Origin of the sequence: Pseudomonas flavocrustae, assembly GCF_029872515.1 — a bacterium.
Classification (GTDB): Bacteria; Pseudomonadota; Gammaproteobacteria; order Pseudomonadales; family Pseudomonadaceae; genus Chryseomonas; species Chryseomonas aestiva.
This window is the reverse complement of record NZ_JAPDIQ010000003.1, coordinates 391,297-447,273: the sequence shown is the minus strand read 5'-3', so window position 1 is coordinate 447,273 and position 55,977 is coordinate 391,297. Positions and strand designations below refer to the sequence as shown.

The window sequence follows — 55,977 nt, the reverse complement described above, 5'->3', positions numbered from 1 at the left end:
GGTGGTCAGCAGCGCCACCTTGAGGCTGGCCAGCGCCGCCTGCATCCATTCCGGGTTGGCGAAGAATTGCTGGTACCACTTCAGCGTCCAGCCCGGTGGCGGGAAGACCAGCCACTGGGAGGAGCCGAACGACAGCAGCACGATGAAGACGATGGGCAGCAGGAGCACCGCGGCGATGGCGCCGGTGACCAGCAGCAGGCCACCGCGCAGCCGCCAGCCGAGGGCACTTGGAGTGAGCAGCATGGGGTTACCTCGCGTTCTGGGGGTCGACCGGGGATTCCGGTTGCAGCCTGAGATAGAGGGCGAACAGCACCAGGGCGATGACGATGAGCAACGCCGCGGCGGCGCTGGCCAGACCCCAGTTGAGGAACGACTGCACCTGCTGGATGATGAATTCCGGCAGCATCATGTTCTGCGCCCCACCCAGCAGCGCGGGGGTGACGTAGTAGCCGAGCGACATGACGAACACCATCAGCGCACCCGAGCCCAGGCCGGAACGGCACATCGGCAGGAACACCTTGCGGAAGTTGGTCCAGGGACTGGCGCCGCAGATGGCGCCGGCCTGCAGCACCATGGGGTCCATGGCCTGAAGGGTCGCCTGCAAGGGCAGCACGATGAAGGGGATCATGATGTAGGTCATGCCGATCACCACCCCGGTCAGGTTGTTGACCATGGCCAAGGGCTCGTCGATCAGCCCCATCGCCATGAGCAGCTTGTTGATCACCCCCGAACCCTGCAGCAGCACCAGCCAGGCGTAGGTGCGGGCCAGCAGGCTGGTCCACATCGACAGCAGCACGATGTTGAACAGCCAGCGGCCCCAGCCGCGTGGCATCAGGGTAATGGTCCAGGCCAGCGGAAAGCCGATCAGCACGCTGAAGAGCGTCACCAGCGCGGCGACGCCGAAGGTGTTGAGCAATACCTGGGCATAGGCACCGTTGGCGAACAGCGTCTGGTAGTTGCCGAGGCCCGGCACGGGTTCGAGGAACCCGCGCAGGAGCAGACCGATCAACGGAACCAGGAAGAACAGGCCGAGGAACAGCAGGGCAGGGACGAGGTGACTCGCCCCCTTCCAGCGTACGGCGCGTTCACCCCGGGTCCGCGCCGGGTCGCTCAGCGGACGCGGGGTGTCCTTGGCGGAGCCGAGCACCGCCCGGCTGGAGCTGGAGGCGGACATGTCATTTCACCAGCCATTCGTTCCAGCGACTGGCGATCTCGCCACCGTGCTGGGCCCAATAGGCGAAGTCCAGGGTGACCTGCTCGCTGCCGTAGGCGGTGGGCAGATTCTTGGCCAGGTCCGGGGTCAGTTTGGCGACGCTGTCGAGGTTGACCGGCGCGTAGGCGGTGAGGTTGGCGAACTCGGCCTGGCCGCGGGCGCCGCTGGCCTCGGCGAGAAATTTCATCGCCGCCTCCTTGTTCTTGGCCCCCTTGGGCACCACCAGCATGTCGGCCATGACCAGATTCTGCTTCCAGCTCACGCCCACCGGCGCGCCGTCCTGCTGCAGGGCATAGACCCGGCCGTTCCAGAACTGCCCCAGGGTCGCTTCACCAGAGGCGAGCAGCTGCTGCGACTGGGCGCCGCCGCCCCACCAGACGATGTCCTTCTTGATGGTGTCGAGCTTCTTGAAGGCGCGATCCAGGTCCAGCGGATAGAGCTTGTCCTTGGGCACCCCATCGGCCAGCAGGGCCAGTTCCAGCACGCCGGGGCTCGGCCACTTGTAGAGTGCTCGCTTGCCGGGATAGGTGGTGGTGTCGAACAGCGCCGACCAGTCCTGTGGCTGCTTGCTGCCCAGCTTGCCCTGGTTGTAGCTGAGCACGAAGGAGAAGAAGAAGGAGCCCACGGCATGATCGTTGACGAAGCGCGGATCGATCCTGCTGCGGTCGATGGTCTTGAAGTCCAGCGGCTCCAGCAGGCCCTGCTGGGCGGCGCGCAGGGCGAAGTCCGCCTCCACGTCGACCACGTCCCATTGCACATTGCCACTCTGCACCATGGCCTGCAGCTTGCCGTAGTCGGTGGGGCCGTCCTGCACCACCTGGATGCCGGTCTGCTGGGTGAAGGGGCCGGCCCAGGCTTTCTTCTGAGCGTCCTGGGTAGTGCCGCCCCAGCTGGTGAAGTTGAGGCTTTCCGCCTGGGCCTGGACGCCCAGGGTGGCGAGCAGGCCGGCGACGGCAATGGATACGACTTTGCGCTTCAGCAACATCTTGATGCCCTCTCTGTTATTGGATCGACGCGGCAGGGATGCCTCGTCCGTTCTAAGAGCAGTGCGGCCAGGGGCCAGAATAGGGAGGCCTTGGACTTGTTCTATCGAGCCCGTTTGTCACGAGCCCTGGCATAATCCGATATTATGGTATTCCAAACTTTTTACAAGCCTGTCAAAGGCCTCTGAAAGGCGCTTCAGCCAGGGAACGGCAGGGTCTCGACGATCTCCAGTTCGTACCCGGTCAGGCCGGCATAGCGCAGCGGCAGACCCAGGTGGCGGATACGCCCGACGCCCAGGTCTTGCAGGATTTGCGCCCCGGTGCCCACCTCGGCATAGATGCGCGACTGGGAGCGCTCGAACAGCCGCTTGGGTTGGGTCAGCGAGGGCACCCTGGCCAGCAATGCCTGGGAGGATTCATGGTTGGCGAGCACCACCACGATGCCGTGGCCTTCCTGGGCGACGCGTTCCAGAGCAGCCCACAGGGTCCAGCTCGGCGGGCCGCTGTATTCGGCGCCGACCAGGTCGCGCAACGGGTCCAGGGCATGGACGCGGACCAGGGTGGGGGTCTCGCGGTCGATGTCGCCCATCACCATGGCCAGGTGCACGCCGCCCTCGATGCGGTCCTCGTAGGTCAGCAGGCGGAAGGTGCCGTGCACCGTCGGCAATTCGCTTTCGCCGATGCGGGTGACGGTGTGTTCATGGCGCAGTCGGTAATGGATGAGGTCGGCGATGGTGCCCAGCTTGATGCCGTGGCGTTCGCCGAAGCGCTCCAGGTCCGGTCGGCGGGCCATGCTGCCATCGTCGTTCATCACCTCGACGATCACGGCCGAAGGATCGCGACCGGCCAGCCGTGCCAGGTCGCACCCGGCCTCAGTATGGCCGGCGCGAGTCAGCACGCCGCCGTCGCGAGCGCGCAGGGGAAAGATGTGGCCGGGCTGGACCAGATCGCGCGGGGTGGCATCCGGCGCCACCGCCGCTTCGATGGTGCGCGCTCGGTCCGCCGCCGAGATACCGGTGGTGACGCCCGTGGCGGCTTCGATGGACACGGTGAAGGCGGTGCCGTGGACGGTGCCGTTGTCGCTGACCATCTGCATCAGGTTGAGCTGGCGGCAGCGTTCTTCGGTCAGCGTCAGGCAGATCAGGCCGCGGGCTTCGCGCGCCATGAAGCTGATCGCCGCCGGGGTGCAGGCATCGGCGGCGAGCAGGATGTCGCCCTCGTTCTCGCGGTCTTCGTCATCGACCAGGATGACCATCTTGCCGGCACGGAAATCCTCGATGATCGCTTCGATGGGATGGATGGCCACGACAACCTCTCAGGGTTCTGGATTGCTATGTAATCTGGTATACCATGAGACAAATCGCAGCGAAAGAGGCAAGGTGCCATGAAAGGTTATTGGATTGCAGAGGTCGATGTGACCGATCCCGAGGCTTATCGCGGCTATACGGAGCGCGCCCCGGCGGCCTTCGCCCGCTACGGCGGTCGCTTCCTCGCCCGGGGCGGACGCGCCGAGCAGCTGGAAGGCGAAGGCTGGGCGACGCGCCGGGTGGTGATCGAATTCGATTCCTACGAACAGGCCCTGGCCTGCTATCGCTCGGCGGAGTATCAGGACGCCTGCGGGCACCGGCAGACGGCGGCTCGGGCCGAGATCTTCATCGTCGAAGGACTCTGAGAGAGGCGGCCAGGCACGGCACTGCCGCGTCTGGCCGAAGACGGCTAGCGTTCGATGCGCGGCTCGTCCTGCACGCGGGGGATGAACAGCTCGCGCGCCTGTTCGCCCTGGTGCTCCTGCTGCCGCTGCAGGTAGTCGAGGGCCACCTTGGCGGCGGCGCGCACGTGATCCACCGATGCCTGGTGGGCGGCCAGGGCATCACCGCTGCGGATCGCCGCGACCATGCGCTCCATCTCGGCATTGCTCGCCTGACGGCGATTGGCCTGGGAGACCGAGGTGGCTCTCAGGTAGCTGACCCGCGCCTGCAACTGGCGCAGCTGGGTGGCGGCGACGCGGTTGCCGCAGCCTTCCATGAGCACGTCGTAGAAATTCTGCACGGTCTCGATCACCTCCGGCAGTTCGGCGCCCTCCAGGGCCTCGCGGTTTTCCGCCAGGGCCTGTTCCAGCGCGGCGATCTCCTTGGGGCCGGCGCGCAGGGTGAAGAGTTGCACGATCAGGCCTTCCAGCACGCAGCGCAGCTCATAGAGGTCGCAGGCATCCTCCAGCGTGATGATTGCGACGCGCGGCCCACGGGCATCGGCGAATTCCACCAGGCCTTCGGATTCGAGATGACGCAGGGCCTCGCGCACCGAGGTGCGGCTCACGCCCAGGCGGTCGCAGAGATCGCGCTCCACCAGGCGGTCACCCGGCAGCAACTGGAAGTTCAGGATCGCCTGGCGCAGGCGATTGCACACCATTTCACGCAGGGTGACCGGGCTGCGGGTGATCTTGAAGCTGTCGTCTAGTTGCGCGCGTCTCATGGGGCTCTCTGGCGGACCGGTTCTACAGGCGACGACGAGGCACGCGACTACGTGGGGCCTGCGTGCTCGCCAGGGCGTAAGAGGGCAAGTCTAGCATGCCCCCTGCAGGCGTTCATGGGCCCGTCCGCTCAGGCATAGATCGGCGCGGCGCCCATCCGGCCCCGGTGATAGAGCATCGGGATCACCTCCTGGTCCGGTACGATGAGATTCTTCACCGCCCCGACGATGATGGCGTGGTCGCCGCCGTCGTACTCGCGCCACAGCTCGCACTCGATCACCGCGGTGGCGTCCGCCAGCAGCGGATTGCCCAGGGCGCTGCGCGTCCATTCGATACCCTGGGTCTTGTCCTTGCCCTTGCTGGCGAAGGCGTAGGCGATACGCTGCTGTTCGGCGCTCAGCAGGTGGATGGCGAAGCCCTTGCCGTCACGCAGCAGGGGATAGGTGTCGGAGCTGTAGTTGGGGCAGAAGAGCACCAGCGCCGGGTCCAGCGACAGGGCGCTGAAGGCGCTGGCGGTCAGGCCGGCGAGGTTGCCCTCGGCGTCCAGCGTGGTGACCACGGTGACGCCGGACGGAAAGGCGCCCATCACTTGCTTGTAGATTGCGGGATCGATCATGACTGCCAACCTCGTTTAACGCATTACAAAGGGATCGGGCATCGGCGCCTGGGACAGATTGATCCATACCGTTTTGGTTTCGGTATAGGCCAGAACAGAGTCGATGCCGCTCTCGCGGCCGTAGCCGCTGTTCTTGAAACCGCCGATCGGCGCCATGGCCGAGACCGCGCGATAGGTGTTGACCCAGATGATGCCGGAGCGGATATCCCGCGCCAGGCGATGGGCACGACCCAGGTCGCGGGTCCAGATACCGGCGGCGAGTCCCAGCTCGCTGTCGTTGGCCAGGCGCAGGGCCTCGGCCTCGTCCTTGAAGCGGATCACCGCGGCCACCGGGCCGAAGACTTCCTCCTGCATGATGCGCAGCGAGTGCCGGTCGCATTCCAGCAGGGTGGGTTCGTAGTACCAGCCGGCGCTGCCGGTGTCGGGTCGCTTGCCGCCCAGGCGAAGGGTGGCGCCTTCGGCCAGGGCCGCCTCCACCAGCCGCTCGACGATGGCGAGCTGCTGCTCGGTGGCCATGGGGCCCATCTCGCTGGCGTCATCCTGGGGATTGCCGATGCGGATGCGCTGGGCACGCTCTACCAGTCGGGTGATGAATTCGTCGTAGATCTCGTCCTGCACCAGCAGCCGCGAGCCGGCCACGCAACTCTGCCCGGAGGCGGCATAGATACCGGCCACCGCGCCGTTGACCGCGCTATCGAGGTCGGCGTCGGCGAAGATGATGTTGGGCGACTTGCCGCCCAGCTCCAGGCTCAGCTTGGCGAAGTTCTCGGCGCTGGCGCGGACCACATGGCGGGCCGTGGCGGCACCGCCGGTAAAGGCGATCTTGCGCACCAGCGGATGGCGGGTGAGGGCCGCGCCGGCGCCCGGACCATAACCGGTCACCACGTTGAACACGCCCGGCGGAATGCCGGCTTCCAGGGCCAGTCGCGCCAGCTCCAGGATGGTGGCCGAGGCATGCTCGGACGGCTTGATCACCACGGTGTTGCCGGCGGCCAGGGCCGGGGCGACCTTGATGGCGGTCAGGTACAGCGGGCTGTTCCAGGGCACGATGCCGGCGATCACGCCCAGCGGTTCGTGCACGGTGTAGGCGAAGAGGTCGGTCTTGTCGAGGGGCAGGGTGCCGCCTTCGAGCTTGTCGGCGAGGCCCGCCGTGTAGTGGAAGAATTCCGGCAGGTAGCCGACCTGGCCGCGGGTCTCGCGGATCAGCTTGCCGTTGTCGCGGCTTTCCAGCTGGGCCAGGGCTTCCTTGTTGGCGGCGATGAGATCGCCCAGCCGGCGCAGGAGCTTGCCGCGGGCGCTGGCGGTCAGGCCACGCCAGGCCGGCGCCTCGAAGGCCCGCTGGGCGGCCTGGACCGCGCGGTCGACGTCGTCGGCATCGGCGTCGGGCAATTCCGCCCAGGCTGTCGCGGTGGCCGGATCGAGACTGGCGAAGGTACGGCCCGACTGGGCCGCGGTCCATTCGCCGTCGATGCACATCTGAAAACGTTGCAGGGTCATGCCACGTATCCCTTGATGGAAGTGGAAGGGGCCTTGGCCAGGGCGTCGTTGAGGAAGTCCAGTAGCAGGGCGTTGACCAGCTTGGGTGACTCGACCGGCATCATATGGCGCTGGTCGGCCAGCACGGCAGTGCGCGCGCGCGGAATCCGCGCGGCCAGCTGGCGCGCCATCTCCGGGGTCGAGCCGCTGTCCAGTTCGCCAGTGGCCACCAGGGTGGGTACCTGGATGCTGTCCAGGCGCTCGGCGCCATAGCGGTCCTGGGTGGCGAACAGGGCATAGGTGGTCAGATAGCCCTGGGGGTCATTGCTGGCGAAGGCCTGCCGCAGCGCCTGGATCTGCGCCGGGTTGGCGCCCTGGTACTCGCGGCTGAACCAGCGCGCCAGGGCGCTATCCAGGTTGGCGTCGGGGCCTTCGAGTTCGGCCTGGCGGGTTCGCTCCAGGACCCCGCTTCGCTGCTCCACCGAGCGATTGAACACGCTGTTGAGGATCACCAGGGCGTCCAGTCGCTGCGGATGGCCGAGGGCGAAGGCCCGGGCCACCAGGCCGCCCATGGAGAAGCCGACCACCACGGCCGTTGCCAGCCCCAGGTGATCGAGCAGTTCGGTGAGCTGCGCGGCATAGTCGTCGAGCGTCGCCTGCGCCGCCGGGCGCTGGCTCTCGCCATGGCCGAGCATGTCATAGGCGATCACCTGGTAGCGCGGCGCGAGGCCCGCGAGTTGACCGCCCCACATCTCCTTGCTGAGCCCCACGCCATGGATCAGGACGAGCGGGCTGCCATCGCCGGCGATGCGGTAGGCAGTGCCGGCGGGGGTCTTGGCGTCTGTAGACCGGATCATTCGCGGATTCTCCTCAGCGCGCCTTTTCAGCCGCGAGTTCCTCGAGGTCGATATAGCGGTTGCCGATGCGCGGATGCAGGCGGCCACCGTCGGCGGCGCCCAGCACCACCACGATCTCGTCGGCCCGCGGTGCGTCCTCGATGCGCATTTCCAGGGTGATGTAGTGGGATCTCAGGCCCTCGTCATCCTTGTGCATCATGGGGATCTGGATGGAAGTGCCCGGGGCACCGCGCTTGTTGGTGAAGCTCAGGTAGCTCTTGGCCTGGACCGCCTCGCGGTAGTGGTTGCCGAATCTGAGGGTGTGGATCACCGCCGAGGCGTGTTCGATCTCGCCGTCGGCGCCGACCACCGCCGCCTTGCCATAGGCCTCGATGCGCTCGGCACCGCCGATGGCGCGGGTCAGGCGCTCGACGATGAAGGCGCCGAGGTCGGAGCAGTGGGCCTTGATCTCGGGCTTGAGGTCTTCGACGAAGCCCTGGCCAGCCCAGGGGTTGCGGATCACCACGGCGACGCCGGCCATGGTCACCGGCTTGTCGGTGGTCTTGCCCCCTTCGATATGGGTTTCTTCGAGATAGGTGACGACCTTGCGGATTTCGAAACTCATGCTGACTCCTGGGATGTCTGTTGGATGATGGTATGCCACGCACTTGAGCGTGTTGAGGGCCGCGTCACTACGCAGCCCGGGGATCAGGCGAAGGCGGGCGCCACCTTGTCGATGAACAGTTGCAGCGACTTCTTCTTCTCGGCGAAGGGCAGGCTGTTGTCGCACCAGAAGCTGAATTCGTCGACGCCCAGTTCCTCGTAGTGACGCAGGCGGGTGATGACCTCGTCGGGGGTGCCGATCATGGTGTTCTTGCGGATGTTCTCCAGCTCGAACTCCGGGCGGCCGGCGAACTTTTCTTCCGGACTGGGGGCGAGGAAACCGTTGACCGGGGTTTCCTTGTTACCGAACCAGGCATCGAAGGTGCGGTAGAAACGGCCGATGGCCTGGGCGCCGATCTTCCAGCCCTCGGGTTCTTCCGCCGCGTGCACATGGGTGTGGCGCAGCACCATCAGCTTGGGCCGGGCTACGCCGGGGTTGTTGGCCAGGGCGTTGTCGAACTTGTGCTTGAGGTCCACCACTTCCTCGTCGCCCTTCATCAGCGGCGTGACCATGACGTTGCAGCCGTTGGCCACCGCGAAATTGTGCGAATCCGGATCCCGCGCGGCGATCCAGATCGGCGGGGTGCCGATCGGCTTGGGCACGCTGGTGGAGGTGGGGAATTGCCAGACTTCGCCATCGTGGGCGTAGTCGCCTTCCCAGAGCTTGCGCAGCGCCGGGACCAGTTCGCGCAGATGCTTGCCGCCAGCGGTGGCGGGCAGGCCGCCGGCCATGCGATCGAATTCCACCTGGTAGGCGCCACGGGCCAGGCCCACTTCCATGCGGCCTTCACTGATCACGTCGAGCAGGGCGCATTCGCCAGCCGCACGCAGGGGGTGCCAGAAGGGCGCGATCAGGGTGCCGGCGCCCAGGCGGATGGTCGAGGTACGCGCCGCCAGGTTGGCCAGGATCGGCATGGGGCTGGGGGAGATGGTGTATTCCATCGCATGATGCTCACCGACCCAGACGGTGCAGAAACCGCCGGCTTCGGCCATCAGGGTCAGTTCGGTCAGCTCTTCGAACAGCTGCCGATGGCTGACGCTTTCGTCCCAGCGTTCCATGTGCACGAACAGGGAAAATTTCATAAGAAGCCTACCTCTTGTCTTCCACCTCGGCCCAGGGCTCGGGTGTCTCTTGTTGGCGGTACGCGACGGCTCGGCCAGTCGATGTTTTTATTGGTATACCATAATACGTGAACTGGCAAGCAGAGATGTGACGAGATTCGGCGGTAGCCCCCAGACGTCACTTCCACAAGCCAAAAGGCGGTTGTGTAATCTGGTATACCGTAATACTTTCTGCTCACCAGGACGACCTGTCCAGCAGGCGTCTTCCACAACTACAACAATGGAATTCCTGGATGTCCGCAGCCCCTCGCTCTGCCGTCGCTATCGAAACCCATACCGTGGATCACGTCGCCCCGGCCGAACGCCACGGCCATAGCCGCGATCTCTTCACGCTCTGGTTCAGCACCAATATCGCGCCGCTGCCCATCGTTACCGGCGCCATGGTGGTCCAGTCCTTCCACCTGAATCTGGCCTGGGGCCTGCTGGCCATCGTGCTCGGGCATCTGCTCGGCGGGGTGGTGCTGGCCCTGGCCTCGGCCCAGGGGCCGCGCCTGGGCATCCCGCAGATGGTGCAGAGTCGCGGTCAGTTCGGTCGCTATGGCGCCCTGCTGATCGTCTGTGTCACGGCGCTGATCTATGTGGGCTTCTTCACCTCCAACGTGGTGCTAGCCGGCAAGTCGATCCAGGGGCTGGTGCCGGTCGTACCCATGCCGCTGGCCATCGTGCTCGGTGCCCTGAGCGCCACGGCCATCGGGGTGATCGGCTATCGCTGCATCCATACCCTCAATCGCTGGGGCACCTGGGTGATGGGCGCCGGACTGCTGGCCGGCTTCGCCATGATGCTGAGCCAGCCGCTGCCGGCGGATTTCCTGACCCGGGGCGGCCTCAACGCCAGCGGCTTCATCGCCACCCTGTCGCTCGGGGTGATCTGGCAACTGAGCTTCTCGCCCTACACCAGCGACTATTCGCGCTATCTGCCGGAAGCCGTCGGTATCGCGCGCCCCTTCTGGGCGACCTATCTCGGCGCCACCCTGGGCACCATCCTGGCCTTTTCCTTTGGTGTGGTGGCGGTACTGGCGGTGCCGGCCGGCGGCGACGCCATGGCTGCCGTGGCCCAGGCCACCGGCTGGCTGGGTCCGGTGCTGATGGTGCTGTTCCTGCTCAACATCATCAGTCACAACGCGCTCAACCTCTATGGCGCGGTGCTCGCCATCATCACCTGCGTGCAGACCTTCGCTGCTGGCTGGACGCCGGGTGTCAGGGTCAAGGTGGTGCTGTCGAGTCTGGTGCTGGTGGGCTGCTGCGGGGTGGCGCTGATGGCCTCCGCCGATTTCATCGAAAGATTCATCGGCCTGGTGCTCGCCATGACCATGATCCTGGTGCCCTGGGCCTCCATCAATCTGATCGACTTCTATCTGATCAAGCGCGGCGACTATCACATCCCCTCGCTGTTCGCCGCCGACGGCGGCCGCTATGGCCGCTTCAACGGCCATGCCATCGCCGCCTATGCGGTCGGCATCCTGGTGCAGCTGCCGTTCGCCAACACGGCGCTGTTCAAGGGGCCCTATGCCGACCTGGTGGCGGGCGCCGATCTGTCCTGGCTGTTCGGGCTGCTGGTGACCTGCCCGCTGTATTTCTGGCTGGCCTACCAGGGCTCGCCGGCCCAGGCCGCCCGGCTGCAGGCTACCTCGGCACAATGATCGGCGGCGCTGTCGAAAACCACCTTCAATCCCCTCCCGAGGAACCCCGCTCATGTTGCAAGACGCTTCTCTGTTTCGCCAGCAAGCCTATGTCGACGGCGCCTGGATCGACGCCGACAGCGGTGCCACCGTCACCGTGGACAACCCGGCCACCGGTGAGACCCTGGGCACCATTCCCAAGCTCGGCCGCGCCGAGACCAAGCGTGCCATCGACGCCGCCAATCGCGCCCTGCCGGGCTGGCGCGCGCTGACCGCCAAGGAGCGTTCGGCCAAGCTGCGGCGCTGGTACGAGCTGATGATCGAGAACCAGGACGACCTGGGCCGGCTGATGACCCTGGAGCAGGGCAAGCCGCTGGCCGAGGCCAAGGGCGAGATCGTCTACGCCGCCTCCTTCATCGAGTGGTTCGCCGAAGAAGCCAAGCGCATCTATGGCGATACCATCCCCGGCCACCAGGCCGACAAGCGCATCCTGGTGATCAAGCAGCCCATCGGCGTCACCGCCGCCATCACGCCGTGGAATTTCCCCACCGCGATGATCACCCGCAAGGCCGGTCCGGCCCTGGCCGCCGGCTGCACCATGGTCATCAAGCCCGCCAGCCAGACCCCGTACTCGGCCCTGGCCCTGGTCGAGCTGGCCGAGCGCGCCGGCATTCCCAAGGGCGTGCTGAGCGTGGTCACCGGCTCCGCCGCCGAAATCGGCGCCGAGCTGACCGAAAGCCCCATCGTGCGCAAGATCTCCTTTACCGGCTCCACCGAGATCGGTGCCAAGCTGATGGAGCAGAGCGCGCCCACCATCAAGAAGCTGTCGCTGGAACTGGGCGGCAACGCGCCCTTCATCGTCTTCGACGACGCCGATCTGGACAAGGCCGTGGAAGGCGCCATCGCCTCCAAGTACCGCAACGCTGGCCAGACCTGCGTCTGCGTCAACCGCCTCTATATCCAGGACGGTGTCTACGACGCCTTCGCCGAGAAATTCAAGGCTGCAGTGGCCAAGCTCAAGGTCGGCAACGGCCTGGAAGAGGGCGTGACCATTGGCCCGCTGATCGACGCCAAGGCGGCGGCAAAGGTCAAGGAACACATCGACGACGCCGTGAGCCAGGGCGCCCGGGTCATCGCCGGGGGCAAGGCCCACGCCAACGGCGGCAGCTACTTCGAGCCGACCATCCTCGCCGACGTGCCCAGGAGCGCCAAGGTGTCCAAGGAAGAGACCTTCGGCCCGCTGGCGCCGCTGTTCCGCTTCAAGGACGAGGCCGAGGTCATCGAGCTGGCCAACGACACCGAATTCGGCCTGGCCTCCTACTTCTATGCCCGCGACCTGTCCCGCGTGTTCCGCGTGGCCGAGGCGCTGGAGTACGGCATGGTCGGCATCAACACCGGCCTGATCTCCAACGAGGTCGCGCCCTTCGGTGGCGTCAAGGCCTCGGGCCTGGGCCGCGAAGGCTCCAAGTACGGCATCGAGGACTACCTGGAGATCAAGTACCTCTGCCTGGGGATCTGATCGCTCTCGTTGGGCTTCGCGGCGCTCAACCCAACCTACCAGCCCCCGTAGGTTGGGTTGAGACGGTTTTATCGTCGAAGCCCAACGGGCGCACCGAGTTTGGACGTGTTGGGCTTCGCGGTGCTCAACCCAACCTACGATCGAGGTAGGTTGGGCTGAGACGGCTCCATCGTCGAAGCCCAACAGCTCCCGGCGCCATCAACCCAAGGGATGCAACTGCCCGGCCTCGGCCGTACCGAAATAGAGGCCATGCTGACCCTGCGCCTGCTCGTGCAGACGGCGCTCCAGGATCTGCTGGATCGAAGGATAGGCCAGTTCGGCCCAGGGCAGCTCGTCCGGGGCGAAGAAGCGGCGCTCCAGGGTCTCGACACCGGCGTCGGCGGCGATCTCGATCAATTCGGCGCGAAAGATCAAATAGACCTGATTGACCGTCGTGGCGTTGAAGATGGAATAGGGTGCCAATATTCGCGCCCGCACCCCGCTTTCTTCCCAGGTCTCGCGCAAAGCCGCCTGCTCGGCGCTCTCGCCGTTCTCCATGAAGCCCGCGGGCAGGGTCCAGTAGCCAAGCCGCGGCTCGATGGCCCGGCGACAGAGCAGATAGCGGCCCTGATGCTCCACCAGGCACCCGGCAATCACCCGCGGATTGTCATAGAGTACATGGCCGCAGGCGGTGCACAGCAACCGTTCATGGCTATCGCCCGCAGGCTGGACACGACGCAATTCGGCGCTGCCGCACTGGCAGCAGAAACGTGGGGAAGGGCTCATGCTGACCTCGGCCTGGTCACTGCTCTGATTATTCTGGTCTTACGGTATACCATAACGTCTCAGCGGCCTAGTCGGAACGTCGGGCGTCCGCGTGGGGGCGGTGTCCCAGCTCGGTGGCGATCCGCGCAGCGGTCTCGGCCAGCAGGGCGCCGCCCCATTCCCGCGTCGCGGCCGCATCCATCACGGCATCGGGGCCGGAGACGTTGAGCGCCGCCACCAGTTGGTCGCGATGATCGCGGATGCCGGTGGCGATGGCGGTGGAGTAGTCGGAGCGGTGCAGGACCCAACCCTGACGGCGGTCTTGCTCGACCAGGCGCAACAGCTCCGGCAGGGTACGGGGCGCGGGCGGTGGCTGGTCATCCAGCCGCTCGTGCTGGTAGAGGGCGCTCAGGGCCTCGGCGTCGAGGCCGCTGAGCAGCACTCGGCCCAGGGCGGTACGGGTGCAGGGTAGCCGGGTGCCCACCGGGACGTTCACCGTCAGCCGCTGGCTGGCCATGGCGCGGTAGAGATAGACCACCTCGGTACGATCGCGGATGCCCAGATGGCAGGACAGCGAGGTGACGTCGCGCAGCCGTTCCAGGTGGGGCTGCGCGATGTCCACCAGGTCGCGGCTGGCCAGGTAGGCGAAGCCCTGGCTGACCACCTTGATGCCCAGGCCGTATCCGGTCCTGGACTGACGCTCCAGATAGCCCAGCTCGGTGAGGGTCATGACGATGCGGTAGACCGACGAGGTCGAGCCGCCGAGACCCTCGGCGATCTCCTGCAGGGTCAGCAGGCGTCGCTTCGCGTCGAACAGTTCCAGGACCCTCAGGCCACGCAGCAGGGCGGGCACCCGATAGTCGCCGTCCGCCTCGACCGCCGTCGCTTCGACGACGGTCATGGGATGCCCGCCTTGAGCAGCACCGCGACCCCCAGCGCACCGCCGTCGAACTCTTCCAGCGCATCGAGCAGCACGTGCCAGAGGTAATGGGCGCTGGCGCGGTCGCAGAGCAGGTGGACATGCGGCAGAGTACCGTCGCCGGCATTGAGCAGGATGGCGTTGAGTCTGGCTACCGAGGTCTGCACCACCTGGCCGACCGCGAAGGGCTTGCCCAGGTCCACGCCACACAGCTTGGCGAACAGCGCGGGCAGCTGGGACCCGGTGAGGATCAGCCAGGCGTGGGAGTCCTGGCGCGGCAGCGGGTAGCAGCCGGGGCCAAGTTCGGCGGCAGCCGCTTCCAGGGCGGCGACCCGGGCCCCGCCGTCGCCCAGGGCGCCAAGCAGCAGGTATTCGCTCGGCGACAGCCGCAGCAGCCATTCCCCGGTCGCCTGGCGCAGCGCCTGGTTGGGCCGCTCCGGGAGGACATAGCCCTGGGCCCGCAGCTGGTCGCCGGCGGTCGGGCCGCGCAGGCCGAAGCGCGGCAGATTGCTCAGGTCGGCCAGGCCACCGCGGCGGAGCAGCGCCGCTTCGTCGCCAGCACTCAGACGCTCGGCAAAGATCCGTCCCTGATGCTGCAGTACGGGTGTATCGAGCTGCAATTCGACCAGCGGGCTGCGTTCGTCGAACTCCACGGGATTCAGCGTCATGCTCCCATCTCCTGGCGTTGGGCTTGGGGATCGTAGAAGGGCAGGCGTATCACCGTGGCCTGGACGATCTCGCCCCCTTCGACGCGGATCGGCAGGGACATGCCGGGCTCGGCCTGGTCGGCGGCGGCATAGGCCAGGCCGATGATGCAGCCCAGGGTGGAGGAGAATTCGCAGGAGGTGACGTTGCCCGCGATGTCGTCGCCGCGCAGCACCAGGTGGCCTTCCAGCGGCTGGCTGGCGGTGGCCGGCAGGGTGAAGCCGACCAGCTTGCGGCGCAGTGGCTGGCTTTCGAGGATCTCGATGGACTTCTGGCCGACGAAGAAGGGCTTCTGGCGACCGATGGCCCAGCCCATGTCGATCTCGGCCGGATGGGTCATGCCGTCGGTGTCCTGGCCGATGATCACGTGGCCCTTCTCCAGCCGCAGCAGGCGCTGGGCCTCGACGCCGAAGGGACGGATGCCGAAGCGGGCGCCTGCCTCCATTAGGGCATCCCAGAGGCGCTCGCCGAAGCGTGCCGGCACATGGATCTCGTAGCCCAGCTCGCCGACGAAACCGACCCGTAATAGCCGCGCGGGAATCCCGGCGACGCGGCCCTCGCGCACGGCGAGGTAGGGGAAGGCCTCGGGCGTCAGGTCCAGCTCGGGGCAGAGCTCGCGCAGCACCTCCCGCGAGCGCGGACCGGCCAGGTTCACGGCGGCGAAGGCGGCGCTGACGTTGGCGATGTCCACGTCCAGCCGCCATTGGGCGTTCCACTTCAGCAGGCTGCGATAGACGCGGTCGACGCCACTGGTGGTGGCCGAGACGTAGAAGTGCTCATCGCCCAGGCGCGCGGCCACGCCGTCGTCGATCACCACGCCGTCTTCGGCGGTCATCAGGGCGTAGCGGGTACGCCCCACGGGCAGCTTGCGGAAGCCGAAGGTGTAGACCCGTTCCAGCAATTCGGCGGCATCGGGGCCGCGTACGTCGAGCCCACCCAGGGTGGAGACGTCGATCAGGCCCACGCCCTCGCGGACCTGGCGGACCTCGGCCTGGATGCACCGCTGGCGTTCGCTGGCCGGGCCGTAGAAGGCCGGCCGTTGCCAGACACCCGCCGGCATCAGGCTGGCTCCCAGTTCCAGGTGGCGCCTGTGCATGGCGGTGCGCCGATAGGGATCGAAGGCCCGGCCGGCGACGTGGGCGAGCTTTTCCGCGGTGAAGGGCGGGCGGGCGGTGGTCACCCCGGTGTCGCTGACACTGCGCGCCGTGGCGGCAGCCACCAGGCGCGCGGTGGGTAGCGCCGAATGGCGACCCTGGGAGGGGCCCATGCCGACGGTGGAGAAGCGCTTGACCAACTGGACGTCGCGATAGCCGTGGCGGGTGGCGTTGACGATGTCGGCGATCTGCAGATCCTCGTCGAAGTCGACGAACTCCTTGCCCTGGGGATGGGCGAACATCGGCCAGGGGAAGTTGACCTGGCTGTCGTCGGCCTGGGTCTGCTCGGTGGTGAGCGGGGCGAGATCCAGTTCGGCCAGGGCGCGGGACGCGGCGGCGCGGCCGTCGGACAGCACCCGCTCCAGCGCATGGCGGCCATTGACCGAGCCGGCCAGGTGCAGGCCCCGCGGCAGATTGCCGAGGCTGAAGGCGGCCTGCTCGTCGACGTAACCCAGGGTGCCGCCGGCCTGGCAGGCCAGCTGGTAGACCGGCATGTAGCCGGCGGACATGCACAGCAGGTCGCAATCCAGGGTCAGGCCCGCGGGGCCGACCTGGCCCTGGCCGACGATGGGCCGGACATCGACCCGCGCCAGCTGGCGGCCAGCGGCATCGGCGTGGGCCTCGTACACCGTATGGCCCAGGTGTACGGGAATGCCGCGTGCGCTTACCGCCTGCTGCAACTGCGCATCCCGCGGCGCCGCGCGCAGATCGAGCAGCGCGGCGACGGTGACCCCCTGCTCCTGCAGGTCGAGGGCCGCCAGATAGCCATCGTCGTTGCCGGCCAGGACCACGGCACGCTGGCCCGGTCGCACGCCATAGAGACGCATCAGGCGTTGGGCGGCGCTGGTCAGCAGGATGCCGGGCAGGTCGTTATTGCGGAAGATCACCGGTTGGTCGAAGGCGCCACTGGCGAGGATAGTCTGCCGCGCCCTGACCTTGAACATCCGGTTGCCCTGGATGACCGGCAGATAGTGGTCGGCGAACCAGCCGTTGCACACGGCGGCCTCCAGCACCCGGATGCGTGGTTCGGCGCGCACCGCGACCACCAGTTCCTCGCGTAGCCCTTCACCCTGGCCGGCATCGAGGCCGAAACGACCCCAGGCCAGGGCGCCGCCGAGCAGCGGCTGCTGTTCGATGAGCAGCACCTCGGCGCCACCCTGGGCCGCAGCCAGCGCTGCGCTGAGGCCAGCGGGACCGGCGCCGATCACCGTCACGTCGCAGAACAGATAGGCCTTGTCGTGGTAGGTGGGGACGAAGGTCAGGTCGAGCACGCCGAGGCCGGCCTTCCTGCGGATCAGCGGCTCCCAGCGCTTCCACATGCCCTTGGGCTTGTAGAAGGCGCGATAGTAGAAGCCCACCGGCATGAACCTGGAGAAGGTGCCGAGCAGGGCATCGCGGTCGCGCTCGAGGCTGCCGCTGACGTTCTGCGCCGTGGCGCTCAAACCTTCGCGCAGCGGCAGTTCATCCGCCAGCACATTGGGCTCGTCCGGCAACTGCACCAGGGTGTTGGCGTCCTGGCCAGCCAGGGTCAGGGGCCCGCGGGGCCGGTGATACTTGAAGGAACGCGACAGCAGCCAGCGACCCTCGCCGAGCAGGGCGCTGGCCAGGGTATCGCCGGCATAGCCGTGACAGGTCTGGCCTTCGAAACGGAAGGCGAGCGGACGGTTGCGATCGATCAGCAGCCCCATGGGGGCCGGCAGGCGGGTCATGGGCGCACCTCCGCAACGGCGAAGTCGACACGCTGGGTGAACAGCTCGCGGGGATCGAAGGTGCGCAGCACCTCGTCGGTGCCGGTGTGGCGTTCGGCCAGGAACCAGTAGCTGGAGGCATTGTGCAGCCACCATTCGGTGACCACGCCGCGGCGATTCCCGCAGTTGAACACGTAGTCGGCCCATTCGGCGGTGCTGCAGGCCCGGGGATCGGGCATGGCCTTGAGTTCGCCGCCGTAGGTGAATTCGCTGATGTTGCGCGGCCCGTTGAGCGGGCAGGTGAGAATCTTCATGACAGCTCCTTAATGGCTGGCCGCGGTGGCGCCCATCTCGTTGACCTGCTGGAAGCGGCTGAACCGGTCCAGGCCGAAGGGGGCGATGAGCTCGGGCACCCGCCCGCCGCTGGCCACCAGTTCAGCCATGGTCTTGCCGCAGATCGGCGTGGCCTTGAAGCCCCAGGTGCCCCAGCCGGCGTCCAGGTAGTAGCCATCGATCGGCGACAGGCCCATCAGCGGGCTGTAGTCCGGGGTCATGTCGGTCATCCCGGCCCATTGGCGCATCAGCTTGGCGTTGGCCATGAAGGGGAACATCTCGATGGCGTGGGCCAGCAGGCTTTCCTTGAGCTCCAGGGTGGAGCGGGTGTGGTACAGCGGATAGGGGTCCGAACCGCCGCCGAAGACGATCTCGCCGCGGCTGGTCTGCTGTACGTAGCAGTGCAGGGCGCTGGAACTCACCAGGGGGTCGAGGAAGGGCTTGAACGGCTGGGTGACCATGGCCTGCAGCGGGTAGGTGTGCAGCGGCGCGCAGATGCCCAGCTTGTTCATCAGCAGCGAGCTGGTACCGGCCACCGCCTGTACCGCGCAGCCGCAGCGCACCGTGCCGCGGTTGGTCTTGAGGGCGGTGATTCTATTGTTCTCCACCACGAAGTCCTGCACCTCGGTCAACGGGTGGATCTCCACGCCGCGTTTGGCCGCCTGCTTGGCGTAGCCCCAGGCCACGGCGTCGTGACGGGCGGTGCCGCCATCGATGTGCCACAGCCCGGCCAGCACCGGCAGGTGGCCGGGATCGAGGTTGAGGCAGGGCACCAGTTCGCGGATCTGCTGGCGGTCGATCAGTTCGGTGCGTCCGCCGAAGTGCTTGTTGACCTCGGCGCGCTGGCGGAAGGCGCGCACCGTGGTGTCGGTGTGCGCTAGGGTCAGCTGGCCCCGCTCGGAATACATGATGTTGAAATCGAATTCGTTGGACAGCTCTTTGAACAGCCGCACCGACTCGATGTAGAACTTCACCCCTTCGCTGGTGAGGTAGTTGGAGCGAATCACCGCGGTATTGCGCGCCGTGTTTCCGCCGCCCAGGTAGGCCTTCTCCAGCACCGCGACATTGGTGATGCCGTGGTACTTGGCCAGGTAGTAGGCGGTGGCCAGGCCATGGCCGCCACCACCGATGATGACCACGTCGTAGCTGGACTTGAGTTCCTTGGGTGGCGGCAGGTCGACCTCCACCGGGTAGTCGGCGGACAGGCCGTATTTCAACAGGCTGAAAGGCATGGTGGGCTCCCGGTCAGGTCGCGACGGCGTGGGGGTGCTGGCGCTGGGCGGCGCTCAGAGTGTTGTGCAGCAGCAGGGCGATGGTCATGGGCCCGACCCCACCCGGCACCGGGGTGAGGGCACCGGCCACGGCCGCTACCTCGGGGGCGACGTCGCCCACCAGCCGGGCGCCGGCGGCGTGCTCCACGCGATTGATGCCGACGTCGATGACCACCGCGCCGGGCTTGACCCAGTCCACGGTGACCAGACCGGGCTGGCCGGCCGCGGCCACCAGGATGTCGGCCTGGCGGCACAGCGCGGCGGCGTCGCGGCTGCGCGAATGCACCAGGGTCACCGTGCAGTGCGCCTGCAACAGCAGAGCCGCCATGGGCTTGCCGACGATGTTGGAGCGGCCGACCACCACCGCATGGCGTCCGCTGAGATCACCCAGCTGGTCCTGCAGCAGCCGCAGGCAGCCGGCCGGTGTGCAGGGCACCAGACCGGGTTGGCCCAGGGCCAGGGCGCCAACGTTCTCGCGGTGAAAGCCATCGACGTCCTTGTCCGGGCGAAGCGCCTGGAGCACCGCCGCCTCGTCGATCTGCGGCGGCAATGGCAGTTGCACCAGGATGCCGTGCACTTCCGGGTTGGCGTTGAGCGCGGCGATCAGGGCGAGCAGCTCGATCTGCTCAAGATCCGCCGGCAACTCATGGCTGAGCGAGCGGATGCCCACTTCGGCGGCACGGCGGAGCTTGTTGCGCACATACACCTGGCTGGCCGGATCGCTGCCCACCAGGATGACCGCCAGGGCCGGCTGGATACCCCGCGCGCGCACCTCGGCCACATCTTGGGCGACCTCCTGCAGCAGGCGGGCGGCGGCGGCCTTGCCGTCGATCAGTCGGGCGCTCATCGAAACACCACCACGCGATTGCCATTGAGGAACAGCCGCCGCTCGATGTGGTACTTCACCGCCTTGTACAGGGCAACGGTCTCGGTATCCCGGCCGATGGCGACCAGGTCTTCGGGACGATAGCCGTGGTCGACGCGTTGCACCTCTTGCTCGATGATCGGGCCTTCGTCGAGGTCCGAGGTCACGTAGTGGGCGGTGGCCCCGATCAGCTTGACGCCACGCTCGAAGGCCTGGTGGTAGGGCTTGGCGCCTTTGAAGCCGGGCAGGAAGGAGTGGTGGATGTTGATGGCGCGGCCGGCGAGCTCCTGGCAGAGCTCGTTCGAGAGGATTTGCATGTAGCGCGCCAGCACCACCAGTTCGGTCCCGGTCTCCTCCACCAGGCGCAGCAATTCGAGTTCCTGCTGACGCTTGCTGTCCTTGGTCACCGGCAGGTAGACGAAGCGGATGCCTTCCCGTTCGGCCATGGGGCGCAGGTCCAGGTGATTGGAGACGATGGCGGTGATCTCCATCGGCAACTCGCCCTTCTGGTGGCGATAGAGCAGGTCGGTGAGGCAGTGATCGAACTTGCTCACCATCAGCAGCACCCGCGTGGGGCGGGCGGTGCTGTACAGCGCCCACTGCATGGCGAAGTCGGCCGCGACTGCCGCGAAGCCGTCGCGCAGCGCCTCGATGCCGGTACTGGCGCCCGGGTTGAAGCGGAACACCGTGCGCATGAAGAAGCGCTCGGTGAAATCGTCGTCGAATTGCGCCATCTCGGCGATGTAGCAATTGTTGCGGGCGAGATAGGTGCTGACGGCGGCCACGATGCCCGAGGTGGCCGGGCAACTGACATTGAGGATGTAGGTGGGCAAGGTTTCCATATGCGCGTCCGGATTTCACCAGTGGAGGAACATTTCGCTGCGGCGTTATTTCCTGTTGGGAATATAAAATTCACGGATGCTGTTATAGGGCAAGCGCAGGCGCTCGTCCAGAGTCGAGTAATAAAAATTTCCTACCAGTTATAAGGCGGTCTTTTTACCGGCGAAATTCCCTTTCACCGGCGAGCCGGGCGCGGCTCAGTCGTCCTTGAAGGTCATGATCGACAGCAGCTTGATCGGCACCTGGTTCAATCGCTCCGGGCCGTGGGGGACGTCGCTGTCGAAGGTCAGGCTGTCGCCCGGGCCCATTTCATAGAGGTGGTTGCCGTGGCGATAGACCAGGCTCCCTTCGAGCAGGTGGATGAACTCGGTACCAGGATGGGAAAAGGTGGGGAATTCCTCGCTGGCATCGTCCATGGAGACCAGATAGGCCTCCAGGCTCTTCTTCGGCCCGCGGGAGTGGTTGAGCAGGTGATAGGTGTGTCCCTTGTCGGTCCCCCGGCGCACCACCTCGAGACCTTCGCCCGCCTTGACCAGCAGGGCGTCGCGTTCCTGCTGGTCGTACTGGCTGAACAGCCGCGACAGCGGCAGGCCCAGGGTGTCGCACAGCCGGCCGAGGGTTTCCAGGCTGGTGGAGACCTGGGCGTTCTCGATCTTGCTCAGCATGCCCTGGCTGATACCGGCCATGCGCGCCACCTCGGCAGTCTTCAGACCCTGATCCTGGCGCTGGCGACGAATCTGGATGCCTATGTACTGCTCGATCTTCAGGCGTGGTTCACGACTCGGGGATTCTTGCATCATTTTAGTTTTGGGAATAAAAAATTCGCACCAGTAAAGTGCAGGAAGGAGGGCGGATACGCGCGGGCGTCCGATGGGGCTCCCATCATGCCGGAAAAAATCCCCGCGGGCTGCTGCCGGGATTCTCCTTGGGATCCGCAGGGTTAACTCGCTGACGGGAAGGTTCTGGCATAGCGGTCGGCAAAGCGGACGCGACTTGGCAAAGTCTTTGCTTTCCTGTTGGGAAGAATAAATTCCCATTGGGAATATAGTGGATCTCAGCCAAGGAGCCCGTCATGTTGCCCAGCGAAACCCAGCATCTCATCGACCAGCACGGTATCCGCTACGTGCTGGCCCAGTTCGTCGACATCCATGGTTCCGCCAAGACCAAGTCCGTGCCGGTGGCCGGCCTCGCCGCCGTGGCGGAGGAAGGAGCGGGTTTCGCCGGTTTCGCCATCTGCGGCATGGGCATGGAGCCCCATGGACCCGACTTCATGGCCCGGGGCGATCTCTCCACCCTGATTCCGGTGCCCTGGCAGGCTGGCTACGGGCGGGTGGTGTGCATCGGTCATGTCAACGGCAAGCCCCATCCCTATGACAGCCGCTACGTGCTGCAGCGCCAGGTAGCGCGCCTTGGCGACCGCGGCTGGAGCCTGAACACCGGGCTGGAACCCGAGTTCTTCCTCATGCGCCGCGACGAGGTCGGCAAGCTGTCCCTGGTGGATGGCAGCGACACCCTGGACAAGCCCTGCTACGACTACAAGGGTCTGTCGCGCTCGCGGCTCTTTCTGGAAAAGCTCACCGAAGCCCTGCAGCCGGTCGGTTTCGACATCTATCAGATCGACCACGAGGACGCCAACGGCCAGTTCGAGATCAACTACACCTACAGCGAGGCGCTGGAGTCGGCGGATCGCTTCACCTTCTTCCGTATGGCCGCCGGCGAGATCGCCAACGAACTGGGCATGATCTGTTCCTTCATGCCCAAGCCCGATCCCAAGCGCGCCGGCAACGGCATGCATTTCCACCTGTCGCTGGCCAGCGCCACCAGCCGCAACCTCTTCCACGACGACAGCGATCCGCGCGGCATGGGCCTGTCGCGACTGGCCTACCATTTCCTCGCCGGCCTGCTGGCCCATGGTCCGGCGCTCTGCGCCTTCGCCGCGCCCACGGTGAATTCCTACAAGCGCCTGGTGGTGGGCCGCTCGCTGTCCGGCGCCACCTGGGCGCCGGCCTTCATCGCCTACGGCGCCAACAACCGCTCGGCGATGATAAGGGTGCCCTATGGCCGCCTGGAATTCCGCCTGCCCGATGCCGGCTGCAATCCCTATCTGGTCACCGCCGCCATCATCGCCGCCGGTCTCGACGGCATCGAGCGCGAACTGGACCCGGGCGCGCCCTGCAACGAGAACCTCTACAACCTGAGCCTCGAGGCCATCGCCGCGCGGGGGATCGAGACCCTGCCGCAGAGCCTCAAGGAAGCCTGCGACGCCCTGGACGCCGACCCGCTGTTCCGCGAGATGCTCGGCCCGGAAATCGTCGACGAATTCATCAAGCTGAAGCGCATGGAGTGGGTGGAATATAGCCGCCACGTCTCCGACTGGGAGATCCAGCGCTACACCGAATTCTTCTGATCGCCCCCTCTTTATCGATCGATCTTCGGGCGCCCCCGGTACGCCCCTGCCTGCGAAGGAGTGACACCCATGTGTGGAATCGTTGGACTCTATCTGAAGAACCCGGCGCTGGAGGCCCAGCTCGGCAGCCTCTTCGAGCCCATGCTCGAAGCCATGACCGACCGAGGTCCGGACAGCGCCGGCTTCGCCATCTACGGTGACGAGGTGGCCGAGGGCTGGGTCAAGCTGACCCTGCAGGCCACCTCCGACGGCTATGACTTCGCCGCCCTGGTCACTGCGTTGCAGCAAAAACTTGATGCCGAGCTGGACTGGTTCCAGAACGCCAGCGCCCTCGTGCTCAAGATCCGCGCGGCGGAAGCCGAGGTCCGCGCCGTGCTGGCCGAGCTGGCGCCTGAGCTACGCATCATGAGCGCCGGGCGCAGCATCGAGATCCTCAAGGGCATGGGCCTGCCCCAGGAGATCGCCAGCCGCTTCGGCCTGGCCGGGATGCAGGGCAGCCACATCATCGGCCACACCCGCATGGCCACCGAGAGCGCCGTGACCCTGGAGGGCAGCCATCCATTTTCCACCGGCGCCGACCTCTGCCTGGTGCACAATGGCTCGCTGTCTAACCATTCGCGGCTGCGCCAGAGCCTCAGGCGTGAGGGCATTGCCTTCGAGACCGAGAACGACACCGAGGTCGCCGCCGGTTACCTGACCTGGCGACTGCGCGAGGGCGACAGCCTCAAGCAGGCACTGGACCGTTCCCTGGAGGATCTGGACGGCTTCTTCACCTTTGCCATCGGCACCCGCAACGGCTTCGCGGTGATCCGCGATCCCATCGCCTGCAAGCCGGCGATCCTCGCCGAAACCGACGACTACGTGGCCATGGCCTCCGAGTACCAGGCGTTGTCGAGCCTGCCCGGCATCGAGCGGGCCAAGGTCTGGGAGCCGGCACCGGCCACCCTGTACGTCTGGGAACGCGAGTTGGCCTGAGGAGCAGCGCAGATGAAAACCTTTGATCTCACCCAAATCGCCGTGCGCGAGCTCAACCAGGCCCTGCACGACGTCGCCCAGACCGCCACCGAGCGCGAGTGGGTGGTCACCCATCCCAATGGCGCCCACAACCTTGCCGTGGGCGTGAACGCTGCCGTGTCCGTGGATATCAACGGGCACGCCGGCTACTACTGCGCGGGCATGAACCAGCATGCCGCCATTACCGTACATGGCAATGTCGGCGTCGGCTGCGCGGAAAACATGATGTCCGGCGCGGTACGGGTCAAGGGCAGCGCTTCCCAGGCCGCCGGCGCCACCGCCCATGGCGGCCTGCTGGTCATCGAAGGCGACGCCGGCGCGCGCTGCGGTATTTCCATGAAGGGCGTCGACATCGTCGTCGGGGGCAGCATCGGCCACATGAGCTGCTTCATGGGCCAGGCCGGGCGCCTGGTGGTCTGCGGCGACGCCGGCGACGCCCTGGGCGATTCGCTGTACGAGACGCGTATCTATGTGAAAGGCCGCGTGGCCTCCCTGGGCTCGGACTGCATCGAGAAGGAGATGCGCGCCGAACACCTGGCCGAGTTGCAGGAACTGCTCGACACCGCCGGCTTCGCCGAGCGTGCCGCCGACTTCAAGCGCTACGGCTCCGCCCGCCAGCTCTACAACTTCAAAGTCGACAACGCCTCGGCCTATTGATCGCGCAGGAGAATCGCCATGACTGACCAGAACACCCCCGTGCTGCGCGAATCGGCCACCTTCGATCGCCTCACCATCCAGGAAATCCAGCGTGCCGCCGAGACCGGCATCTACGACATCCGTGGTGGCGGCACCAAGCGCAAGCTGCCGCATTTCGATGACCTGTTGCTGCTGGGCGCCAGCGTCTCGCGCTACCCGCTGGAGGGTTACCGCGAGAAGTGCGGTACCGACGTGGTGCTCGGTACCCGCTTTGCCAAGAAACCCATCCACCTGAAGATCCCAGTGACCATTGCCGGCATGAGCTTTGGCGCGCTCTCGGCCAATGCCAAGGAAGCCCTCGGCCGCGGTGCCAGTATCGCCGGCACCAGCACCACCACCGGCGACGGCGGCATGACCCCCGAGGAGCGCGGCCAGTCCCAGCACCTGGTCTACCAGTACCTGCCGTCGCGCTACGGCATGAATCCCGACGACCTGCGCAAGGCCGACGCCATCGAGATCGTCCTGGGGCAGGGCGCCAAGCCCGGCGGTGGCGGCATGCTGCTGGGCATGAAGGTCACCGAGCGGGTGGCCGGCATGCGGACCCTGCCCATCGGCGTCGACCAGCGCAGTGCCTGTCGCCATCCCGACTGGACCGGTCCGGATGACCTGGCGATCAAGATCGCCGAGTTGCGCGAGATCACCGACTGGGAAAAGCCCATCTACGTGAAGATTGGCGCCAGTCGGCCCTATTACGACGTCAAGCTGGCGGTCAAGGCCGGCGCCGACGTGGTGGTGCTCGACGGCATGCAGGGCGGCACCGCGGCGACCCAGGAGGTATTCATCGAGCACGTCGGCATTCCCATCCTGCCGGCGATCCCCCAGGCGGTGCAGGCGCTGCAGGAGATGGGCATGCACCGCAAGGTGCAACTGATCGTCTCCGGGGGCATCCGCAATGGCGCCGACGTGGCCAAGGCCATGGCCCTGGGTGCCGATGCCGTGGCCATCGGGACGGCGGCGCTGATCGCCCTGGGCGACAACCATCCGCGGCTGGATGCCGAACTGCGCAAGCTCGGCTCCGCCGCCGGCTACTACGACGACTGGCAGAACGGCCGCGATCCGGCGGGCATCACCACCCAGGACCCGGAACTGGCCAGACGCCTCGACCCGGTGGAAGGCGGTCGTCGGCTGGCCAATTACCTGCGGGTGCTGGTGCTGGAAGCCCAAACCATGGCGCGCGCCTGCGGCAAGTCGCACCTGCACAACCTCGACCCGGAAGACCTGGTGGCCCTGACCATCGAGGCCGCGGCCATGGCGCGGGTGCCGCTGGCGGGTACCAGTTGGGTACCGGGGCAAACCGGGTTCTAGTGGTGTGGTCGTTTCTCTCTGCGACTCGTCCTGAAAGGAGCTGCCTTTTGCTAGCGGTCAGGGTGGCGATAGACCGTAGGTTGGGTTGAGACGGCTCTATCGTCGAAGCCCAACATTGCCGGCCCTCGGGGCGACGTTGGGCTTCGCTGTGCTCAACCCAACCTACGGCCGCTCGCCATGGTGGCGATCGGGCGGTCTGCAACACGTTTCTTCGGCCAGGCAGCCTCGGGCGCCGGGCCGCACGACGACTCACGTTCCCTTTCATCCCTCAGCGAAGGAAGCTCGACATGATCGGTAAAGGCAAGGCGGTTGCGGTTCTGGTGGCAGCCCTCGGGATGCCCGGTATGGCCCTGGCCCAGGAGACCAGGCTCGACAGCGGCGACACGGCCTGGATGATGATCTCCAGCGTGCTGGTGCTGATGATGCTGGTCCCCGGCCTGGCGCTTTTCTATGGCGGCCTGGTGCGGTCGAAGAACCTGCTCTCGATCTTCACCCAGAGCTTTACCGTGGCCGGAGTCATCGGCGTGCTCTGGGTGGTCTATGGCTACAGTCTGTTCGCCGACACCACCGGCATGGTGGCCGGCGAGTTCAACCTCCATAGCCTGATCGGCGGCTTCAAGCACTGGATGCTGCTCGATGTGGTGCGTGACAGCCTGGTGGGCACCATTCCGGAAAGCGTCTTCGCCACCTTCCAGATGACCTTCGCGCTGATCACCCCGATGATCATCGCCGGCTCCTTCGCCGAGCGCATGAAATTCAGCGCCGCCGTGCTGTTCTGTGCCCTCTGGTTCACCTTCTGCTACCTGCCTCTGGCGCACATGGCCTGGAGCGGGCCGGGTGGTCTGCTCTATGACTGGGGCATCCTCGAATTCGCCGGTGGCACCGTGGTGCACATCAATTCCGGCGTTGCCGGGCTGGTGGCCTGTGTGATGCTCGGTCGGCGTCAGGGTTACAGCCTCCAGGCCATGCCGCCGCACAACCTGGGCTTCGCCCTGACCGGCACGGCCCTGCTCTGGGTCGGCTGGTTCGGCTTCAACGTCGGCTCTGCGGTGGCCGCCAGCGCCAGCGCCGGCATGGCCATGCTCACCACCCAGATCGCCGCCTGTGCCGGCATCCTCGGCTGGCTCGCGGTGGAGTGGCTGCGCACCGGCAAGGCCAGCGCCCTCGGTGTCGCCTCCGGCGCCCTGGCCGGCCTGATCGCCATCACCCCGGCCTGCGGCTTCGTCGGTCCGGCCGGGGCCCTCGCCATGGGCTTGCTGACCGGCGCCCTCTGCTACGCGGCGGTGGTCTATCTCAAGCGCACCTTCGGTTACGACGATGCGCTCGACGCCTTCGGGCTGCACGGGATCGGCGGCATCGTCGGTTCGCTGCTGACGGGCGTCTTCGCCAGCAAGAGCCTGGGCGGCTACCAGGACATCGCCATCGCCAGCCAAGTGCTGATCCAGCTCAAGAGCGTCCTCTTCACCGTGCTCTTCTGCGGGGTCATGACGTTCGTGCTGCTCTGCGTCACCCGGGTCCTGACCCGCGGCCTGCGCGTTTGCGAGCAGACCGAAGCTCAGGGCCTGGACCTCTTCCAGCATGGCGAGAAAGCCTACGGCTAAGGCGGCACCGCGCGGCCCGCCAGCCATCGCTGCGGTGGCTGGTTCCGCTCAGCGCTGGGCCCGTGCCTGATCTTGGATTGCGCCTGTTTCGACCCGCGTTCGCCCAGGAACATTCGAGCGAAGCGGGTAGCCACCAGCCTCGACCCCTAGCCCTGCAGATAGACAACCTGGGTGTGGGTGTACTCATAGAGCCCGTGCTTGCCGTCCGCGCCACCGATGCCGGACTTGCGCACCCCGGCGTGGTAGCCCTGCATGGCCTCGAAGTTTTCCCGGTTGATGTAGGTCTCGCCGAAGTCGATCTCGCGCATGGCGTGCATGGCCTTGCCCAGGCTGCGGGTATAGACGGAGGAGGTGAGGCCGTATTCGCAGTCGTTGGCCAGGGCGATGGCTTCGTCGAGTTCGTCCACCACCTGGATCGGCAGCACCGGGCCGAAGATTTCTTCGCGCATGATCGGCATGTCCGCGCGACAGTCCGTCAGCACCGTGGGCTGGAAGTGGAAGCCGCGACCCAGGTCGGCGCGACTGCCACCGGTGACCAGGCGGGCGCCCTGACCGAGGGCGACGTCGACCTTGGCCGCCACCTTGTCCAGGCCGGCGGCGTTGATCAGCGGTCCCATCTCCACGCTGGTGTCGGCCTGGGGGTCGCCATAGCGGGTGGCGGCCATGGCGCGGCCGATGCGCTCGATGAAGTCCTCGGCCACCGCGCGTTCCACATAGACCCGCTCGGCGCAGTTGCACACCTGGCCGGTGTTGATGATGCGCGAGTCACGGATCGCCCGGACCGCCAGGTCCAGGTCGGCATCGGCCAGGACGATGGCCGGCGCCTTGCCGCCCAGCTCCAGGTTGAGCTTGGTCAGATTCGGCGAGGCAGCGGCCATGATCCGCGAGCCGGTGCCGACGCTGCCGGTAAAGCTGACCATGTCGATGCCGGCATGGGCACTGAGCTGGCCCCCCACGGCGCCGGCACCGCTGACCAGGTTGAAGACCCCGGGCGGCAGGTCGGTCTCGGCCACCAGGCGGGCGAATTCATGGGCATTGATCGGGGTTTCTTCGCTGGGCTTGATGACGATGGTGTTGCCGGTGAGCAGCGCCGGCGCCAGCTTGCGCGCGATCAGGAAGAAGGGGAAGTTCCAGGGCAGGATGCCGGCCACCACGCCCAGCGGCTTGCGCAGCAGAAAGATCTGCTCGTCGGGTCGGTCGCTGGTGATGATTTCGCCTTCGATGCGCCTTGCCCACTCGGCCATGTAGTCGAGATAGTCGGCGGTAAAATTGACCTCCACCTCGGCCAGGCCATGGACCTTGCCCTGTTCGGCGACAATGGTCCGGGCCAGCCGCGGTGCGTGCTCACGCAGCTTTGCCGCGATGCGCCGCAGGTAGCCGGCGCGCTCGATGGCTGGTTTGCGCGCCCAGGCCTTCTGGGCACGGCGGGCGGCGGCGATGGCCTGGTCGACGTCCTCGCGACTGGACGCCGGTACCCGGGCCAGGGCCTCGCCGGTGGCCGGGTTATGGACGAGAAAGTCCTCGGCGGCCGGCAGGAAGCGGCCATCGATGTAGTTCTGGTAAAGAGGCAGATCGGCCATGGCGGACTCCGGGTCAATAGGTGCGAGAGGGCGCCTGGGGCGCTTCGAGGGGGCGATAGCGGGCCAGGTTGGCCAGCGCCGCCTGGCGGAACAGGCTGATGTCGATGCCGACGGCGACGAACTGGCAACCCCAGTCGCGATAGCGCCGGGCATCGTCTTCCTGGGGCGCCAGGATCCCGGCCACCTTGCCGGCCGCGCGGGTGGCATCGATGGCGGCGCGGATACGTGCCTGCACCTCGGGATGGCCCGGATTGCCGGCATGGCCGAGGCCGCTGGAGAGGTCGGCGGGGCCGACGAAGACGGCGTCCACGCCCTCCACTGCGGCGATCTCGGCGACGTTGTCGCTGCCCAGCCGCGATTCCACCTGGACGATCAGGCACAACTCGGTGTGAGCGTTGTGCAGGTAGTCGGGTACCGCGTCCCAGCGGGTGGCGCGGGCCAGGCCGCCGCCGACGCCGCGGATGCCGTGGGGCGGATAGCGCATGGCGCGCACCAGGGCGCGGGCCTGCTCGGCGGTCTCCACCATGGGCACCATCAGCGTCTGCACGCCGATGTCCAGCAACTGCTTGATCAGCACCGCATCGCCGGTCACGCAACGCACCACCGGCGCCGTGGGGTAGGGCGCCACCGCCTGCAACTGGGCGAGGATGCTTGGCACCGTGTTGGGGGCGTGCTCGCCGTCGATCAGCAGCCAGTCGTAGCCGGTGCCGGCGGCGATCTCGGCGGCATAGCCGGTGGCGAAGCCGGCCCAGAGGCCGTAGAGGGTGTCGCTGCCCGTGAGGCGGGCCTTGAAGGGATTGCGCGGCAGATCCATGACGGTCGTCTCCAGTGGAATCAGGAAGGGGTGTCGGGCAGGCGCACCAGCAGCCCATAGCTCAGGGCACCGGCCACCGCGACCGCGGCGGCGATGCCGAGGGCAAGGCCGAAGGAGCCGGTCTGCTGGACGATCATGCCGGTGATGACCGGGGCGAAGGCGCCGCCGAAGTAGCCACCGAAGTTCTGGATGCTGGCCAGCGAGGCCACCTGGTGCGAGGGCACCGCGACGCTCACCAGCGACCAGGTGCCGGCTACCGCCACGTTGAGGCTGAACAGTGCCAGGCTGAAGCAGAGGATGACGCTGCCGATGCCGGTCACCCCGGCGCTGCACAGGGCGAATAATCCGGCCGCCGCCAGACCGCCGCAGATCGGCAGCTTGCGGCTGAAGGCCAGGCTGCGCCCGCTGCGGGTCAGGCGATCCACCAGCAGGCCACCACCGATCACGCCACAGGCACCGGCCAGGAACGGCAGGCTGGCGACCCAGCCGGCCTGGGACAGGGACAGGTGGTGAACCCGCTCCAGGTAGGCCGGCAGCCAGGTCAGGAACAGCGACAGCATGTAGATGATGCCGACGTAGCCGATCACCACGCCCCAGGTCAGGCGGCGGCGGAACAACCCCAGCCAGTCGGCAAAGGTCAGCCGCTGGCCGGCGTCCTGGGGTGGCAGGCCGGCATCCAGGTGCGCCCGCTCCGCGGCGTCCAGCACCACCTGCACCCGGTCGCGATAGCTCAGGTACCAGAGCGCCGCGACGGCAACGCCGAGCACCCCCATGGCGATGAACATCTGCCGCCAGCCCAGCCACAGCAGTAGCGCAGTGAGGATCGGCTGGGAGATCGCCGGCCCCAGCGAGGACGACAGGTTGAAGATGCCGGAGGGCAGGCCGCGCTCGCGCACGTTGAACCACTCGCTGACCACCTTGGCGCCGGCCGGGAATTGCGGCGCCTCGCCGATGCCCAGGCCGATGCGGGCGAGGATCATCAGGTGCAGGCTGCTGAGCAGCCCGAGCACGCCCTGGGCGAGCGACCAGAGGCAGATGCCCAGGCCCAGGGTCAGGCGCGCACCGAAGCGATCCAGCAGACCGCCGATGGGCAACTGGGCGAAGGCATAGGCCCAGGCGAAGGCCGACAGCAGCAGGCCCATCTCGGTCGGCGTATAGCCCAGCTCGCCGCTGATGGTCTGGTTGGCGATGGCCAGGGTGCTGCGGTCGAGGTAGTTGACGAAGCCGGCCAGTACCAGCAGCGCCAGGGCGATCACCTGGATCCGCTTGAGACGAGCGCTCTTGGGTGGCAGCGGCGTCGCCGCGGGACGTGCATCCGCCACGGGTGCCGCCAGGGTGTCTTGGGTCGCTTTCATCCAGCCCTCCTGGGCAACGCCTCAGTGGCGATAGGGACGTTCCAGGGCGCACTCCGGATTGAGGCGCACGCCGAAGCCGGGCCGATCCAGCGCCGAGGCGCGCATGCGGCCCCGCACCGGGACGGGTTCGTCGAGCAACTGCGGATGGAACATGGGCACCACCTCGTCGGCCTTGGGCGCCATCATCAGGAACTCGGCGAAGGGACTGTTGGTGCGGGTGATGACGAAGTGGTAGCTGTAGACGGAGGAGCCATGGGGCACCACCAGGGCGTTGTGGGCATCGGCCAGCGCCGAGATGCGGATCAGCTCGGTGAGGCCGCCGCACCAGCCGACGTCCGGCTGGAGGATGTCGCAGCAACCCATCTCCAGCAGCAGGCGGAAGCCCCAGCGGGTGGCCTCGTGCTCGCCGGTGGTGACCAGCATGCCCTTCGGCACGTTGCGCCTGAGTTCGGCATAGCCCCAGTAGTCATCCGGCGGCAGCGCCTCCTCGATCCACTTGAGGCCGTACTGCTGGGCGCCCTGGGCCAGGCGGGTGGCGTAGTTGAGGTCCAGGCTCATCCAGCAGTCGAGCATCAGCCAGAAGTCGTCGCCGACCCGCTCGCGCATGGTCGCCAGGGCCTCAAGATTCTTGCGCAGGCCTTCCTCGCCCTCGGCCGGGCCATGCTGCAGCGGCAGCTTGCCGCCGATGAAGCCCATGTCCTTGGCCAGATCCGGACGGGCGCCGGTGGCGTAGAACTGCAATTCGTCGCGCACGGCGCCGCCGAGCAACTGGTGCACCGGTTCCTGGCGCAGCTTGCCGAGCAGGTCCCAGAGCGCAAGATCCACCCCGGAGATGGTGTTGAGCACGATGCCCTTGCGCCCGTAATAGAGGGTGGAGAGGTACATCTGGTCCCAGATTTTTTCCAGGTCGGTGACCTTGGCGCCCTCCAGGAAGCGTGCCAGGTGCCGCTCGACGATGAAGGCACCCAGCTCGCCACCGGTGGTGACGGCGAAGCCCACGGTGCCGTCGCTGGCCTCGACTTCCACCACCAGGGTGCCCAGCACATTGATGCCGAAGCTGCGGCGGCTCTGCCGGTATTCCGGGTACTTGGCCATGGGCGTGGCGATGTGGTCGTCGATCCAGTGGCCGTCACCCTGGTCGTGATAGTCGGCGCCACCGCCGCGAAGGGTGTAGGCGCGCACCTGCTTGATGGTGGGTAGGGTCATGGCGAAGCTCCCTTAATGACTGGGCGTGAGCTGGGGTTGGGGATCGGCGTGGTCGCGGCGGCGCAGACCGAGGATCAGGGCGGCGGCCACCAGGGTGGTGCCGGCGAGCAGATAGAGGCCGGCGCCGGGATGGGCGAAGGTTACTTCGGCCCAGCGCTTGGCCAGGGGCGCGATGAAGCCGCCGATGGCGCCACAGGTATTGATCAGGGCGATGCCGCCCGCGGCGGCGCTGCCGCGCAACTGGTCGGACGGAAAGGTCCAGAACAGCGGCTGCACCGCGATGAAGCCGGCGGCGGCGAAGCACAGGGCGAGCAGCGCATAGAGCGGCGAGAAGGTCACCGAGGCGGCGATGCCCAGACCGGAAATGGCCAGGGTGGCGGCCGCGGTACGGCGGCGTTCGCCGGTGCGATCCGACCAGCTGGGGATCAGCCAGGCGGCGAGCAGGGCGCAGACCCAGGGAATCGCCGAGACCAGGCCGACCAGCAGCCCGACCTTCTGCCCGAGCAGCCCGGCCACCTGGGTCGGCAGGTAGAAGACCACGCCATAGACGCTGGCCTGGATCAGCAGGTAGATGCTGCACAGCAGGAGGATGCGCGGCTGACCGAGCAGGCGCAGCAGTCCGCCCTGATGCGGCTTGGCGGCGTCCTCGGCGTCCAGCGCCTGTTGCAGCGCCTGCTTTTCCGCGTCGCTCAGCCAGCGGGCGTCGCGCGGTCGGTTGTCCAGGTAGAACCATGCCCAGACACCCACCAGGCTGGCCAGTACCCCTTCGACCAGGAACATCCATTGCCAGCCGTGCAGACCGCCGAAGCCGTCGAATTCCAGCAGCAGGCCCGACAGCGGACTGCCGAAGATGAAGGCCAGGGGCGCGCCGAAGTAGAAGAAACCCAGTGCCCGGGCGCGATAGCGCGAGGGGAACCAGTAGGTGAGGTAGAGGATGACGCCAGGGAAGAAGCCGGCTTCGGCCACCCCGAGCAGGAAGCGCAGCACATAGAAGGATGTCGCCGTGTGGGCGAACATCATGGCGGCGGAGATCAGGCCCCAGCTGACCATGATCCGGCACATCCACAGCCGGGCGCCGACGCGGTGCAGGATCAGATTGCTGGGAATCTCGAGAAAGGCGTAGCCGACGAAGAAGACCCCGGCGCCAAAGGCGAAGGCCGCGTCGGAGATGCCGGTATCGGCCTGAAAGGCGACCTTGGCGAAACCCACGTTGGCCCGGTCGAGAAAGGCCATGACGTACATCAGCAGCAGGAAGGGCAGCAGGCGCCGGGTGACCTTGGCGACCAGCCCCGGTGACAGGGTGGTGTGCATGGCGATCTCTCTTGTTGTTGTGATTCGGCCACGGCTCAAGGTAGTCGCAGTTGCAATGCCTGGATAATCGCTTTTTGTTTAGGACCGATACCCTTAAGGTATCGGTATGCCTTACCCGCCTGGCCAGAGCCGTCGAGCCCGGCTGGACGCCTCCGCTCGCGCCTCCAGGATGCTGCCGATGAACGCTTCCCCCCATGCCCGTGCGCTGTTCGGCCGGCTGCGCTACAAGCACCTGCTGATGCTGGTGACCCTGGCCGGGACCCGCAATCTGCACCGTGCTGCCGAAGCCCTGCACATGTCGCAGCCGGCCACCACGCGCATGCTGCAGGACGTGGAGGAGGCCTTTGGCTGCGTGCTGTTCGAGCGTCAGGCGCGGGGCCTGACGCCCACGGCGCTGGGCGTGGAGATCATCGAATTCGCCCGCCGTGCGCTCAATGGCCTGGATCGCTGCGCCGAAGACCTCGATGCACGTCGCTCCGGCGGTTATGGGCATCTGGCGGTGGGGGCCATCATGGGCGCCTTGCCCGATCTGGTGGTGCGCGCCATCGCCGCGAGCAAGGCGCGCCAGCCCGGCCTGCAGTTGCGTATCCTCGGCGACACCAGCGACCAGCTCACCGAACTGCTCGAACAGGAGCGAATCGATGTGGCCATCGCCCGTTTCACTCAGCCGGCCGACCTCGGTCGCTTCACCTTCGAGCCGCTGGGCAACGAGCACCTGGCGGTGGTGGTGCGCACCGGACATCCCCTGACCGATCGCGCGCCACCCGATCTGGCCGAGCTGGTGGCGGACTGGCCCTGGATCCTGCAACCCGAAGCCAGTCCGGCCCGGGTGGCGCTGGAGGCGGCCTTCGCCCGGCGCCAGTTGCCACCCCCGGCTGATGTCATCGAATGCGGCTCGGTGTTCGCCATGTTGCAGCTGGTACAGATCACCGACGCCATCCTGGTGCTGACCGAGGCGGTGGTGCGCGATCACCTGCGTACCGGACTGCTGGTCTCGCTCGACCTGGAAATCACCGAACCCCTGACACCCTTCGGGATCCTGTTGCGCACCGGCCAGGTACCCAGCGCGGCGCTGGAGGGCTTTCTCGGCCTGCTCAGACGCCAGGCCGCGGGCACCCCTGTCTGAGCGCTGCCCTGACGTGCGCCGCCGCCCTTGCATGGCGAGAAATATTTTCGCTGGCCCTGTTGTTTCTTCCCTGATAAATCAGTATCTTAGCGGCCGCTGGTGCAGAGAACCCCGCTGAACAAGTTCTCGCTAGGTACCAGCGGGATGCCGCAAGGCTTCCATGCGCAGCGGTAGTTCAGTCGGTTAGAATACCGGCCTGTCACGCCGGGGGTCGCGGGTTCGAGTCCCGTCCGCTGCGCCACATACCTCTCGCGAGCTCTGCCTCGCGGGTAACGAAAGAAGCGGCCCTTGAGGCCGCTTTTTTTCGTTCTGCATTTTTGTCGCCACGTCTTGCCGCCGGGAAACCCCAACGCTTCGGTAGCCTCCAATGGTTATCATCGATGCGCGGGAGTGGCCATGAAGATCGCCTGTCTGGGTTGGGGTTCATTGATCTGGAAGGCGGCGGAGTTGCCGGTCGCCTCGGATTGGTTCGCCGACGGACCCTGGTTGCCCATCGAGTTCGCCCGGGAGGGCGACAGCGGCGAGTTGGCCACGGTCATCTGCGAGGGCGTGGCCGAGGTCCAGGTGCTCTGGTCCTATCTGGCGGTCGACACTCTGGATAAGGCACGCGACGCCTTGCGCGAGCGCGAAGGGGTACCGCGGGAGCAACCCGAGTGTATCGGCAGCTGGCCAAGCGGCCCGCACTCGCCGTTCCAGCAGCGCATCGCCGCCTGGGCGGCGGGGCAGGGTGTCGACGCCGTGGTCTGGACCGCTTTGCCGCCGCGCAGCGGCGGCCTCAATCAGCGCATGCCTACGGCGGAGCAGGCGCTGGACTACCTGCGCAAACTCGACCACGAGCGGCAGGCGCATGCGCGCGACTATATCCGCCGGACGCCGGTAGCCATAGACACCGAATACCGGCGAGTAATAGCCCGGACGTTCAACTGGCCGCCCATGATCGAGGCGCAACCCGATCTGGATGCATCCGCCTGAGGGGCATGCCAGAGCGCTTCGCGAAGTCAAAACCTGCAAGTTTCACCAACTTCTGCATGATTATGCAGTTGAACTGAGGGTATGTTTTCAGTTGGCAATGCTTCGATGGATTCGGTTACTGCCAGATTACTCGCGAAGATGCCTATCAAGACCTTGTTGGCGCCAATTCTCCGGCTTGGCTTAAGGTTTTCTTAATATTCAAACTTGCCGTCGCAAGAAGTGGCCGCTATTTTTTTAAAAGGATTACGTGTCGCTGGCATCCGAGGCGTCAATCCTTTATCTTCGCCTGCAACTTTCGCTCGCGGGCGAAGTTTCCATTAGCCTTTTTCAGATTGTTGCCAGGAGTGCCCATGTCCCGTCTCGCCGAATTCCGTGCTGCCGAAGAGCAACTTCGTGCCCAACTGCAACTGCTCGAAGATCTCAAGCAAGACAGTTCCCTGCAGAAAGAAATCGAATTCGAAAGTAAGCTCCAGGCGCTGATGGATGAATATCACATGAATCTGGGTGATATCATCGGCATTCTGGATCCCAACGCTGCCCCCAAGCACAAGGCGCAGACGCCGCATCCGGAAAAGCCGGCTGGCAAGCGTCGTCCGCGCAGCACCAAGCGTTATCAGCATCCCAAGACTGGCGAAATCATCGAAACCAAGGGCGGCAACCACAAGTTGCTCAAAGCCTGGAAAGCCGAACACGGCGCCGATACCGTGGAAGGCTGGCTGCAGTAACGTCTTGCCTGGATTTCGGTCGGTAGCTGCGCAAGGCAGACCTATCGACCGGAATCCTTTTCCCGCCGCTGCAATCTCGGCGCGTCCCGCAATTCCGCCACGTTCAAGCCCATACCAGGGACAATGGTCTTCCTGGTGTAGCTCTAACTGCAGCTACCATTGCATTCATCATATCTTTTAATTCCCTGCGCATTTTCAAGCGAGGCCAAAGCAAGCCGCTTTATGCGGACGGTGAAGGACCGGGCAATGATGGGGGAGGTGGCTTATTTCCGCACTGGGCGAGCGGCATTCAGCCCAGGACGGCTAACCTTCGACCCGCAGGCGATAACCCACGCCGGGTTCCGTGACGATATAGCGCGGCGCCAGCGGATCATCCGCCAACTTCTGCCGGAGATGGCCAATTACGATGCGCAGATAATGACTGTCTTGCGCATGGGTCGGGCCCCAGATATCGATCAGCAATTGCCGTTGGGTCACTACCCGTCCCGGATGGTGGGCGAGGGCGGCCAGCACAGCGTACTCCTTGCGCGTCAGGGCCACTTCGCTGCCACCCAGAGCGACCCGACGATAGGCGAAATCCACTTTCAGATCACCCACCTCCAGCGCCGCGACCTGCTGGGTCGCCGTGGTCGGGGTCTGCCGCAGCAGGGCGCGACTGCGGGCCAGGAATTCCTGGATACCGAAGGGCTTGGTCACGTAGTCGTTGGCGCCGGCATCCAGGGCGCGGACCTTCTCGCGCTCGTCCGCCCGTACCGACAGCACCAGCACCGGCACCGCGGACCATTCGCGCAGATCGACCAGCACCTCCTGGCCATCGCGGTCGGGGAGGCCCAGGTCGAGGATGACCAGGTCCGGCTGACTCAGCGCCGCCTGGGCCAGGCCCTCGGTGCCGGTGGCGGCTTCGCTGACCTGGTAGCCCTGGGCCGCGAGGCTGATGCGCAGGAATTTGCGGATCTGGGGTTCGTCGTCGATGACGAGGACGTGAGCGGGCATCTGAGCGGGTTCCACACGAGAAGGCGTCATCATAGCCGCTGCGATTGCCGGGTGGCCTGGCCTTATTCGGCCGGAGGAGCGGGTAGTGGCAGGTGCATGCGCAGCGTGGTGCCGCGACCATCGAGGCCGTCTTCCACGCTGACTCGTCCGCCATGGGCGCCGACCATACCCTGGCAGATCGCCAGCCCCAGACCGGTTCCCTGCCCACCCCGGTCGCCGCGGGCGGCGGTATAGAACATGTCGAAGATCCGCGTGCGATCCTCGGGCGGAATGCCCGGGCCTTCGTCGGCCACGGCCAGCTGCAGTTCATTGCCCTGGCGCAGCACGCTGATTTCCAGCCGGCCGCCGGGTGCGGAGAAGCGGATGGCGTTCTCCAGCACATTGACCAGCGCCTGTTCGATCAGCGCCGGATGAACCCAGAGCAGCGGCAGGCCCGGCTCGATCCGGGTGGCTACCTGCAATCCGCTCAGCAGCGGCTGCAGGCGCTGCAGGGCGCTGGCGAGGATGTCGCCGGGGTCGACCCAGTCCCGCGCCAGCTGCAGGCTGCCATGGCCCAGGCGGGTCATGTCGAGCAGATTCTGGATATAGCGATCGAGGCGTTCGGCCTCCTGGCGGGTGGCGTCCAGCAACTCCTGGCGATCGCTGGCCGGAATCGCGTCGCCCAGGGTCGCCAGGGCATCGATGGAGCCGCGCATCACCGTCAGCGGCGTGCGCAGGTCATGGGAAACCGAGGCGAGCAGGGCGCTGCGCAGCTGTTCGGTCTCGCCATGCAGGCGCGCGGCTTCGAGATCCTCGCTGAGGCGCACCCGCGCCAGGGCCTGGGCCAGCGGCTGCGCCAGGCTGGCCAGCTGGCGCCGCTCGGCGTGGTCCAGGGGCTGGGCATCGTCACGCCGTACGCCCAATACGGCCAGGCTGCCGCCCTCGCCGAGCAGCGGCCACCACCACCAGCCACCGGAGGGCAGGGTGTCGGTGCCGCAGCCGGCCGGCTTTTCCTGCTTCCAGGCCCATTCGGCGGCGATGCGTTCGTGGTCGGCCAGGAGCAGGTCGCCCGGTTGGGGCACCAGTTGCCCCGCCTTTTCCGGCAGCAGCAGGCAGATGTGGCGCGTCGCATCCCCTAATTGCTTGAGGGTGACGCTGACCACCGCCTGGCGATCGCTGGCGGCGCTCAGCTGGCGGGTGAAGTCCAGCAGCGCCAGGGTCTCGCGCTGGGTGCGGCGCAGTGCCTGCAGCTGGCGCCGCTGGCGGGCGGCCAGGTCACCGGTGAGCAGGGCCATCAGCAGGAAGAAGGCCAGGGTGAGGACGTCCTGCTCGCGGTTGATGGTCAGCGAGAAGGCCGGCGGGATAAACAGGAAATCGTAGGCGAGAAAGCCCAGCAGGGCACAGAACAGCGCCGGACCGCGGCTGCTGCGCACCGCCACCAGCAGGACGGCGGCGAGAAAGATCAGCGAGATATTGGGCAGTTCCAGCAGCCCGGACAGGCCCTCGGCGATGACCGCGGCCACGGCGGTGGCCAGGACGGCGGCGCCATAGGGACCGGGCCTGAGCGCCCGGCGTGGCCGGGCGGTGGGCGGCGCGTCGCGATCCAGATCAAGGATGGCGATCTCCAGCCCCTGGGCCAGGCGCAGCAGGCGACTGGCCAGACGGCGTCGCAGGCTGAAGCCGCGCGGGCGGCCGCGACCGATCAGCAGCACGCTGGCGCGCTGGTCGCGGGCATGGCGGACCAGGGCGCGGGCCGGATCGGTGTCTCTCAGGGTCAGCACCTCACCCCCCAGGCGTTCGGCCAGGCGTTGACTGGCCTGGAGGTTGGCGCGGGCGGTATCGTCCAGCGGCTGGCCGGTATCGACATGGACCAGGGTCCAGGGCAGGTGGCGCTGGTCGGCGAGGCGGCTGGCATGGCGTACCAGGCGCTCCGCCGAAGGCGCGGTGCCGGCGCCGACGATGAGGCGCCCCAGCAGTGGTGGCGCGGCCTGGCCCTGCTGGCGGTATCTCAGGGCGAGCGCCGAGTCCACCTGGGCCGCGGCGGTGCGCATGGCCAGTTCGCGCAGGGCGGTCAGATTGGTCTGGCTGAAAAAGGCATCGATGGCCGCGCGCGCCTGCTCGGGCACATAGACCTTGCCCTCGCGCAGCCGCTCCAGCAACTCCCGGGGTGGCAGGTCGATGAGCACCAGGTCATCGGCGTCGAGCAGCACCTGGTCGGGCACGGTTTCGCGGACCTGGACGCCGGTGATGTCGCGCACCTCGTCGTTGAGACTTTCCAGGTGCTGGACGTTCACGGTGGTATAGACGTGGATGCCTGCGGCAAGCAGGTCCGCGACGTCCTGCCAGCGCTTGGCATGGCGACTGCCGGGGACGTTGCTGTGGGCGAGTTCGTCGACCAGCACCAGTTCCGGCGGGTCGGCCAGCAGGCCTTCCAGATCCAGTTCGGTAAGCTTGAGGCCGCGGTGCTCGACCCGCCGCAACGGCTGCTGCGGCAAGCCGGCGAGGAGGGCAGCGGTCTCCCGCCGCCCATGGGTTTCGACGATCCCGGCGCGCACCCGGCGGCCCTGGCGCAGGGCGGTCTGAGCCGCCTGCAGCATGGCGTAGGTCTTGCCTACGCCAGGCGCCGCCCCCAGGAAGACCTTGAGGCGTCCACGGCCTTCGCGGTGTTCGGCGAGCAGCGCCTCGGCGCGCCCGGTGCTGTCGGTCATGGAGCCAGTTCCGCCAGGGCCAGATTGAGAAGCAGGACATTAACCGTTGCCGGCCCGAAGTGCGAGGTGTGCGTCTGCTCGCTCACCAGGGCGTCCAGCCGCTCCGGTGGGAGACCTCGCGCGGTGGCGATACGGGCGATCTGATAGCGGGCGCCGGCCGGGGTGAGGTCCGGATCAAGGCCGCTAGCGGAGGTGGTCACCAGTTCCTGGGGCACCGGGCCCTGGCCGGCCACCTGCACGTCGGGCAGCGCCTTCTCGATCCGTTCGCGCAGCCCCGGCGCCGATTGGGCCAGGTTGCTGGCGCTGCTGGAGACGGTGGCGTAGTCGCCTGCTGAGGGGCGCGGCTGGAACCACTCGGGGCCGGTGAATTTCTGGGCGATCAGGCGTGAGCCAACCACGCTGCCGTTGGCGCGGTGGAGCAGGCTGCCGCCCGCCTGGTCGGCGAACAGCACCTGGCCGAGCACCGTCACCAGCAGCGGGTAGGCGCCCCCGGTCAGGGCGCCGAGCAGCAGCAGCATCAACACGGCGGAACGCAATTGCATGAGCATGGCGGTCTCCTCAGACCAGACCCAGGGCGCCGAGCGCCAGGTCGATAGCTTTAATGCCGACGAAGGGCACGACGATGCCGCCCAGCCCATAGATCAGCAGGTTGCGGCGCAGCAGGGCGGCGGCGCTGGCGGCCTTGACCCGCACCCCGCGCAGCGCCAGGGGAATCAGCGCGACGATGATCAGGGCGTTGAACACGATGGCCGAGAGGATGGCGCTCTGCGGGCTGGCCAGGTGCATCACGTTGAGCGTGTTGAGCTGCGGATAGATGCCGGCGAACAGCGCGGGCAGGATGGCGAAGTACTTGGCCACGTCGTTGGCCACCGAGAAGGTGGTCAGGGCACCGCGGGTCACCAGCAGTTCCTTGCCCACCTGCACCACGTCGAGCAGCTTGGTGGGGTCCGAATCCAGATCCACCAGGTTGGCGGCCTCGCGGGCGGCCTGGGTGCCGTCGTTCATCGCCATGCCGACATCGGCCTGGGCCAGGGCCGGGGCGTCGTTGGCGCCGTCACCGCACATGGCCACCAGCTTGCCCTCGGCCTGTTCGCTGCGGATGCGCTCCAGCTTCTTCTCCGGGGTGGCTTCGGCGATGACGTCGTCCACCCCGGCCTCGGCGGCGATGGCGGTGGCGGTCAGGGGATTGTCGCCGGTCACCATCACGGTGCGGATGCCCAGGGTGCGCAACTCGGCGAAGCGCTCGCGGATGCCCGGCTTGACCACGTCCTTGAGGTGGATGGCGCCCAGCAGCCGGCCTTCGCCGCAGACCAGCAGCGGGGTGCCGCCGCTCTTGGCGATGGTCTCGATCTCCCGGGCTAGTACCTCCGGCAGGTCGGCACGGGTCTGGCCGAGAAACATCAGCACGGCGTCCACCGCACCCTTGCGATACGCGCGGCCCTGCCAGTCGATGCCTGACAGGCGCGTCTCGGCGCTGAAGGGAATGGGCGTGACCTGGGCGCGCGGCGGCTCTTCCAGTGGGTGCAGGTTGCGCAGGTATTCCACCACCGAGCGGCCTTCCGGGGTTTCGTCGGCGAGCGAGGCATAGAGGGCGCCCTCGGCCAGGGCCTTGGGGGTGATGCCCTGGGCCGCGTACAGGGCGCTGCAGCGGCGGTTGCCGAAGGTGATGGTGCCGGTCTTGTCCAGCAGCAGGGTATGGACGTCACCGGCGGCTTCCACGGCGCGCCCCGAGGTGGCGATCACGTTCAGCCGCACCAGGCGATCCATGCCGGCGATGCCGATGGCCGAGAGCAGGCCGCCGATGGTGGTGGGGATCAGGGTTACCAGCAGCGCCACCAGGAACAGCAGCGGCAGCTCGCCACCGGCCAGGGCGGCGAAGGGCTGCAGCGTCACCACCACCAGCAGGAAGATCAGCGTCAGGCCGATCAGCAGGATGTCCAGGGCGACCTCGTTGGGGGTCTTCTGGCGCTTGGCGCCTTCCACCAGGGCGATCATGCGGTCCAGGGTCGATTCGCCGGGGTTGGCGGTGATGCGCACCCGGATCCAGTCCGACACCACCCGGGTGTTGCCGGTGACGGCCGAGCGATCGCCGCCGGATTCGCGGATCACCGGCGCCGATTCCCCGGTGATGGCCGCCTCGTTGACCGCGGCCACGCCTTCGATGATCTCGCCGTCACCGGGGATCAGCTCGCCGGCTTCCACCCGCACGATCTGGCCCTTGCGCAGCGAGCTGGCCGGCACCATGCGCTGCTCGCCGTTTTCCTCCAGGCGCGCGGCGAGATTCTGGCCGATGCCCTTGAGGCTGTCGGCGCGCGCCTTGCCACGCCCTTCGGCGAGGGCTTCGGCGAAGTTGGCGAACAGCAGGGTGAACCACAGCCAGAGGGTGATCTGCGCCGCCACCCCGGTGCTCACGCCATTGTTGGGCGCCAGGCACAGCAGGGTGGAGAACAGCGCGGTGATCTCCACCACGAACATCACCGGCGAGCGGATCTGCTGGCGCGGGTCGAGCTTGACGAAGGCCTGCCGCAGCGCCTGGCGCCACAGGGTGCCAGGGGTAGGAGTGGGCAGGGTGTGGGTCTGGGCATCCATTTCAACGGACTCCGAACAGTTGCAGATGGTCGGCGATCGGCCCCAGGGCGAGCGTCGGCAGGAAGGTCAGGCCACCCACCAGCAGCAGGGTGATCACCAGCAGGGTGACGAACAGCGGCCCGTGGGTGGGGAAGCTGTTGGGGCCGAGCGGCACGGGGCGCTTGGCCGCCAGGCTGCCGGCGATGGCCAGGACCGGCAGGATGTAGCCGAAGCGACCGATCAGCAGGGCCAGGCTCAGCATCAGGTTGTGGAAGGGCGTATTGGCGCTGAAGCCGCCAAAGGCCGAGCCGTTGTTGGCCGTGGCCGAGGTATAGGCATAGAGCAGCTGGCTGAAGCCATGGGGACCCGTGGCGGCGATTCCGGCGACGCCGGCCGGGACGCTGGCGGCGATGGCGCCCAGCACCAGGACGCCCAGCGGCATCACCAGCAGGGTCGCCACCAGCAGCCGCACCTCGGGGGCTTCCAGCTTCTTGCCCAGGTATTCCGGGGTGCGGCCCACCATCAGGCCGGCGATGAAGACGGCGATCAGCACATTGAGCAGCATGCCGTAGAGACCGGCGCCGACGCCGCCGAAGATCACCTCGCCAAGCATCATGTTGAACAGCGCGATCAGGCCGGTCAGCGGCGCCAGGCTGTCATGCATGGAGTTCACCGAACCGTTCGAGGCGGCCGTGGTGACCGTCGCCCAGAGCGCTGACGCAGTACCGCCGAAGCGCGTCTCCAGGCCTTCCAGGGACGCCCCCTGGGTGATCGCCAGGCCGGCCAAGGCGGGGTTGGCGTGGTTCTGGGCAACGATGGCGACAGTGCCTCCAACCACCAGCAGGCCGAACATGGCGGCGAAGATCGCCCAGCTCTGCCGCCGATCCTTGACGTAGTGACCGAAGCTGAACACCAGGGCCGCCGGAATCATGAGGATGGCCGACAGCTCCAGCAGATCGCTCAGCGCCGTGGGGTTCTCGAAGGGATGTGCGGAGTTGACGCCAAAGAAGCCGCCCCCGTTGGTGCCCAGCTGCTTGATGGCGATCTGGCTGGCGGCCGGGCCCAGCGGCAGCGTCTGGGTCGCGCCCTGCAGGGTGGTGGCGTCGACATAGCTCGCGAAGGTCTGGGGCACGCCCTGCCAGATCAGCAGCAGTGCCAGGGGCACGCACAGCGGCAGCAGCACATAGAAGGTGGCGCGGAACAGGTCGACCCAGAAGTTGCCGATCTCCTGGGCGCTGCGGCGGGTGATGCCGCGGGCCAGGGCGGCGAGCACGGCTACGCCCACTGCGGCGCTGACGAAGTTCTGCACGCCCAGGCCGACCATCTGGCTGAAATAGCTCAGCGAGGCTTCGCCGCTGTAGGCCTGCCAGTTGGTGTTGGTGACGAAACTGATGGCGGTGTTCAGCGCCAGGGTCCATTCCAGCCCGGGCAGCTGCTGCGGGTTCAATGGCAGACTGCCCTGCAGCACGAGGATGGCGAACAGCAGCCCGATGCCCAGTCCATTGAACAGCACCAGGGCGATGGCATAGGTGCGCCAGTCCTGGCCGCGGCCATCGGTGCCCACCACCCTTAGGGTCAGGCGCTCCAGGGGTCCGCCGACAAAGGTCAGCCAGGTCCGCTCGCCTTCCAGCGCGCGGTAGAAGTAGCGCCCCAGGAAGGGCGCTGGAAGAAAGGTCAGGGCCAGAAAGGCCAGGATCAGGAACGCGGCTTGGCTGTCCATGCCGCCTCCCTAGGACCGGCCGGCGCGTAGCAGCGCCGCCAGCAGATAGACGAACAGACCCAGTGCCAGGAGCAGGGCCAGAAGATTCCAGGGGGTCATCACGAGTTCTCCAGAGACGGCCGTTGCCGCGTGGAGAAATTGTCGGGAGGAGGGGCGTAAAGAAGCGAGGCGGGGAGCGGTGGCGGAGCGTAAAGAAAGCGTTAAATCGGCCCCGCCCGCCAGTGCGGGCGGGGCCTTGCGACTATTGCTTGGGCGCGGCCTGCTGTTCTTCCTTGGCCTTCTTGTTGGCCTCGTGGTGACCGATGGCGCAGCCCGCCGCGGCACCGGCAACGCCGTGACCACCGGCAACGTGGCCCGCGGCGCCGCCGACCACGGCGCCCTTGACGCAACCGGCGGCGAAGGTGGCTTGGCTGGCGCCGAGCAGCAGAACAGACAGGGCAAGGGTAGGCAGGAGCTTCATGGTGGCGACCTCTCGTGGGTGCGAAGTAATGTCCTGTAACAATTGACCAGGCCGATCCGTATCAGTTCTCTGGCTCTCCCTCTCGGCCACCAGCGTGCCGTGGACGCCACCCATCACCGGCAGCGTCAGCGGGCCATCGATATCGCGGCCATGGGCCGCTCCTACCGCCTCAGGTATGACTGTAGGCGCGGCCCAAGGCCGCGATCCAGGTGCCAGCCGCAACAAGGCTCGGCCTCCGCAAGAATGAAGAGGTTGCGTTGGAGCCGTTGGCAAGGCGTACTTACTCATGTGGTCGCAGATGCAGCACCGCCCAATAGGCCGGCTTTGGCCGCTGCTGGCGATCGAACAGCAGCGGCTGGTCGTCCCCGGGCGCCCCGGGCTGGTGGTTCAGCCAGCTGTGATCATCGGCCACGCCCCACCAGGTCACCGCGGTGACCTCGGGATGGGCCAGCACCAGGGCCATGAGGTCGCGATAGCGCTCGGCCTGCAGGTTCAGGCGCTGCGCCAGTGGCTGCGGCGGCTGGTAGTCGTGATGCTGGTAGAGACTCATGTCCAGCTCGGTGATCTGGTTTTCCAGTCCGAGGCGGGCGAAGGTGGTGAGCGACTGGTCGATGGCCGCCAGGGATGGCCAGTAGAGACTGATATGGGTCTGGTGGCCGATGCCCTGCACCGGCACGCCCTCGGCCAGCAGGCCCTTCACCACCCGCGCCAGGCAGTCGCGCTTGGCCGGTTCCTGGGTGTTGAAGTCGTTGATGAACAGGCGTGCCTGGGGATCGGCGGCATGGGCGGCGCGAAAGGCCACGGCGAGATAGTCAGGACCGACCACCTGCATCCAGCGATCGTCGCGCAGGCAACTGGACTGATTGGGGTCTATGGCCTCGTTGACCACATCCCAGGCATAGACCCGCCCGCGGTAATGGCCGACTACCGTGGCGATATGCTGCTTCAGGCGCTGCAGCACCTGCTCGCGCGTGGCCGGCTGGCCATCGGCAGCCTGCCAGAACCAGTCCGGGGTGTGGCTGCCCCAGAGCAGGGTATGACCCCGCACCGCCAAGCCGTGCTGTTTAGCGAAGGCGACGAGGGCATCGGCCGGTCCGAAGACATAGCGGTCTTCCTGGGGATGAATGCGCAGGGGCTTCATGGCATTTTCCGCCACCAGACTGCTGAATTGCCGGGCCAGCAGCACCCCGTCGGCGTCCGCGAGTTGTTCGGGCTCGACCGCCGCGCCGATTTTCAGCCGGGCGCCATAGGCCGTGGCCAGGGAGCGCGTGGCAGTCGGCTCCGCGGCCAGGGCAGCGGCATTCCAGAGACCCAGCGACAACAGCAGCGCAAGCAGTGGACGCGGCATCCGGATGATCCTCCAGCAGTCGGTCGTGATGGCGGACGGCCAATCAGCCGTGAGCGTGCTGCGCGTCTTCCTTGGCCTTCGCCGCCAGGTGGTGGCCGATGGCACAACCGGCTACGGCGCCGGCGATGGCATGGTGACCGGCGACATGCCCGGCCATTCCGCCGACCACTGCACCCTTGATGCAACCCGCCGCCAGGCTCGCCTGGCTGAGGCCGAGCAGGGAGACCGACAGGATGACGACCGCAAGACGTTTCATGGGCAGACCTCGGCATAAGGGAACCCGGAGCCTAGAACGTCCGGGTTAAGTGCCGCTTAAGGCTTTCGTAGCGTGGAAAACGGCGCAGCCTTTTTTACCGACAGCCACCAAGGCCGCTCCCGGCTTGCTCCGTGGACAGGCTTCGCCTTGTCCACCCCACGGCGAAACCCCCATAAAAAAACCGCCCCGAGGGGCGGTTTTTCAGTACCGAACGCTAGCGTCAGACTTCGACGGCGGCGATACGGGCTTTCTCGGCGCTTTCACGGAATTCGGCGATCTGGTCGAAGCTCAGGTAGCGGTAGACGTCCGCGGCCATGCTGTCGATGCTCTTCGCGTATTCCATGTATTCCTCGACGCTGGGCAGCTTGCCCAGGATCGAGGCCACCGCGGCCAGTTCCGCCGACGCCAGGTAGACGTTGGCGCCGTCGCCCAGGCGGTTGGGGAAGTTACGGGTGGAGGTGGACACCACGGTGGCGTTGGCGGCCACGCGGGCCTGGTTGCCCATGCACAGCGAGCAACCCGGCATTTCCATGCGCGCACCGGCCTTGCCGTAGATGCCGTAGTAGCCTTCCTCGGTCAGCTGGTGCTGGTCCATCTTGGTCGGCGGCGACAGCCACAGACGGGTCGGGATCGAACCCTTGACCTTGTCCAGCAGCTTGCCGGCGGCGCGGAAGTGACCGATGTTGGTCATGCAGGAACCGATGAACACCTCGTCGATCTTGTCGCCGGCCACCTGGGACAGCAGGCGGGCGTCGTCCGGATCGTTCGGGGCGCACAGCACCGGCTCGTTGACCTCGGCCAGGTCGATCTCGATGACTTCGCTGTATTCGGCGTCGGCATCGGCGGCGAGCAGTTCCGGGTTGGCGATCCAGGCTTCCATGGCGCGCGCACGGCGCTCCAGGGTGCGGGGATCACCGTAGCCTTCCTCGATCATCCAGCGCAGCAGGGTGATGTTGGACTGCAGGTACTCGGTGATGGACTCGGGCGACAGCTTGATGGTGCAACCGGCGGCGGAACGCTCGGCGGAGGCATCGGACAGCTCGAACGCCTGCTCCACGGTCAGGTCTTCCAGGCCTTCGATTTCGAGGATGCGGCCGGAGAAGATGTTCTTCTTGCCCTTCTTCTCGACGGTCAGCAGGCCCTTCTGGATGGCGTAGTAGGGGATGGCATGCACCAGGTCACGCAGGGTGATCCCGGGCTGCATCTTGCCCTTGAAGCGCACCAGGACCGATTCCGGCATGTCCAGCGGCATGACGCCGGTGGCCGCGGCGAAGGCCACCAGGCCGGAACCGGCCGGGAAGGAGATGCCGATCGGAAAGCGGGTGTGGGAATCGCCACCGGTGCCGACGGTGTCGGGCAGCAGCATGCGGTTCAGCCAGCTGTGGATGATGCCGTCGCCCGGACGCAGGGAGACACCGCCACGGGTGCGGATGAAGTCCGGCAGGGTGTGGTGGGTCTTGACGTCGATCGGCTTGGGATAGGCCGCGGTGTGGCAGAAGGACTGCATCACCAGGTCGGCGGAGAAGCCCAGGCAGGCCAGGTCCTTCAGCTCGTCGCGGGTCATCGGGCCGGTGGTGTCCTGGGAGCCGACGGTGGTCATCTTCGGCTCGCAGTAGGTGCCGGGGCGTACGCCCTCGACGCCGCAGGCCTTGCCGACCATCTTCTGCGCCAGGGTGTAGCCCTTGCTGCTCTCGGCCGGCTGATCCGGCTTGTTGAACAGGTCGGTCGGACCCATGCCCAGTTCGGCCCGTGCCTTCTCGGTCAGGCCGCGGCCGACAATCAGCGGGATACGGCCGCCGGCGCGGACTTCGTCCAGCAGCACGGGGGTCTTGAGTTCGAAGGTGGCGAGCACCTCGTCGCTGCCATGGCAGGTGACCTTGCCGGCTTTGGGATAGACGTCGATGACGTCGCCCATTTCCAGCTCCGACACGTCGAATTCGATCGGCAGGGCGCCGGCGTCTTCCATGGTGTTGTAGAAGATCGGGGCGATCTTGGAGCCGAAGCAGAAACCGCCAGCGCGCTTGTTCGGCACGTAGGGGATGTCATCGCCGAAGAACCACAGCACCGAGTTGGTGGCGGACTTGCGGGAAGAACCGGTACCGACCACGTCACCGACGTAGGCGACCGGGAAGCCCTTGGCGCGCACTTCCTCGATCTGCTTCAGCGGACCGATGCTGCCTTGCTGCTCGGGCACGATGCCGTCGCGAGCCATCTTCAGCATGGCCAGGGCGTGCAGCGGGATGTCCGGACGCGACCAGGCGTCAGGGGCGGGAGAGAGGTCGTCGGTGTTGGTTTCGCCCGGCACCTTGAACACGGTCAGGGTGTACTTCTCGGCGATTTCCGGACGCTTCCTGTACCACTCGCCTTCGGCCCAGGACTGCAGGACGGCCTTGGCGTGGGCGTTGCCACCCTTGGCTTTCTCGGCCACGTCGTGGAAGGCATCGAACATCAGCAGGGTGTGCTTGAGCTGTTCGGCGGCCACGGCGCCCAGTTCGGCGTCGTCCAGCAGCTCGACCAGGGTGGCGATGTTGTAGCCGCCCTGCATGGTGCCCAGCAGTTCGGTGGCGCGCTGGCGGGAGATCAGCGGGGACTGGGTTTCGCCCTTGGCGACCGCGGAGAGGAAACCGGCCTTCACATAGGCGGCTTCGTCGACGCCCGGCGGTACGCGGTTGGTAATGAGGTCGACGAGAAATTCTTCTTCGCCGGCCGGGGGATTCTTCAGCAGTTCGACCAGACCGGCCGTTTGCTCGGCGTTCAGCGGCTGGGGCACGATGCCCTGGGCGGCACGCTCTTCTACGTGGTTACGATAGGCTTCAAGCACAGGTTGACCCTCATCAGTGGTCCAATATTGCGTCCGGGGGCTGGCGCCCCGGAATGTATCCGGCAGGGTATGACGGGGGAGGCTGCGGGCAGGACCGCCGTCGCGCCGGACGCATTCCGCCGGAAGCTGTTTTCAAAGTTTTACGCCGGCTGCTGAAGAGCTGATCGGCGGCAGGGCGGTTGATGAGGCCGCCGCTGCCGGATCACCGGATACTTTGCTCGTGACGCTTTGAAAACAGCTTCGTATCGGACATTGCGCCTATAAGGCTGCCTAATTCTACGCCAAGCCTCGGGCGAAGTTAAGCGCTGCGTTGTCGCATCTGCTCCCGGTCGTTGGACCCCGGCGGCAGGCTAGCGGCCCAGATGGGCGAAGCGTCCACTGAAGGGCTTGGCGATGGGGTAGGCCAGGTCGCCATGCTTGCTGGTGCCCAGCCCCAGGTCCACCAGGGACTCGGCCAGCTTGACCGCGGCGCTGACGCCTTCGATCACCGGGATGCCGATGGCCTCGCTCAGGGCCTCGCGCAGATCGGCCATGCCGCCACAGCCGAGCACGATGGCGCCGGCGCCTTCCTCGTCGCGGGCGCGGCGACCCTCGGCGGCGATCAGTTCGATCAGGCTGTCATCGGCGGCTTCCAGGGCCAGTACCGGCAGGTCGATACAGCGTACCGAGGTGCACAGTTCGGCGAAGCCGTACCGCTGCAGCAGGTGCTCGGCGATGATGCGGGTGCGGGTGAGGGTGGTCACCACGGCGAACCGGGTGGCCAGCAGACTGGCCAGATGGAAGCCGGCCTCGGCGATGCCCAGCACCGGCCCCCTGGCCATTTCCCGCGCCGCGAGCAGGCCCGGATCGCCAAAGCAGGCGATGACATGGGCCGCGCAGCCCGCCTCGACGCCCTTGCGCATCTCTTCGATCACGCCGACCGCGGCCACGGCCTCGTCGTAGTGACTCTCGATGGACACGGGGCCGGCTTCGGGATTGCTGGCGAGGATGGTGGTGCCCGGACGGGCGATGGCCTGGGCCGCGCGACCGATCTTGGCGGTCATGCTGGCACTGGTATTGGGATTGATGACCTGGATCTGCATGAGGGGCCTCAACTGCGTTTGAAGATGCTGCGGAAATCGGGCTCGGCGGCCGTGGGCCGGTCGATCCGGAGGGATTCGCGGATCAGGCGCAGGTGGCGCGCCATCCAGTCGCTGGCGGCCGCACCCTCGCCCCGGGCGAGCAGGTCCAGCAGGTCTTCGTGCTGGCCGCAATCGCAGCCCAGGCTGTGCCGCGAGCCGTAGATGGCGATCAGTAGCGAAGAGCGGCTGGCCAATTGGGCGACCTGTTCGGTCAGCACCTGATTGTCGGCCAGCGCGGCGAGTTCGACGTGAAAGCGCGCGGACAGCTGGATCGCCAGGCTGTGGCGCCCGCCGTGCTGGGCCTCGTGCTCCTCAAGGCAGAGCTGGCGCAGGGACGCCAGCTGCGCGCTGTCGACCCGGGCGGCCACCAGGGGCATCAGCGCCGGCTCGATCAGCTGGCGCGCGGCGAGGATGTCCTGGGCTTCCTTGGCGCTGGGCTGGGCGACCTGGGCGCCGCGATTGGCGCGCAGGGTCACCAGGCGTTCCAGCGCCAGTCGCTGCAGCACCTTGCGGATGCCCGTGCGGCTGATGCCGAAAGTCTCCGCCAGGGTGTCTTCCGGCAGCCGGGTACCCGGCGCCAGGCGATGCTCGACGATGGCCTCGAGGATGTCCTGGTAGATCCGCTCGTCCCGGGGAGAGGCGGCAACGGCGAGTGACGCGGGTACTGCACTCATGGGCTGACTCCGGCGATTTGCCTGAATTGTATACAAAGTCTGGGGCGCTGACGATGCGCGAATGCGTCGGGATCTGTGCGCCAAGGTAGCGCCTCATTGCCACCTAACGCCCCAGGGGAGTGCATCCCCGGTAACGCTCCGGCGTCTGACTTAGAGCCTCCTTTCCTGGAAATTTCCTATGGAGCCAGCGAGTTAAGACCATTCCGGAGCACCTGGCACGGACTCTGCCTGGAGGGATTGTATACAAAACAAGGCAGGCGCCGTATGCAGGTGCCCGCCACCACGGAGGAGGCGATCCATGAACCAGCAGATTCCCCCGGGCTACAGCCCACGTCTGTACAACGAAGACCTCGGCCCGGTCGAGCAGAAATGGAATTGGTACAACATCTTCGCCTTCTGGATGAGCGACGTGCACAGCGTTGGCGGCTATGTCTTCGCCGCCAGCCTGTTCGCCCTGGGCCTGGCCAGTTGGCAGGTGCTGATCGCCCTGCTGGTAGGGATCTGCATCGTTCAGGTGATCGCCAATCTGGTCGCCCGGCCCAGCCAGCAGGCTGGCGTGCCCTATCCGGTGATCTGTCGCCTGGCCTTCGGCGTCTTCGGCGCAAACATCCCGGCGGTGATCCGCGGCCTGATCGCGGTGGCCTGGTACGGCATCCAGACCTATCTGGCCTCCAGTGCCCTGGTCATCGTGGTGCTGCGCTTCTTTCCCGCGCTGGCGGTCTATGGCGACAGCAGCTTCCTGGGCCTGTCCTCTCTCGGCTGGGGCGGCTTCCTCACCCTCTGGTTCCTCCAGGCCTGCGTCTTCTGGGCGGGTATGGAATCCATCCGCCGCTTCATCGACTGGGCCGGTCCGGCCGTCTATGCGGTGATGTTCCTGCTCGCCGCCTGGATTGTCTGGCGCGCCGGCTGGAGCAACATCAGCTTCACCCTGGCGGAAAAGCAGCTGACCGGCTGGGCCGCCTTCGGCCAGGTGATCGTCGCCATCGCCCTGGTGGTGTCCTATTTCTCCGGGCCCACGCTCAACTTCGGTGACTTCAGCCGCTACTGCCGCTCCATGCAGGATGTGCGTCGCGGCAATTTCTGGGGCCTGCCGATCAATTTCCTGGCGTTTTCCCTGGTCACCGTGGTGATCGTGTCCGGCACCCTCCCGGTGTTCGGCGAGATGATCCACGATCCCATCGCCACCGTGGCCCGCATCGACAACACCACCGCGGTGCTGCTCGGCGCCTTCACCTTCGTCACCGCCACCATCGGCATCAACATCGTTGCCAACTTCGTTTCGCCGGCCTTCGACTTCGCCAACGTGGCGCCCAGCAAGATCAGCTGGCGCGCGGGCGGCATGATCGCCGCGGTGGCCTCGATCTTCCTCACCCCCTGGAACCTGTTCAACAACCCCGAGGTGATCCACTACACCCTGGACGTCCTGGCTGCCTGCATCGGCCCGCTGTTCGGCATCCTGCTGGTGGACTACTACCTGCTGCGCAAAGGCCGGATCGAGGTCGATGCGCTGTTCGACGACACCCCGAATGGCGCCTATTGGTACAGCGGCGGCGTCAACTGGGTGGCGGTGCAGGCGCTGGTTGCCGCGGCGCTGATCGGGTTGTGCTTCACCTTCGTGCCCTGGTTCAAGCCGATCGCCAACTTCGCCTGGTTCACCGGCTGCTTCCTCGGTGGACTGTTCTTCTACGGGTTGAGCCGCCGCAGCGCCAGTCCGGTGGCGAGCCGGGGTGTCGCCGCGGTGTGATCCGCATCCTGTGATCAGGATGGGATTCTGTACGACCGGCGCGGGCCACCCGCGCCGGTCGTTGACGTTTCCGGCTAGACTAGGCGTTTTGCTCCAAGGCTTGCCGCCCATGCCCGCTCCTGTCATCAAGACGCCCTGTGTCGGCCTGTGCTCGACGATGTTCGGCGACCACGTCTGTCGTGGCTGCAAGAGATTCCACCACGAGGTGGTGAACTGGAATCTCTACAGCGAAGAGGAGCGGCGCGCCGTGTGGGCACGTCTGGAGCTGCTGCTGGTGCAGGTGGTGTCGGCCAAGGTCGATGTCTTCGATCCGGCACTGTTGCGCCAGCAGTTGCAGCAACGCAGCATCCGCTTCCGGCCCGATCAGTCGGAGTATTGCTGGGCCTATCAGTTGCTGGCCCGGGGCGCGCGCCACATCCAGCAACTGGATGCCTATGGGCTGCGCCTGCTGCCGGAGTTTCGCGATCGCCCGCTGGCCGAGTTGCGCGACGCCATCGACCGGGAATTCTTCCTGCTCTCCGAAGCCCACTACGACCGCTACATCGCCCCGCGCTTCCTGCTCGAAGGCATCGACAGCCGCGTCTGAACGCCAGCAGGCAGGCGGCGCTGCCCAGGCGCCTGCCTTTCTCTATAATGCGCGGCTTTTGCACGGGAGCACGCTGATGTCCTTGCCCGAGATGAATGAATTCCTCGGTTGCCGCACGCCGGATGCCTGGGTCGAGGCCGCGCTGCAGGACCTGCCGACGCTGCTGCAGGACCACGCCAACAACGAGAAGAAGGCCGCCGGCGCCGCCTTCCACTATCTGTTCACCTATTCCAATCGCGCCGAGCTGTCCTGGAAGATGTCACGCATCGCCCGCGAAGAGCTGCGCCATTTCGAACAGGTGCTGCAGATCATGAAGCGCCGTGGCATCGAGCACCGCAACGTCAGTTCGGCCCGCTATGCCGGCGCCCTGCGCAAGCTCTGCCGCAACCATGAGCCGCTGAAGCTGACCGACAGCCTGGTGATCGGTGCCTTCATCGAATGTCGCTCCTGCGAGCGCTTCGGTGCGGTGGCGCCCCACCTGGACGCGGAGCTGGGCAAGTTCTACAGCGGCCTGCTGGCCTCCGAGGCCCGGCATTTCCAGGACTATCTCAAGCTCGCCTATCTCTATGGCGAGCGCGACGACGTCGACGCCAAGATCGCCGAGGTCCGCGCCCTGGAGGTGGAATTGATCACCTCCAGCGATCGCGAGTTGAGATTCCACAGCGGGATTCCAACCGCTGCTTGAAGCGCATTATTTGCAGGCCTTGGTCTCGCCGACATAGGGATTGCCGCGCCCCATGATGCAGGCCAGGCGCTGGTTGCGCTGACGCTCCCAGGCCTCCGGCGGATACTGCTTGGTCCAAGCGGTGTAGAGCTGGCGATCCTGCTTGGACAGGCGCAGGTCGTAGCGATCGCTCATGTAGAAGTAGGTACGGGCGACCATGCCGCGGATTTCCGGGCGGGGCATGGCGGTCTTGGCCTTGAAGTCCACCACCATCTGGCAGGCGCCATACTGGTTGGGCTTCTGCGGCAGCCAGCCGAAGGCGAAGTTGCTGCGGTCGCCATTGACCTCGCCGACCACCGGTACCAGGTTGAAGAGGTCGGCCTCGGCCTTCTGGTACACCGGGTCGTTGGCCGTGCAGTTCTGGCGACCGCCTTTCTGCCAGCACTGGCGCTGGTGGCCGATCACCCAGGCGGGGACGATGTGTTCCCACTCGATGCGGCTGGCGCGCTGGGCGCTCTTGCGCGGGACGTAGCCGCAGCTCTTGAGGTCCACGGTCTTGCCGCTGTAGTGGCAGCCGCAATAGAAGTCGACGCCTTGCTTGGCATAGACCTTGGCCGCCACTACCTTGGCTTCGCCGAAGGTACGCGGCGGCTGCGGCGGCTGGGGCGTCGCCAGGGCGCTCAGGGAAGCCAGGCTCAGGCAGAACAGCAGGGCAGGGCGCAACGACATTTAGAATCCGTCCGAAAAAGCGCGGATACTACCGACCCGCTCTTGGTCGCGGTGTGACTGGGTTCACTGGAAGCCGTCCCGCGTCCGCCCGCCAATCAGGCGGAACACGATTCGATATCAATGACTTAGAGGTATGGCATGGCAGCCTGGGACATCTTTTGCACGGTGGTGGACAACTATGGCGACGCGGGTATCACCTGGCGTCTGGCCCATCAGCTGGTCGCCGAGCATGGCCAGCAGGTCCGCCTCTGGATCGACGACCTCTATCCCCTGGCGCGGATCCAGCCGGGGGTCGATGGCACCGCCGAGCAGCAATGGCATCGCGGGGTCGAGGTGCGGCTCTGGCACGCCGACTGGACGGCGGCCGAGCCCGGCGACGTGGTGGTGGAAGCCTTCGCCTGTCAGTTGCCGGAAGGTTTCGTCACCGCCATGGCGCGTCGCGCCGAGCGCCCGCTCTG

General features: G+C 66.7%; 51 protein-coding genes, 1 tRNA gene and 1 pseudogene (2 of these 53 cut by a window edge). 16 read left to right on the top strand and 37 right to left on the bottom strand.

What is annotated here, in order from left to right; genetic code table 11:
• The 4 genes from OMP44_RS10015 to ribBA form a co-directional block, all read right to left on the bottom strand.
• On the bottom strand, positions 1-243 hold the start of the coding sequence (locus OMP44_RS10015; RefSeq protein ID WP_133860698.1) for an ABC transporter permease. The gene continues 567 nt to the left of window position 1, outside the view; the window shows 243 of its 810 coding nt (coding positions 1-243); its start codon is at positions 241-243; the stop codon falls past the left edge of the window.
• Positions 244-247: 4 nt separating this feature from the next.
• On the bottom strand, positions 248-1,174 hold the full coding sequence (locus OMP44_RS10010) for an ABC transporter permease (RefSeq protein WP_133860697.1): 927 nt from the start codon (positions 1,172-1,174) through the stop codon (positions 248-250).
• A gap of 1 nt (position 1,175) precedes the next feature.
• Entirely contained in the window at positions 1,176-2,198 is a 1,023-nt protein-coding gene (locus tag OMP44_RS10005) for an ABC transporter substrate-binding protein (RefSeq protein WP_280307598.1), read from the bottom strand.
• Between the two features lie 194 nt (positions 2,199-2,392).
• Complete coding sequence (gene ribBA, locus OMP44_RS10000) at positions 2,393-3,502, bottom strand: bifunctional 3,4-dihydroxy-2-butanone-4-phosphate synthase/GTP cyclohydrolase II (RefSeq protein ID WP_133860695.1); 1,110 nt, start codon at positions 3,500-3,502, stop codon at positions 2,393-2,395.
• Between the two features lie 78 nt (positions 3,503-3,580).
• Between ribBA and OMP44_RS09995 the strand changes: the two genes are divergently transcribed.
• A complete protein-coding gene (locus OMP44_RS09995) occupies positions 3,581-3,868 on the top strand; it encodes a DUF1330 domain-containing protein (RefSeq protein ID WP_059315040.1) in 288 nt (95 codons plus the stop codon).
• A 44-nt stretch (positions 3,869-3,912) separates the two neighbouring features.
• Here the strand turns inward: OMP44_RS09995 and OMP44_RS09990 are convergent, their stop codons facing one another.
• The 6 genes from OMP44_RS09990 to OMP44_RS09965 all read right to left on the bottom strand — a co-directional run bounded on the left by OMP44_RS09990 (position 3,913) and on the right by OMP44_RS09965 (position 9,340).
• Positions 3,913-4,668, bottom strand: a complete 756-nt coding sequence (locus OMP44_RS09990; protein WP_133860693.1) for a GntR family transcriptional regulator — start codon at positions 4,666-4,668, stop codon at positions 3,913-3,915.
• Between the two features lie 128 nt (positions 4,669-4,796).
• The gene (locus tag OMP44_RS09985) at positions 4,797-5,282 is read right to left on the bottom strand and encodes a flavin reductase family protein (RefSeq protein WP_059315038.1); all 486 of its coding nucleotides are present in this window, start codon (positions 5,280-5,282) and stop codon (positions 4,797-4,799) included.
• A gap of 15 nt (positions 5,283-5,297) precedes the next feature.
• The gene (locus OMP44_RS09980) at positions 5,298-6,779 is read right to left on the bottom strand and encodes an aldehyde dehydrogenase (RefSeq protein WP_280307595.1); all 1,482 of its coding nucleotides are present in this window, start codon (positions 6,777-6,779) and stop codon (positions 5,298-5,300) included.
• Positions 6,776-7,615 carry an alpha/beta fold hydrolase gene (locus tag OMP44_RS09975; protein ID WP_280307593.1) on the bottom strand — a complete coding sequence of 280 codons (840 nt, stop codon included), beginning with the start codon at positions 7,613-7,615 and terminating at the stop codon, positions 6,776-6,778. The genes OMP44_RS09980 and OMP44_RS09975 overlap by 4 nt, the downstream gene beginning before the upstream one ends.
• A 13-nt stretch (positions 7,616-7,628) precedes the next feature.
• Positions 7,629-8,219, bottom strand: a complete 591-nt coding sequence (locus OMP44_RS09970; protein ID WP_280307592.1) for an amino acid synthesis family protein — start codon at positions 8,217-8,219, stop codon at positions 7,629-7,631.
• A gap of 83 nt (positions 8,220-8,302) precedes the next feature.
• Positions 8,303-9,340, bottom strand: a complete 1,038-nt coding sequence (locus OMP44_RS09965) for an LLM class flavin-dependent oxidoreductase (RefSeq protein WP_280307590.1) — start codon at positions 9,338-9,340, stop codon at positions 8,303-8,305.
• A 272-nt stretch (positions 9,341-9,612) separates the two neighbouring features.
• Here OMP44_RS09965 and OMP44_RS09960 point away from each other — a divergent pair, with 272 nt between their 5' ends.
• Together OMP44_RS09960 and gabD are read left to right on the top strand one after the other, a co-directional pair.
• Entirely contained in the window at positions 9,613-11,019 is a 1,407-nt protein-coding gene (locus tag OMP44_RS09960; protein WP_280307589.1) for a purine-cytosine permease family protein, read from the top strand.
• Positions 11,020-11,071: 52 nt separating this feature from the next.
• Complete coding sequence (gene gabD, locus OMP44_RS09955) at positions 11,072-12,517, top strand: NADP-dependent succinate-semialdehyde dehydrogenase (protein ID WP_280307587.1); 1,446 nt, start codon at positions 11,072-11,074, stop codon at positions 12,515-12,517.
• A gap of 198 nt (positions 12,518-12,715) precedes the next feature.
• Here the strand turns inward: gabD and OMP44_RS09950 are convergent, their stop codons facing one another.
• The 9 genes from OMP44_RS09950 to OMP44_RS09910 all read right to left on the bottom strand — a co-directional run bounded on the left by OMP44_RS09950 (position 12,716) and on the right by OMP44_RS09910 (position 21,833).
• Entirely contained in the window at positions 12,716-13,282 is a 567-nt protein-coding gene (locus OMP44_RS09950) for an NUDIX hydrolase (RefSeq protein ID WP_280307586.1), read from the bottom strand.
• Positions 13,283-13,349: 67 nt separating this feature from the next.
• Positions 13,350-14,162, bottom strand: coding sequence for an IclR family transcriptional regulator (locus OMP44_RS09945; protein WP_280307584.1), 813 nt, complete (start codon positions 14,160-14,162; stop codon positions 13,350-13,352).
• The gene (locus OMP44_RS09940) at positions 14,159-14,848 is read right to left on the bottom strand and encodes an aminomethyltransferase family protein (protein ID WP_187979405.1); all 690 of its coding nucleotides are present in this window, start codon (positions 14,846-14,848) and stop codon (positions 14,159-14,161) included. The genes OMP44_RS09945 and OMP44_RS09940 overlap by 4 nt, the downstream gene beginning before the upstream one ends.
• Positions 14,845-17,748: a 2Fe-2S iron-sulfur cluster-binding protein gene (locus OMP44_RS09935; RefSeq protein WP_280307583.1), complete on the bottom strand. Its 2,904-nt coding sequence runs from the start codon at positions 17,746-17,748 to the stop codon at positions 14,845-14,847. Before OMP44_RS09935 ends, OMP44_RS09940 begins: the two co-directional genes overlap by 4 nt.
• On the bottom strand, positions 17,745-18,041 hold the full coding sequence (locus tag OMP44_RS09930; RefSeq protein WP_187979404.1) for a sarcosine oxidase subunit delta: 297 nt from the start codon (positions 18,039-18,041) through the stop codon (positions 17,745-17,747). The genes OMP44_RS09935 and OMP44_RS09930 overlap by 4 nt, the downstream gene beginning before the upstream one ends.
• A 9-nt stretch (positions 18,042-18,050) precedes the next feature.
• Complete coding sequence (locus OMP44_RS09925) at positions 18,051-19,292, bottom strand: FAD-dependent oxidoreductase (RefSeq protein WP_280307581.1); 1,242 nt, start codon at positions 19,290-19,292, stop codon at positions 18,051-18,053.
• Positions 19,293-19,305: 13 nt separating this feature from the next.
• Positions 19,306-20,178 (bottom strand): bifunctional methylenetetrahydrofolate dehydrogenase/methenyltetrahydrofolate cyclohydrolase FolD, encoded by an 873-nt coding sequence (folD, locus tag OMP44_RS09920; protein ID WP_280307579.1) that lies wholly within the window; start codon positions 20,176-20,178, stop codon positions 19,306-19,308.
• Positions 20,175-21,038, bottom strand: a complete 864-nt coding sequence (gene purU / locus OMP44_RS09915; RefSeq protein WP_187979401.1) for a formyltetrahydrofolate deformylase — start codon at positions 21,036-21,038, stop codon at positions 20,175-20,177. The genes folD and purU overlap by 4 nt, the downstream gene beginning before the upstream one ends.
• A gap of 195 nt (positions 21,039-21,233) precedes the next feature.
• A complete protein-coding gene (locus OMP44_RS09910) occupies positions 21,234-21,833 on the bottom strand; it encodes a helix-turn-helix domain-containing protein (protein ID WP_187981360.1) in 600 nt (199 codons plus the stop codon).
• 275 nt (positions 21,834-22,108) lie between these two features.
• Here OMP44_RS09910 and glnT point away from each other — a divergent pair, with 275 nt between their 5' ends.
• The 5 genes from glnT to OMP44_RS09885 all read left to right on the top strand — a co-directional run bounded on the left by glnT (position 22,109) and on the right by OMP44_RS09885 (position 28,059).
• The gene (gene glnT / locus OMP44_RS09905; RefSeq protein ID WP_187979400.1) at positions 22,109-23,443 is read left to right on the top strand and encodes a type III glutamate--ammonia ligase; all 1,335 of its coding nucleotides are present in this window, start codon (positions 22,109-22,111) and stop codon (positions 23,441-23,443) included.
• Positions 23,444-23,512: 69 nt separating this feature from the next.
• Positions 23,513-24,418, top strand: a complete 906-nt coding sequence (locus OMP44_RS09900; protein ID WP_280307577.1) for a class II glutamine amidotransferase — start codon at positions 23,513-23,515, stop codon at positions 24,416-24,418.
• Between the two features lie 12 nt (positions 24,419-24,430).
• Positions 24,431-25,114, top strand: coding sequence for a GltB/FmdC/FwdC-like GXGXG domain-containing protein (locus tag OMP44_RS09895; protein WP_187979398.1), 684 nt, complete (start codon positions 24,431-24,433; stop codon positions 25,112-25,114).
• An 18-nt stretch (positions 25,115-25,132) separates the two neighbouring features.
• Positions 25,133-26,458 (top strand): FMN-binding glutamate synthase family protein, encoded by a 1,326-nt coding sequence (locus OMP44_RS09890; protein WP_187979397.1) that lies wholly within the window; start codon positions 25,133-25,135, stop codon positions 26,456-26,458.
• Between the two features lie 287 nt (positions 26,459-26,745).
• Positions 26,746-28,059, top strand: coding sequence for an ammonium transporter (locus tag OMP44_RS09885; RefSeq protein WP_280307575.1), 1,314 nt, complete (start codon positions 26,746-26,748; stop codon positions 28,057-28,059).
• A gap of 146 nt (positions 28,060-28,205) precedes the next feature.
• On the opposite strand, the gene aldA is transcribed toward OMP44_RS09885, so the two are convergent.
• The 5 genes from aldA to OMP44_RS09860 are packed head-to-tail and all read right to left on the bottom strand — an operon-like array spanning position 28,206 to position 34,325.
• Positions 28,206-29,639 (bottom strand): aldehyde dehydrogenase, encoded by a 1,434-nt coding sequence (gene aldA, locus OMP44_RS09880; RefSeq protein WP_280307574.1) that lies wholly within the window; start codon positions 29,637-29,639, stop codon positions 28,206-28,208.
• Between the two features lie 13 nt (positions 29,640-29,652).
• On the bottom strand, positions 29,653-30,453 hold the full coding sequence (locus tag OMP44_RS09875; RefSeq protein WP_133860683.1) for an aldolase/citrate lyase family protein: 801 nt from the start codon (positions 30,451-30,453) through the stop codon (positions 29,653-29,655).
• Between the two features lie 20 nt (positions 30,454-30,473).
• Positions 30,474-31,808: an MFS transporter gene (locus OMP44_RS09870; RefSeq protein WP_187979394.1), complete on the bottom strand. Its 1,335-nt coding sequence runs from the start codon at positions 31,806-31,808 to the stop codon at positions 30,474-30,476.
• Positions 31,809-31,829: 21 nt separating this feature from the next.
• On the bottom strand, positions 31,830-33,014 hold the full coding sequence (rhmD, locus tag OMP44_RS09865) for an L-rhamnonate dehydratase (protein WP_280307572.1): 1,185 nt from the start codon (positions 33,012-33,014) through the stop codon (positions 31,830-31,832).
• Positions 33,015-33,026: 12 nt separating this feature from the next.
• Positions 33,027-34,325, bottom strand: coding sequence for an MFS transporter (locus OMP44_RS09860; RefSeq protein WP_280307570.1), 1,299 nt, complete (start codon positions 34,323-34,325; stop codon positions 33,027-33,029).
• Between the two features lie 178 nt (positions 34,326-34,503).
• On the opposite strand from OMP44_RS09860, the gene OMP44_RS09855 reads away from it, so the two are divergent.
• The 4 genes from OMP44_RS09855 to OMP44_RS09840 all read left to right on the top strand — a co-directional run bounded on the left by OMP44_RS09855 (position 34,504) and on the right by OMP44_RS09840 (position 37,148).
• Positions 34,504-35,451 carry a LysR family transcriptional regulator gene (locus OMP44_RS09855; RefSeq protein ID WP_133860679.1) on the top strand — a complete coding sequence of 316 codons (948 nt, stop codon included), beginning with the start codon at positions 34,504-34,506 and terminating at the stop codon, positions 35,449-35,451.
• A gap of 164 nt (positions 35,452-35,615) precedes the next feature.
• Positions 35,616-35,692: transfer RNA gene (locus OMP44_RS09850), tRNA-Asp, on the top strand.
• A 155-nt stretch (positions 35,693-35,847) separates the two neighbouring features.
• The gene (locus tag OMP44_RS09845; protein ID WP_187979391.1) at positions 35,848-36,423 is read left to right on the top strand and encodes a hypothetical protein; all 576 of its coding nucleotides are present in this window, start codon (positions 35,848-35,850) and stop codon (positions 36,421-36,423) included.
• 350 nt (positions 36,424-36,773) lie between these two features.
• Positions 36,774-37,148 carry a histone-like nucleoid-structuring protein, MvaT/MvaU family gene (locus tag OMP44_RS09840; protein ID WP_007158514.1) on the top strand — a complete coding sequence of 125 codons (375 nt, stop codon included), beginning with the start codon at positions 36,774-36,776 and terminating at the stop codon, positions 37,146-37,148.
• Positions 37,149-37,451: 303 nt separating this feature from the next.
• Here the strand turns inward: OMP44_RS09840 and OMP44_RS09835 are convergent, their stop codons facing one another.
• From OMP44_RS09835 to OMP44_RS09780, 12 genes are all read right to left on the bottom strand, one after another.
• Positions 37,452-38,141: a response regulator gene (locus OMP44_RS09835; protein ID WP_133860677.1), complete on the bottom strand. Its 690-nt coding sequence runs from the start codon at positions 38,139-38,141 to the stop codon at positions 37,452-37,454.
• A gap of 62 nt (positions 38,142-38,203) precedes the next feature.
• Positions 38,204-40,828, bottom strand: coding sequence for a DUF4118 domain-containing protein (locus OMP44_RS09830; RefSeq protein WP_280307567.1), 2,625 nt, complete (start codon positions 40,826-40,828; stop codon positions 38,204-38,206).
• Positions 40,825-41,376, bottom strand: coding sequence for a potassium-transporting ATPase subunit KdpC (kdpC, locus tag OMP44_RS09825; RefSeq protein ID WP_280307566.1), 552 nt, complete (start codon positions 41,374-41,376; stop codon positions 40,825-40,827). The genes OMP44_RS09830 and kdpC overlap by 4 nt, the downstream gene beginning before the upstream one ends.
• A 10-nt stretch (positions 41,377-41,386) precedes the next feature.
• Positions 41,387-43,417 (bottom strand): potassium-transporting ATPase subunit KdpB, encoded by a 2,031-nt coding sequence (kdpB, locus tag OMP44_RS09820; protein WP_280307565.1) that lies wholly within the window; start codon positions 43,415-43,417, stop codon positions 41,387-41,389.
• 1 nt (position 43,418) lies between these two features.
• Positions 43,419-45,116, bottom strand: a complete 1,698-nt coding sequence (kdpA, locus tag OMP44_RS09815) for a potassium-transporting ATPase subunit KdpA (protein WP_280307563.1) — start codon at positions 45,114-45,116, stop codon at positions 43,419-43,421.
• A 9-nt stretch (positions 45,117-45,125) separates the two neighbouring features.
• Entirely contained in the window at positions 45,126-45,215 is a 90-nt protein-coding gene (locus OMP44_RS09810; RefSeq protein ID WP_017640468.1) for a potassium-transporting ATPase subunit F, read from the bottom strand.
• Between the two features lie 142 nt (positions 45,216-45,357).
• A complete protein-coding gene (locus OMP44_RS09805) occupies positions 45,358-45,576 on the bottom strand; it encodes a hypothetical protein (RefSeq protein WP_158897040.1) in 219 nt (72 codons plus the stop codon).
• Between the two features lie 280 nt (positions 45,577-45,856).
• Positions 45,857-46,924 (bottom strand): endo-1,4-beta-xylanase, encoded by a 1,068-nt coding sequence (locus OMP44_RS09800; protein ID WP_280307560.1) that lies wholly within the window; start codon positions 46,922-46,924, stop codon positions 45,857-45,859.
• Positions 46,925-46,967: 43 nt separating this feature from the next.
• A complete protein-coding gene (locus OMP44_RS09795) occupies positions 46,968-47,180 on the bottom strand; it encodes a hypothetical protein (RefSeq protein ID WP_082900463.1) in 213 nt (70 codons plus the stop codon).
• A 220-nt stretch (positions 47,181-47,400) separates the two neighbouring features.
• Complete coding sequence (gene acnB / locus OMP44_RS09790; protein ID WP_280307558.1) at positions 47,401-50,001, bottom strand: bifunctional aconitate hydratase 2/2-methylisocitrate dehydratase; 2,601 nt, start codon at positions 49,999-50,001, stop codon at positions 47,401-47,403.
• A gap of 350 nt (positions 50,002-50,351) precedes the next feature.
• A complete protein-coding gene (locus OMP44_RS09785) occupies positions 50,352-51,083 on the bottom strand; it encodes an aspartate/glutamate racemase family protein (RefSeq protein WP_187979385.1) in 732 nt (243 codons plus the stop codon).
• A gap of 8 nt (positions 51,084-51,091) precedes the next feature.
• Positions 51,092-51,796, bottom strand: a complete 705-nt coding sequence (locus tag OMP44_RS09780) for a GntR family transcriptional regulator (RefSeq protein WP_133860668.1) — start codon at positions 51,794-51,796, stop codon at positions 51,092-51,094.
• Between the two features lie 298 nt (positions 51,797-52,094).
• On the opposite strand from OMP44_RS09780, the gene OMP44_RS09775 reads away from it, so the two are divergent.
• The 3 genes from OMP44_RS09775 (at position 52,095) to OMP44_RS09765 (ending at position 54,811) form a co-directional block, all read left to right on the top strand.
• Positions 52,095-53,540 (top strand): NCS1 family nucleobase:cation symporter-1, encoded by a 1,446-nt coding sequence (locus OMP44_RS09775; protein WP_280307555.1) that lies wholly within the window; start codon positions 52,095-52,097, stop codon positions 53,538-53,540.
• A gap of 109 nt (positions 53,541-53,649) precedes the next feature.
• Positions 53,650-54,126: a DUF1289 domain-containing protein gene (locus OMP44_RS09770; RefSeq protein WP_133860666.1), complete on the top strand. Its 477-nt coding sequence runs from the start codon at positions 53,650-53,652 to the stop codon at positions 54,124-54,126.
• Positions 54,127-54,199: 73 nt separating this feature from the next.
• Positions 54,200-54,811: a MiaE family protein gene (locus tag OMP44_RS09765; RefSeq protein WP_166655902.1), complete on the top strand. Its 612-nt coding sequence runs from the start codon at positions 54,200-54,202 to the stop codon at positions 54,809-54,811.
• Positions 54,812-54,817: 6 nt separating this feature from the next.
• On the opposite strand, the gene OMP44_RS09760 is transcribed toward OMP44_RS09765, so the two are convergent.
• The gene (locus OMP44_RS09760; RefSeq protein ID WP_133860664.1) at positions 54,818-55,519 is read right to left on the bottom strand and encodes an endonuclease; all 702 of its coding nucleotides are present in this window, start codon (positions 55,517-55,519) and stop codon (positions 54,818-54,820) included.
• A gap of 138 nt (positions 55,520-55,657) precedes the next feature.
• On the opposite strand from OMP44_RS09760, the pseudogene earP reads away from it, so the two are divergent.
• Positions 55,658-55,977: pseudogene (gene earP, locus OMP44_RS09755) on the top strand (elongation factor P maturation arginine rhamnosyltransferase EarP) (its annotated part continues 808 nt past the right edge of the window); the annotation flags it as partial.

Excerpts from the sequence above, each read along its gene's own strand:
- OMP44_RS09910 (WP_187981360.1), bottom strand. The coding sequence starts at position 21,833 with ATGCAAGAATCCCCGAGTCGTGAACCACGCCTGAAGATCGAGCAGTAC.
- OMP44_RS09890 (WP_187979397.1), top strand. The coding sequence starts at position 25,133 with ATGACTGACCAGAACACCCCCGTGCTGCGCGAATCGGCCACCTTCGAT.
- OMP44_RS09925 (WP_280307581.1), bottom strand. The coding sequence starts at position 19,292 with ATGCCTTTCAGCCTGTTGAAATACGGCCTGTCCGCCGACTACCCGGTG.
- gabD (WP_280307587.1), top strand. The coding sequence starts at position 11,072 with ATGTTGCAAGACGCTTCTCTGTTTCGCCAGCAAGCCTATGTCGACGGC.
- OMP44_RS09870 (WP_187979394.1), bottom strand. The coding sequence starts at position 31,808 with ATGAAAGCGACCCAAGACACCCTGGCGGCACCCGTGGCGGATGCACGT.
- OMP44_RS09970 (WP_280307592.1), bottom strand. The coding sequence starts at position 8,219 with ATGAGTTTCGAAATCCGCAAGGTCGTCACCTATCTCGAAGAAACCCAT.
- OMP44_RS09990 (WP_133860693.1), bottom strand. The coding sequence starts at position 4,668 with ATGAGACGCGCGCAACTAGACGACAGCTTCAAGATCACCCGCAGCCCG.
- OMP44_RS09845 (WP_187979391.1), top strand. The coding sequence starts at position 35,848 with ATGAAGATCGCCTGTCTGGGTTGGGGTTCATTGATCTGGAAGGCGGCG.
- rhmD (WP_280307572.1), bottom strand. The coding sequence starts at position 33,014 with ATGACCCTACCCACCATCAAGCAGGTGCGCGCCTACACCCTTCGCGGC.
- OMP44_RS09875 (WP_133860683.1), bottom strand. The coding sequence starts at position 30,453 with ATGGATCTGCCGCGCAATCCCTTCAAGGCCCGCCTCACGGGCAGCGAC.
- OMP44_RS09780 (WP_133860668.1), bottom strand. The coding sequence starts at position 51,796 with ATGAGTGCAGTACCCGCGTCACTCGCCGTTGCCGCCTCTCCCCGGGAC.
- OMP44_RS10005 (WP_280307598.1), bottom strand. The coding sequence starts at position 2,198 with ATGTTGCTGAAGCGCAAAGTCGTATCCATTGCCGTCGCCGGCCTGCTC.
- OMP44_RS09770 (WP_133860666.1), top strand. The coding sequence starts at position 53,650 with ATGCCCGCTCCTGTCATCAAGACGCCCTGTGTCGGCCTGTGCTCGACG.
- OMP44_RS09805 (WP_158897040.1), bottom strand. The coding sequence starts at position 45,576 with ATGAAGCTCCTGCCTACCCTTGCCCTGTCTGTTCTGCTGCTCGGCGCC.
- OMP44_RS09885 (WP_280307575.1), top strand. The coding sequence starts at position 26,746 with ATGATCGGTAAAGGCAAGGCGGTTGCGGTTCTGGTGGCAGCCCTCGGG.
- kdpC (WP_280307566.1), bottom strand. The coding sequence starts at position 41,376 with ATGCTCATGCAATTGCGTTCCGCCGTGTTGATGCTGCTGCTGCTCGGC.
- OMP44_RS09965 (WP_280307590.1), bottom strand. The coding sequence starts at position 9,340 with ATGAAATTTTCCCTGTTCGTGCACATGGAACGCTGGGACGAAAGCGTC.
- OMP44_RS09985 (WP_059315038.1), bottom strand. The coding sequence starts at position 5,282 with ATGATCGATCCCGCAATCTACAAGCAAGTGATGGGCGCCTTTCCGTCC.
- OMP44_RS09840 (WP_007158514.1), top strand. The coding sequence starts at position 36,774 with ATGTCCCGTCTCGCCGAATTCCGTGCTGCCGAAGAGCAACTTCGTGCC.
- OMP44_RS09860 (WP_280307570.1), bottom strand. The coding sequence starts at position 34,325 with ATGCACACCACCCTGTCACCGGGGCTGGTCGCCAAGGTCACCCGGCGC.
- OMP44_RS09945 (WP_280307584.1), bottom strand. The coding sequence starts at position 14,162 with ATGACCGTCGTCGAAGCGACGGCGGTCGAGGCGGACGGCGACTATCGG.
- OMP44_RS09855 (WP_133860679.1), top strand. The coding sequence starts at position 34,504 with ATGAACGCTTCCCCCCATGCCCGTGCGCTGTTCGGCCGGCTGCGCTAC.
- OMP44_RS09830 (WP_280307567.1), bottom strand. The coding sequence starts at position 40,828 with ATGACCGACAGCACCGGGCGCGCCGAGGCGCTGCTCGCCGAACACCGC.
- aldA (WP_280307574.1), bottom strand. The coding sequence starts at position 29,639 with ATGGCCGATCTGCCTCTTTACCAGAACTACATCGATGGCCGCTTCCTG.
- OMP44_RS09950 (WP_280307586.1), bottom strand. The coding sequence starts at position 13,282 with ATGAGCCCTTCCCCACGTTTCTGCTGCCAGTGCGGCAGCGCCGAATTG.
- OMP44_RS09760 (WP_133860664.1), bottom strand. The coding sequence starts at position 55,519 with ATGTCGTTGCGCCCTGCCCTGCTGTTCTGCCTGAGCCTGGCTTCCCTG.
- OMP44_RS09960 (WP_280307589.1), top strand. The coding sequence starts at position 9,613 with ATGTCCGCAGCCCCTCGCTCTGCCGTCGCTATCGAAACCCATACCGTG.
- OMP44_RS09835 (WP_133860677.1), bottom strand. The coding sequence starts at position 38,141 with ATGCCCGCTCACGTCCTCGTCATCGACGACGAACCCCAGATCCGCAAA.
- OMP44_RS09795 (WP_082900463.1), bottom strand. The coding sequence starts at position 47,180 with ATGAAACGTCTTGCGGTCGTCATCCTGTCGGTCTCCCTGCTCGGCCTC.
- folD (WP_280307579.1), bottom strand. The coding sequence starts at position 20,178 with ATGAGCGCCCGACTGATCGACGGCAAGGCCGCCGCCGCCCGCCTGCTG.
- OMP44_RS09895 (WP_187979398.1), top strand. The coding sequence starts at position 24,431 with ATGAAAACCTTTGATCTCACCCAAATCGCCGTGCGCGAGCTCAACCAG.
- purU (WP_187979401.1), bottom strand. The coding sequence starts at position 21,038 with ATGGAAACCTTGCCCACCTACATCCTCAATGTCAGTTGCCCGGCCACC.
- glnT (WP_187979400.1), top strand. The coding sequence starts at position 22,109 with ATGTTGCCCAGCGAAACCCAGCATCTCATCGACCAGCACGGTATCCGC.
- OMP44_RS09785 (WP_187979385.1), bottom strand. The coding sequence starts at position 51,083 with ATGCAGATCCAGGTCATCAATCCCAATACCAGTGCCAGCATGACCGCC.
- OMP44_RS09900 (WP_280307577.1), top strand. The coding sequence starts at position 23,513 with ATGTGTGGAATCGTTGGACTCTATCTGAAGAACCCGGCGCTGGAGGCC.
- OMP44_RS09980 (WP_280307595.1), bottom strand. The coding sequence starts at position 6,779 with ATGACCCTGCAACGTTTTCAGATGTGCATCGACGGCGAATGGACCGCG.
- kdpA (WP_280307563.1), bottom strand. The coding sequence starts at position 45,116 with ATGGACAGCCAAGCCGCGTTCCTGATCCTGGCCTTTCTGGCCCTGACC.
- OMP44_RS09810 (WP_017640468.1), bottom strand. The coding sequence starts at position 45,215 with ATGACCCCCTGGAATCTTCTGGCCCTGCTCCTGGCACTGGGTCTGTTC.
- OMP44_RS10010 (WP_133860697.1), bottom strand. The coding sequence starts at position 1,174 with ATGTCCGCCTCCAGCTCCAGCCGGGCGGTGCTCGGCTCCGCCAAGGAC.
- OMP44_RS09940 (WP_187979405.1), bottom strand. The coding sequence starts at position 14,848 with ATGACGCTGAATCCCGTGGAGTTCGACGAACGCAGCCCGCTGGTCGAA.
- OMP44_RS09800 (WP_280307560.1), bottom strand. The coding sequence starts at position 46,924 with ATGCCGCGTCCACTGCTTGCGCTGCTGTTGTCGCTGGGTCTCTGGAAT.
- OMP44_RS09995 (WP_059315040.1), top strand. The coding sequence starts at position 3,581 with ATGAAAGGTTATTGGATTGCAGAGGTCGATGTGACCGATCCCGAGGCT.
- OMP44_RS09930 (WP_187979404.1), bottom strand. The coding sequence starts at position 18,041 with ATGAAGATTCTCACCTGCCCGCTCAACGGGCCGCGCAACATCAGCGAA.
- OMP44_RS09775 (WP_280307555.1), top strand. The coding sequence starts at position 52,095 with ATGAACCAGCAGATTCCCCCGGGCTACAGCCCACGTCTGTACAACGAA.
- OMP44_RS09975 (WP_280307593.1), bottom strand. The coding sequence starts at position 7,615 with ATGATCCGGTCTACAGACGCCAAGACCCCCGCCGGCACTGCCTACCGC.
- kdpB (WP_280307565.1), bottom strand. The coding sequence starts at position 43,417 with ATGGATGCCCAGACCCACACCCTGCCCACTCCTACCCCTGGCACCCTG.
- OMP44_RS09935 (WP_280307583.1), bottom strand. The coding sequence starts at position 17,748 with ATGACCCGCCTGCCGGCCCCCATGGGGCTGCTGATCGATCGCAACCGT.